Below are 57,671 nucleotides of genomic sequence, written 5' to 3'. Positions count from 1 at the left end.
ACCTTCGAAATTCCGGTTGCTTGTCGAAGCGCAACGATCACCTTCTTCCAAACGGTCGTCATTCATCGCTAAACACATGGAACAACCTGGAAGACGCCACTCAAAACCGGCCTCGATAAAGATCTGATCTAAACCTTCCGCTTCCGCTTGCAACTTAACTTGCCCAGAACCTGGGACAACCAGTGCCGTTACCCCATCAGCCACTTTACGACCTTTGGCTTGTTCCGCCGCAGAGCGTAGATCTTCAATACGGGAATTTGTACATGAGCCAATAAAGACTTTGTTAATACTCACTTCCGTCATGGGTGTGTCTGCTTCAAGACCAATATAAGCCAAGGCTTTCGTCATGCTATCTCGCAGAGTGTCATTGGACTCATTGGCAGGGTTAGGTACACATTGATCAATACCAACCACTTGGCCTGGATTTGTTCCCCACGTTAACTGTGGTGCAATATCTGCTGCATCGAGCACTATTTCGGCATCGTAAACGGCGCCTTCGTCGGAACGAAGCTGTTTCCACGCAGCAACAGCTTGCTCCCAATCATCCCCTTGTGGGGCAAACTCGCGACCTTTTAAGTACGCAAATGTGGTTTCATCAGGCGCAACCATCCCAGCTTTAGCACCCATTTCAATTGCCATGTTACAAACCGTCATACGCCCTTCCATGGAAAGGTCGCGAATCGCTTGGCCACAAAATTCCACGACATGCCCAGTCCCACCATCCATGCCGGTCTTGCCAATAATGGCAAGAATAATGTCTTTCGCAGTAATCCCCGCTGCGACTTGACCACGCACTTCAATTTTCATGGTTTTGGCTTTGAGTTGACGCAAAGTTTGCGTCGCCATCACATGTTCAACTTCTGAGGTACCAATACCAAAGGCCAATGCACCAAATGCACCATGAGTTGCGGTATGTGAATCACCACAAACAATGACAGTACCAGGAAGCGTTATCCCAAGTTCTGGCCCCATGACATGAACAATGCCTTGATTTGGATGATGAATGTCATAAAGGCGGACGCCAAATTCATCACAATTGCTGGCGAGTGTTTCAACTTGAATTCGTGCCATCGGACTCAATGCATCTAAACTTGCACTTTGCGTTGACGTGTTGTGATCCATCGTTGCAAATGTTTTTTCCGGCGCTCTCAATTTACGACCAGCGGCTTTAAGACCACTGAATGCTTGCGGTGAAGTCACTTCATGGACTAAGTGACGATCAACATAAATAAGCGGCGCTTCGCCTTGAGGCTCTGTCACAACATGGCTACGCCAAACTTTTTCATAAAGTGTTTGTGCCATTACACACCCTCCGCAATCGCTTGCGCAATAAAGTCACCCATTTCACTGGTACGTTTAGCATCTGCTCTTTGTTCGGCCGCTAATAACTCACCCGTTAAGTACCCTTCGCTTAGCGCTTTAGAAACCGCTCTTTCAATAGCCGCTGCTGCCTCTTCTTCTTTAAAACTATGGCGAAGCATTAGCGCTGCTGAGAGAATTTGCGCGACAGGGTTTGCGATGCCGAGTCCCGCAATATCCGGTGCACTGCCACCGGCTGGCTCATATAGGCCAAAGCCTTTGCTATTTTGGCTTGCAGAAGACAATAACCCCATGGAACCTGTTAGCATGGCAATTTCATCAGAAATAATATCGCCAAAAAGATTCGAACAAAGCATCACGTCAAACTCATCAGGACGACGTAACAGCTGCATCGTGGCGTTATCAATATAAATATGCTCCAAAGTCACGTCTGGGTAATCTTTTGCAACGTCTTCGACGACTTCTCGCCATAAAACAGAGCAAGCAAGCACATTGGCCTTATCCACTGAGGTCACTTTTTTACGACGTCCCTGTGCAGCTTCAAAGGCGATTTTAGCAATTCGGCGAACCTCAGCGCGGCTATAGCGCATGGTATCAAAAGCTTCTTCAGCTTCTCCTTCACCTTGGCGACCTTTAGGCTTGCCAAAATAAATACCACCGGTAAGTTCTCGGACGCATAAAACATCAAAGCCTCGGGATGAGATATCTGCGCGCAGTGGAGACATATGCTCTAATCCGGCATGTAATTTGGCGGGACGCAAATTGCAGAATAATTCGAAATGACCACGCAGAGGCAGTAGTGCACCACGCTCAGGTTGATCATTTGGTGGTAGGTTTTCCCACTTTGGGCCACCAACTGAACCAAATAAAATAGCGTCAGCAGCTTCACAGCCCTTGAGCGTGGCCTCCGGCAGTGGGCAACCATGGTTATCGATCGCAACCCCACCCACATCATAGTCTTGGTAACCAATTTGTAGCTCAAAGCGCTTTTCTACTTGCGCGAGTACTTTCCGCGCTTCTGCCATCACTTCTGGCCCAATTCCGTCCCCGGCTAACACCGCCACTTGGTAACTCATGTTTTCCTACCTTCCGTCTTTGCTAAATTGATTTCGTTTTTTTTAATATGATTTGTATGGGCTGAACGAGCAATTAAACGCCACCGAGATCAGTCGATTGTGTTTTTAATTGCTGTTTTTTATCTGCGACTTGATCCGCTCGCCAAGTGAGATTCATGACATGAACCAACGCATTTGCCGATGCTTCAACAACGTCCGTGGCTAAACCATAACCATGGAAGCTTTGATTTTGATAGCTTGCCGTAATATCCACTTGCCCCAGCGCATTCTGACCCTGACCTTTGGCTCCGAGCTTGTAACTGGTAATATTGATATCGCGACCACTTGCCCGTTCTATTGCATTATATGCTGCGTCAACCGGTCCATTTCCGGTAGCGGCTTCTGTCACCTCGCTCCCGTTCACCAATAACTTCACCGTCGCCGTTGCTACGCCTTCCGTAGAGTCTGACTGCACAACAATTTGCTGTAACTGATAGAAGTCATCTTGCTCCGACTGTGCTTCCATGTATGCTAGGGCTTCTAGGTCATAGTCAAATACTTGGCCTTTTTTATCCGCTAAAGCTAAGAATTGGTCATAAAGAACATCTAGATCAAAATCTTTTTCGTCATAGCCCATTTCCATCATTCTGTGCTTAATGACATGTCGCCCTGACCGGGACGTCATATTTAAATTACTACGGCTTAAACCGATGCTTTCAGGCGTCATGATCTCATAGGTGTTTTGCGACTTCAGCATTCCGTCTTGATGAATCCCCGAGGAATGGGTGAACGCATTGGCCCCAACAATCGCTTTATTGGATTGAATTGGCATATTGCACAACTGGCTGACAAGAGATGAAGTTCGATGGATCTCTTTGGCATTAATGTTCGTACTCAAACCTAACATTGATTTGCGAGTCGACAAGATCATTGCAATCTCTTCAAGAGAACAGTTACCCGCACGCTCACCAATCCCGTTCACGGTACACTCAATTTGACGAGCACCATGCTGTACCGCTGCAATAGAGTTGGCGACCGAAAGCCCTAAATCGTCGTGACAATGTACAGAAATAATCGCTTGATCAATGTTGGGGACCCGATTGAATAACGTTTGAATAATACCGCTAAATTCACTGGGCACCGTGTATCCCACGGTATCAGGAATGTTAATCGTTTTCGCTCCGGCGGCGATTGCAGACTCAACCATACGGCATAAATCATCAATCGGTGTTCGCCCCGCATCTTCACATGAAAACTCGACATCATCCGTAAAGCGTCTTGCATACTTCACCGCAGAGACCGCCATTTCTAACACTTGATCAAATGAGCGCTTGAGCTTGCTTTCTACGTGAATGGTCGAGGTGGAAATAAATGTATGAATTCGAAACTGCTCCGCGACCGACATGGCTTGGGCACACGCATCAATATCTTTTTCTAGAGCTCTGGATAACGCACAAACACGGCTATTTTTTATATTTCTTGCAATGGTTTGTACCGATTCAAAGTCGCCTGGTGAAGAAACTGGAAAACCCACCTCCATCACATCAACTCCCAAACGTTCAAGAGCCAATGCGATTTGCAATTTTTCTTTTACGGTCAAACTGGCCGCTAATGCCTGCTCTCCATCTCGTAACGTCGTATCGAAAATTATCACTTGGTCAGACATTGGCGTTCTCCCGGAACCTTGGCCACATATAAACTTGTAAACGTAAAAATAAAAAACCCCGCGACTCTAGCGCGGGGTTGATATAAATGCTGGTGACTTACCTACCATACAGCACTACATCCTCCGCGCAGAATATGCGAGAAAGAGCAGAATCAGTCGAAGTAGTGCAGTTGAGTTATTCATCAAATCTATATAACTATTCTATATTATCGTGGTAAGTACGGATTAATTTTTAACCCGCATTGCTATGGGCTGTCAACCCTATAATTTTCATATTTGAATAATTTTTCGTTTCGTCGTTGCGAGTCCACTAGACATTACATTTATTTAGAAGTGTTATTCTTGTCTATCAAAACCCAACGGATCTCTAAATCTCAAGAATCCAACCGTCATATTTTATGCAATATCAGTAAATGTTGTTAAACTAATCGTCATCTTGAGATGGGACTAAAATTGGTTGAGTACGGACAAATTAAATGGAATTTAGACAGATTGTTTTGTGCTTACTTTTATGGGTACCCACAGCTTTCTCCCAAAGCATTTCTAACGAAGACGCCCATGCCCAAATGGATGACCTTAATCAGCTGATTTATCAGTATGCTGACAAAGCGATGGTTCAAATATCCGAGTTAGAGCAAGCACTAGAACAACATTCCCGTAGTGACATTACTCGCCTGAGACTCAACCTGCTCAAGTGTGAAGCTCTCATGGAGCTTGGGGAAACAAAAGCCGCTATCAATGTGGCACAAATGGGTGATGCCCAAGCAAAGCTGCTGCGCCTTGAAGAAGCACGACCATACTTTCTCAACTGCCTCGCTGACGCCCACACAAGCACGGGAAATCTCAAGGTGGCACTTCCATTGTTCGATGCCGCCATCCGCCTTGCAAAACAGTACCAACAACCCCAAGCACTCGTGAACGCACTCAGGCAAAGAGGACAAATTGACACAGATACAGAGAACTTCGGAGCTGCAATCGAAGACCTTAGATTGGCACTAGACATATACCCAGATCTTTCAACTCAAGCAAGAAACTGGAGCTGGCCACCCATCGCCTATATTTATGGTGCGATGGGTAATTTATTCTACGTATCTGGCGATCTCAAGCAGGCCATTCACTACTCCAATTTAGCAATACAATCCACAGATGTAGAAGGGAAAGTACGTCATGTTCTGGTAAGAAATGCAGCAAAAATGCACTTTGATAATGACGACACTGCACGTGGCGAGCAGCTCCTCGCACAAGCAAGAGCGATGATGTCGCAACTAACTGGGCCAATCGATATAGCTTCTAGTTATGCCATTATAGCTTCAATTGACTTAAGCCGCGGCCGCCTTGAAAGTGCTGAACAACTAACACAATTAGCTTCTTCAACATTTAAAAGTACAAATAAAAAAACCTTAGTCATGCGCTCCAAACGATTACTGGCTCAAATCAAATTTGCCAAAGGGGAGCCTGAACAAGCCTTACAATTGATGCAAGAAGCCATTCATCAAGGGGTAGAACTCAAACAGTTTTATGATCTCGTTTATTTCTACCAGATCATGATTAACCATTACGCAGATACAAATAATTATGAGAAAGCTTTTGAATACCAACAATTACAGTATCAGGCACAAAATGCCGCTACAGACAGACTGAATGATGCACGGTTTATTCAATACAAAGCCCGCCTCAATCAACATGACTTAGCGCAGACCCAAGCACAACAATCGATCAGTCAGCACTCACAAGATAAGACCACACAACTGAGCTGGGCCTACAGCATCATCTTTGTTCTTGGCATGCTACTGATCGCAATTTTAATTTGGTACCTGATCAATCGTTCTAATCAACGCTACCTTAATGACCCATTGCCTATTGATGACGCGCTGCCTACCAATCAAAAACTGGATGCCATGCTCAATAGCGCCAAAAAATCAAACTCTCCAATGTCATTGCTACTCATTGATACGGGTAATATCCGCCAAGTAGATTTGCCAGTAATGCTTGATGAACTGAAAGAAAAACTTCGCGAGCAGGATTTGCTCGTTCGTTTTGCCACAGACCAAGCTGTAGTGGTACTGCCTTATACCTCCACTAATGGTGCCGAATTTGTCGGTGAACAACTTACATCTCAGATTAAAGCATGGCAGCCTGATACGCCGGTAAACATTGGCATTGCTAGCTTACAGCAATTTGATACTCTGCCGTCAATGGTCAGAAGGGCAAGTGTAAACAGGCTCACCAAACGAAAAAATGTGGATTCAAACAATGTTCTTTAGAGTTCTATTGTTTTTCATATTATTTTGGACATCGAAGGCACTAGCCATCAGCCAAGCAGACAAAGATGCGTCTAATATTATGGATTTACTGGACGCACTAATATTTCAAGATCCGCAAGCTGCATCGAATAAAATGGCGACATTAGAGCATTTAATCAATAAGCAAAGTGTTCAAAACAAAACCCGCTTGCGTGTAAGCCTTATGAAATGCAATGTCCTGGTAGAGTCGGGAGATTTCCAAGCAGCTATAAAAATAGCCCAAACAGGGGACGCACAAGCAAAATTAATGAAGTTCGAGCATGCTCGTCCTTATTTTTTAAACTGCTTAGCTATTGCTCACGCTAGTCTCGATAACTATAAAGTTGCTTTACCGCTGTTTGACTCTGCTGCATCTCTTGCTAAGCAATATCAACAACCAGACGCACTCATCACTGCACTATATCAGCGAGCACAGATTGATACTTACTCAGACAACTTCACATCAGCAATTGAAGATTTAAGGGTCACGCTTGATATATATTCAGAAGTAAAAACTCGTAACACGCATTGGTCACGCCCCCCTTTAGCGCTAATTTACGCCGCAATGGCCAACCTCCTCCATGCCACAGGTGATTTTGAGCAAGCGATACACTATGCGAAATTGAGCTTAGCCCAAAAAGAAACCGTGGGCATGCTTAGCCACACATTACAACGCAATATATCAAGAATGTATTTTGATGCAGGTAACGAAGAAGCTGGTGAATTGGCACTTCAAATTGCAAAGTCACAACTGACAGAAGGCAACTTTACAAAGCTAGTTCTCGGGTTCAGCTACGCTACACTCTCCTCTATTGAGCTAAGTCGAAAGAACTACCAAGAAGCAGAGCGACTTGTATTAAAAAGTCAGCGTATCTTCAAAACTCTCAATAGAAGTTTAGAAATTATGCGAACGAGTAGGCTATTAGCGCAAATAAAATTTGCGCTAGGTGAGCATGTACGAGCAATTGAGTTAATGAGTTTCGCGATTCAAGAGGCTGAAATGCGCCAATTGCATGCTGATTTGAGCTATTTTTACCATTTGATGGCTACGCATTATGCTCAGCAACAGGAATATAGATTAGCGTATAGTTTTCTGAATAAGCAAAACCAAGCAAGCACACAGGCTAATAAGCAGCTGAACGATGCGCGATTTATTCAATATAAAGCCCGCTTAAACCAGCATGATCTTTCTCAAGCTCAAGCACAGCAATCCATGAATCAGCGCACTCAAGGCCATACGAGTCAACTCAATTGGGCATACGGTGTCATCTTTATTCTGACTCTAATGCTCGTTACGATTTTTATTTGGTATTTAGTCCATCGCAGCAATCGAAATTATCTTAGCGACCCGTTACCTCTTTCAGAGACTTTACCCGTCAATCAGAAGCTAGAAGCGATCATGAGCAGTGCTAAAAAAGCAGACTCCCCTTTAAGCTTGCTTCTCATCGATACCAGCAACATCCGCCAAGTCGATTTGCCGCAAATGCTCGATGAACTCAAATTAAAACTACGGGAACAAGATATCGTTTTGCGCTTTACCAGTAATCAAGTTGTGGTGTTGCTGCAATATACAGCTAACAATGGGGCAATATTTGTAGGTGAACAACTCACAACACTCATCAAAAGGTGGCAACCTCAAGCCGCAGTCAATATTGGTATCGCTAGTCTTCAACAGTTCGATACACTTGCCTCAATGGTTAGGCGTGCCAGTATAAGCCGTCTCAACAAGGTGAAAATGGAGACCCATAATGGCCATTAGGCTTGCCACTTTAAGCTTATGGTTGTGGTGCGCTCTTGCGTTTGCTGTAAATAACGCAGATGAAGAAGCCAAGGCAGTTATGGATACTCTCGATGCATTGATATTTCAAGATATTCAAAGCGCTTCCGATAAATTGGCCAACCTAAAGCGCTTGATCAAAAACGAAAATGTTGAAGACATCACCACCTTACGTGCGACTCTAATGGAATGCTTAGTTCTTGTAGAGTCTGGTAAATTCAAATCAGCCATCGAAGTCGCACAAACTGGTGACGTTCAATCAAGACAACTCAAGCTGGAGCGCGCTCGACCTTACTTTTTAAATTGTTTAGCCATTGCACATGCCAACCTTGATAATTACAAAATAGCATTACCAATCTTTGATTCCGCGGCAAAACTTGCCAAGGAGTACCAACAATCAGACGCACTAATCACCGCGCTATATCAACGAGCTCAATTAGATACTTTCTCAGACAATTATGCTTCAGCAATTCAAGACTTAAAAAACGCACTCGATATATACTCAGAAGTGAAATCAGATGATATTCAATGGTCACGCCCGCCTTTGGCTTTATTACATGCAGCAATGTCTAACTTATTGCACACGACTGGAGACTTTAAACAAGCGATTGTTTTCGCAGAATTAAGCATAGCGCAAGAAGAAACAACAGGGATGCTTAGCCATATTTTGCACCGCAATATTTCAAGGCTATATTTTGATGCAAGGGAGAACAAAAAAGGAGAGCAAGCACTGTTGATTGCGACATCTCAACTCTCACAAGAACAATTCCCCCCACTTGTACTTGGATTTAGCTATGCAATCATTTCGTCAATCGAATTTAGCCGAGGAAATTACTTAACCGCTCAACAGTTAGTTTTAAAAAGCCAAGAGATTTTTAAAAAACTAGAAAACAATATTGAACTCATGCGAACGAGTCGACTTCTAGCCCAAATCAAGTTTGCTCTTGGCGAGGATGAGCACGCAATAAGGTTAATGTTATTTGCGATTGAACAGGGAGAAAAGCGTCATCTGCATTTTGACTTGAGCATTTTCTATGAAATATTGGCTGCTCATTACGAAAAGCAAAATCAATACAAATTAGCCTTTCACTATTTGGTAAAACAGCAGTTAGCTAATAAAAAGGTGAATAAGAAACTCAATGATACACGCTTGTTACAATTCAAAGCCCGGTTGAACCAACACCATCTTGCGCAAGCAGAAAACCAGCAATCCGTACTTCAGCAAACCACGCAAAAATCCATCCAGCTCACCTGGGCTTACCGGCTCACGTTTACGCTTAGCCTTGTTATTATCATTTTATTTATTTTTAGTTTAGTACAGCGAAACCGAGGGCTAGCACTCGCGCGCGCCACAGCATCGGCCAGCCCAATTACTCGTGAGCAAAAGTTAGAGTCCATATTTGACAATGCCCTCAAGTCACGTAGGCCACTTTCGTTGGTTTTACTTGATATCACAAACATTCGGCAAGTGGATTTACCCCAACGATTAGACGAGCTTAAACAATCGCTACGCTCACAAGATCTATTGCTTCGCTATAGCTCTAGCCAAGTCATCATCGCGCTACCTTATACAACAGAAAAAGGCGCAGAGTTCGTGAGTCAGCAACTCAGTAATACCATTTCAAATTGGCAATCTGATACTCAAATTTCTATTGGCATTGGGAGCTTGCAGCCTTTTGACACCTTGCCATCTTTAATCAAGCGCGCAAATATTAACCGGCTGAACAAAGCAAAGCATCAGGATGTCAAGCATGGTCGCTAGAACTTTACTGCTTACCCTTCTTGTTTGGCTACCCACAGCCTTGATGGCCAATCAAGCTGATACCGCAGCCATGACCTCAATGGACTCAATCGATACATTAGTTTTTCAAAACTCAGATGCCGCACTCAAGGCAACACTGAAGCTTGAACAACAATTAAAAACTCAACCCGCAAGCAACGCGACTCGACTTCGGTTTTCCCTCACCAAATGCAATGCGCTATCAGCGACAGGTCAGACCCAAGCCGCAATAGAGCTTGGGCAAATGGGAGATGCACAATCCAAGTTGTTAAACCTAGAGCAAATACGTCCATACTTCTTAAACTGCATAGCGGGCGCTCATCGACGCCAAGGGAACTATAAGGTTGCCCTAACTCTATTAGATTCCGCGACATTGTTAGCGAAAAGCCACCAGCAACCGCACGCATTAGTCAACTCGTTGTATCAAAGAGGAACGCTCGATGCTTCATTGGAGAATCTTGCATCAGCAATTGAAGATATCCGGCTTGCACTAGACATTTATTCAGATCTACAGCCGAAACCCAGTGGGTGGTCGACTCCCCCGCTAGAACTCATTTACGCCGCGATGGCTCGCTTACTGTATTCGACAGACGACTTCACTCAAGCACTGCGCTATACCCAGCTAAGCCTTGCCCACAGTGACCCCAAAGGCATGCTCTACCATGAATTTCAAATTGATTTGGCCAGGATATATTTCGCTCTAAACAAAAAAATCGAAGGAGACGTTGTACTTCAAGAAGCACAACACACCATTGTGCAATCCGACTTTCCACCTGAATACGTCGCTATGAGCTTTAGCAAAATCGCAGCAATTGAATTCGCCCAAGGCAACTACCCAGAAGCTGCCGCACTTGCCCAGCAAGCAATGGAAATACGTAAGAAACTCAACAACCCCACTCAAGCCATGCGACTCAGCCAGCTGCTTGCTCAGATAAAATTTGCCCAAGGGGACAGCCATCAAGCCGTGCAATTGATGGCTGACGCTATCAAACAAGGAGAATTGCTTCAGCAGCATTCTGATTTAGCGTTTTTCTTTCAAATATTGGCCGACCATTATGCGCAAGAAGAAAAATATCAGTTAGCCCATGATTATCTAACAAAACATAATCAAGCTATCTTCGAAAAAAACCAACAGCTCAACCACTTACGTCTGGCACAACATCAAGCTCGATTGAGGCAAAAGAGCTCCCCTCAAAGCCATACAGAGAAATTGTCTCAAGCAAATATACAAAAAGTAGAGTCTAGATTAAGCCGAATCTATTTCCTAATATTTGTCCTTGGAGTGCTCCTCCTCGCCATACTCGTATGGCAGTTTACCAATCGAAGCAACCTTCGCTTTCTCAACCACTCTTTACCTTTTGATGGTTCAATGAGTATCAACCAAAAGCTAGAGTTGATGCTCAGCCGAACCAAACACGCCAACGAGCCTCTAGCAATCATCTTACTTGAAACAAGCAGATTGAATACTGCCGAGCTTCCTCAGGTTATCGAACGATTAAAAGAAAAGATAAGAGCTCAGGATATCTGCGTTCAATATGGCGCAGAGCAAGTTTTATTGGTGCTCCCCTTAACTTCCATGTCAGGCGCGCACAACATTGCAACGCAGATTTGTGCCACGATTCAAGCTTGGCAAGAATCAAAATACGGATATCAAAGCATACCTAAAGTCGTGCGGTGTGGGGTCAGTACATTGCAAGCAACAGATACATTAGCAACCCTCATAGAACGCGCGCGCGCGGCTCAACGCAAGCAGCTTCGCGCAGCCCAGAGCCACACAGACTAAAAAGAAGATAGACGTGCAGGATTAACCAGCTTCGTATTGGCGCGCTTTATTTCAACCCGAGTCGTCACAAAGCGACAACAAGTCGTATAGCCAATGACCCCGTAATCTTTACTCCGTCAAATATTCCGCAATCTCATCTAAAAAGTCATGTCCAAATCGTTCAAGCTTACGTTCTCCGACGCCATTAACAGCCAACAGTTCGGCGGCGGTAGTGGGGACCATTGCAGCCATTTCAGTTAAAGACGCATCATTGAATACCAAGTAAGGAGGGACATCGATATCTTCTGCAATACTTCTGCGAAGCACTTTGAGACGAGCTAAAAGCTTACGGTCAAAGTTTAATGGTGCGCGAGGGCTAGTTCGGCGCTGAATGGCATTCATCACAATACGCGGCTCCGCCAGCATTAAAGCAACTTCTCCTTTGAGCACAGGTCTTGCCGTTGGGTTCAACTGTATTGAAGAGCCCCTTCTCACATCCTGACTTGCTAAGCCTAAATGGATCAGTTGTCGAATAATGCTGAGCCAAAACTCGTGACTTTTACTTTGACCAATTCCCCAAGTCGAAAGCTTGTCATGGCCTCGATCCGTAACAGTAGCTGACTTAGAGCCACGCAAAACATCTATGACATGGTTTATCCCGAATTTTTGCCCCAGTCGATAAATGCACGAGAGCACCTTCTGTGCATCCTGTGTTCCGTCGTAACGTTTAGGTGGGTCAAGGCAAATATCACAGTTACCACAAGGCTTAGATGCGCTTTCATCGAAGTAATGCAGCAATACCTGTCTGCGACAAGTTTGCGCCTCAGCAAACGCCGCGACGGTGTTAAGCTTATGGAACTCAACTTGCTGCTGTGGCCCAGGCTCTGATTGTTCAATAAGGTGCTTTACTCGCCCAATATCTGCAGGATCAAATAACAAAAGCGCTTCTGCATCCAAACCATCACGGCCTGCGCGACCTGTTTCTTGATAGTATGCTTCTATGCTTTTTGGAATATCGTAGTGCACCACAAATCGCACATTGGACTTATTAATCCCCATACCAAAAGCAACCGTTGCCACCACAATATCGACCTTATCTTTAAGGAAGCTATCTTGGGTCTGGATCCGCTCTTCTTGTGGTAACCCCGCATGATACGGCGCAGCCTTGATTCCTTGTTGTTGCAGCCGCAATGCCACTTCATCAACTCGCCGTCGACTCGCACAATAGACAATGCCACTGGCACCTTTTTGCGCCACAATGAATTGTCTCAATTGATTCGCAGGACTGAGTTTTTCCGCAACCGTGTAGCGGATATTGGGGCGATCAAAACTCGATAAATGCACCTGTGGAGCAATCTGTAATCGCTCACAAATACTTTGCCGCGTCGCACTATCTGCAGTTGCAGTTAATGCCATCATGGGGATATGTGGAAAATACTGCTTAAGTTGTCCTAATGCTGCATATTCTGGGCGGAAATCATGCCCCCACTGACTAATACAGTGGGCCTCATCAATGGCAAACATTGAAACTTGAATTTCATGTAACCGCTGAATGAAATCTGGGCGCAACAAACGCTCTGGAGAGATATATAACAACTTCAATTCATTAAAGCGAAACTGTTTTAGAACATCTAAATGCTGCTCTCTAGCCATAGACGAGTTGAGACACGCTGCGGCGACACCGCTTTGAATCAAACTGTCTACCTGATCTTTCATTAAGGAAATCAAGGGCGATACGACAATTGTGACCCCCGGCATCATCAAAGCGGGGAGTTGATAACATAAACTCTTGCCACCACCTGTCGGCATAATGACAAGACCATCTTCTGCTGCCATCGCGCGCTCAATAACTTCTCGCTGACCATCGCGAAAGCTGCGATAACCAAAGACTTGCTGTAATTTTAAAGCGAGCGGATCAGATTGGTGACTTTCAGCGGGATGTTCCATGCAAACTCATAGATAAAAAGCGTGACGCTATTCTAATCTACCATTGCGGTATTGTCTTGCTCTCGTTGGCAATTGCAGCTAGTTTAAAAAAGAGGCAGTTATCGAAGGAGATGATCATGACAACACCAGTTCAAGAAGAAACACTGCGAAGAGTAGCCAAAATTTTTGACAAGAAAATGCCCTTTCATAACCTTCTCGGCTTAAGCATTCGGCGCTACGATCTTGATGCAGTTGAAGTCAGTATAGAAATGAAACCTGAACTCATTGGTAATGTTCACCAGCAAATCCTTCATGGTGGCGTAACGGCAACCATGCTCGATGTTGTCGGTGGATTGACTGCTTTTTCAGGGCTTATCGCGAGTAAACCGGATTGGGCCATCGAAGAGCTCCAAGAGAGGCTGCAAAGTTTAGGCACCATCGATCTGCGTGTAGATTATCTTCGACCCGGCCGTGGCATGCATTTTAGCGCCACTGGCAAGGTCATTCGCGCCGGCAATCGCGTGAGTGTCTGCCGCATGGAGCTTCATAACGAACTCGGCACTCACATCGCATTTGGCACCGGAACTTATATGGTCGGTTAATTGCGATGTCAATCACCAAATTCAGGGGCTACAGCTTGGCCCCTTGAATAATGGTATGAGGTCTATACGCCCCGAAAATAATTCACAGATTTGATGCAAACTTTTGGTGACAATTTTGCTGCTTTTCCGACAGCACAATCAGCATACTTTGCTTGAGTAATTATTCATTGCCCCCTACAATCCGCTCTTCCATTCCTACTCGTCAGAATTCATGCCAGCAGCCGAACATAAAAAAGGGGTTATTCTCGCCCTCTGCGCCTACTTTTTTTGGGGATTTGCCCCCTTATATTTCAAGCTTCTTGGCGACACTTCGGCGACTGAAATTTTAATCCATCGCGTGATTTGGTCTTTCATCTTCATGGTCATTTTGATGAGTGGCTTTGGTGGGTTTGGTCGCCTACGTTTGCTCTTTAAAGAACCGAAAAGGCTTGGGGTTTTGGCCATTACGTCCATGCTCATTGCTGGTAATTGGCTGCTTTTTATTTGGGCAGTAAACAATGACCACATGCTCGATGCATCATTAGGCTACTTTATTAATCCGCTATTCAATGTCCTCCTTGGAATGTTATTTCTTGGTGAAAGACTAAGGAAGCTGCAATGGTTTGCAGTGGCTCTTGCTGCTGGAGGCGTACTCATTCAGCTTATATCGTTTGGCTCTATTCCTGTTTTGTCATTAGCACTTGCCAGTTCATTTGGGGTGTATGGCCTTTTGCGCAAAAAAGCCAATGTCGATGCTAAAACTGGATTGCTTGTCGAAACCGCCATCTTATTTCCAGTGGCTATTCTCTATCTTGTCTTCGCACAAGACAGCCAAACAGCAAACATGCTTACCAATGATCTCAACACAAATTTACTGCTGATGGCTGCGGGTATCGTAACCACAGTCCCCTTGCTGTGTTTTGCTGGCGCGGCTGTGCGGATTCCACTGTCTATGCTTGGTTTTTTCCAATACATTGGCCCCAGCATCATGTTTATTTTGGCGGTCTCTTTATTTGGTGAACCCTTTGATGGCGAGAAAGGCGTGACATTTGGGTTCATTTGGTGCGCACTCTTCGTCTTTACTTTTGACATGCTGCACCGACGTCGCAAAAACAAACCACAAAAATTAACCTAAATCAGCATTACAATTTGTCTTTGCATCAATAACAAAAATGCGACCCTTCTGGGGTCGCATATTCTTTACTAGCAAGCGCGACTTACTTCAGATCTAACGCCAGCACTTTCGAACGACGATGATAGTTATACAACTGCTGCTTCATCTGCGGCAACTGATCAACGTCTACGATATTGAAGCCATGCTCCAAGAACCAGTGAATACTGCGAGTGGTCAGCGCAAATAGGCGTTGATAACCCCTCACCCTTGCTTGGCCAATAATATTATTGAGTAATAAACTTCCCCTATCTGCGTCACGGTAATCCGGATGCACAACTAAACAGGCAAATTCACCAGCATTGGCCTCCTCAAACGGATACAAAGCAGCACAACCAATCACTAAGTTATCGCGCTCAATAAGCATAAACTGCTCTATTTCCATCTCTAGCTGCTCGCGAGAACGCCTAACCAGAATTCCCTTCTCTTCGAGCGGGCGGATGAGATCAAGTACACCTGCGATATCAGCAATGGTTGCACGACGCAGCCGCTCAGCACTCTCCGTAACCACCTGGGTACCAATACCTTCACGCGAGAACAACTCTTGCAGTAGTGCACCGTCGTCCATATAGCTCACCAAGTGACAACGGGGCACGCCGTTGCGGCAAGCATCAATACTGGCCTGCATAAAGGCTCTGATCCCCATAGAAGCATTGTCACTCGGATCAAATTCATGAAGAATTTTCTGTGCTTCCATTGGCATCAATTCAGCAATGACATCGCCCTCATCATTGACAATTCCTTTGTTGGCGCAAAAACCAATGATCTTATCAGCCTTGAGCTTAATCGCGACTTGGGTAGCAACTTCTTCCGCCGTTAGGTTAAAGCTCTCCCCCGTGACCGACACAGCAATAGGTCCCATCAAAACGATATCATTGTTATCAAGCTGTCTTTGCAAACCTTGTGTGTCAATGCGGCGAACTTTTCCTGTATGCAAAAAATCTACGCCATTATCGATTCCCAATGGTTGTGCCGTAATGAAGTTACCACTGACCACGTTAATTTGCGCCCCCTGCATCGGGGTGTTTCCTAAGCTCATGGATAATCGAGCCGTGATATCAAACAATAACGCACCAGCAACTTGTTTAATCACCTTTAAAGAAGGTTCATGAGTCACGCGGATACTTTTGTGGAACTCCGTTTCAATGTTCTGCCCTAAAAGCGCTTCATCAATTTGCGGACGCGCACCATATACCAAGACAATTTTAATGCCTAAGCTATGAAGCAATGCGATGTCATTAATAATGGCTCTGAATTGCTGCTGTGCAATAGCCTCCCCACTCAGCATGACAACAAATGTCTTGCCACGGTGAGCATTTACATAGGGGGCTGAATGGCGAAACCCATCAACTAATTCAGTTGTACGCACGATTAACTTCCTCGCTCTTGAGCCGACAGAAGTGCCGTCTCATGGAAAATGGATCTATATTCAAGAGATAGTATTGAATTTTTATTCAAAAATAAAGAATTTTATCGCACAGAAACGGTTAAATGAAAATAATGAAGGAATCATTTGCAGGCAAAAAAAAGACCCCAATAAGGGGCCTTTGTTCAGAAGTGAAATCAGAATTACTTGATTTTAGCTTCTTTGTACATAACGTGCTGACGGATAACAGGATCAAACTTCTTGATTTCCATCTTTTCAGGCATGTTACGCTTGTTCTTTTCAGTCGTGTAGAAATGACCAGTTTTAGCGCTAGATACTAGCTTGATCTTCTCACGGTTACCTTTAGATTTAGCCATGACTTATTATACCTTCTCACCACGGGCACGAAGTTCAGCAACGACGACTTCAATACCTTTTTTATCGATGATGCGCATACCTTTTGTAGATACACGTAGCTGTACGAAACGCTTTTCTTCTTCTAACCAAAAACGGTGGTTTTGTAGGTTAGGTAAAAAACGACGACGAGTCGCGTTTTTTGCGTGCGAACGGTTGTTACCAACCATTGGTCGCTTGCCAGTAACTTGGCATACTCTTGACATGTCAATCTTCTCCAAAAACAATTTTTAACGCTCGAGCATTAATGTGCCTCGTATGGCCGTCGCCCGAGGCACAAAGAGGGCGCATTTTATACAGGATAAAAGAGTAAAGATCAAGTGATTGATCAAATTATCCATCCGCGTTCTGCGAATGAAATAACCTCTTTATCCCCTACAACCATATGATCCAGCAGGGATACGTCTATGGTTGCCAGTGCATGTTTTAATCGCTCAGTTATTCGCCTATCCGACTGGCTTGGCTCTGCAACACCAGACGGATGATTATGGCATACGATGACCGCGGCAGCATTTTTCTCAAGAACAAGGCTCACCACTTCACGTGGATAAACCGACGCTGAATCGATAGTGCCGCGAAACATTTCTACAAATTGAATTACTCGATGTTGACTGTCCAACAACAGTATCGCAAACACTTCATAGGAACGATCCCGCAATTGTCGCATTAAATAGTCTCGAGTTAAATCAGGATTTGTCAAAATATGCCCTCGACGCATATTTTCTGCCGCAATTCGTCGAGAAATCTCTGCCGCAGCCTGTAATTGTGCAAACTTAACAGGCCCAACACCGGGTAGCTGACATACTTGTCCCTCAGACGCACTAAACAACCCTCTAAGGCCACCAAACTGTCGAATCATCGTCATCGCCAACTCTACGGCGCTTTGTCCTGCAAGACCGCTTCGTAGCAGCACTGCTAACAATTCTGAATCCGATAACGCTGACGCCCCTTTCTCCAATAACTTTTCTCTCGGCCCCTCACCCATAGGCCAATCATTTATAGGCATTTGACACTCCTTGTCATTTCTCAGTATCGCCGTTTTAACAAAAATAAAGTATGGTCCAGATTTTTAGAAATGCTATATCCCCCAAAACGCCAGCTTTATGATATCTTTAGCGCCATTCAAGCAAAGAGCGGACAAATTGGAGCAACACCTGTCTCATGGGCTTATCAAACAAAAAAATTCTACTGGGCATCAGTGGTGGTATCGCGGCTTATAAAAGCGCTGATATTGTACGCCGCTTAAAAGAGCGCGGTGCAGATGTGCGCGTAGTGATGAGCCAGAGCGCGATGGAGTTTATTACGCCACTCACCTTACAAGCATTATCTGGTCACCCGGTAGCGTCAGATTTGTTAGACCCAAGCGCGGAGGCCTCCATGGGTCACATTGAACTCGCTCGCTGGGCTGACCTCGTGATTGTTGCGCCCGCAACGGCCAACCTGATCGCTCGCGTGAACGCAGGCATGGCAGATGAGTTGATTACCACCACTTGTTTGGCAACCGATGCCCCACTTGTACTTTGCCCTGCGATGAATCAAGTGATGTACCTAAATGAGGCCACTCAAGACAACTTAGCCAACCTTGCACGACGCGGCATTAGCCTTTGGGGCCCCGCTAGTGGCAGTCAAGCCTGTGGCGAAGTTGGGCCCGGGCGAATGCTAGAAGCATTAGAGATCGCTGAACGCGCCGAAAGTTTTTTTGGTGAAAAGCTACTTGATGGCACGTCGTTGTTACTCACAGCAGGTCCCACACAAGAAGCAATCGATCCGGTGCGTTATATCTCCAATCACAGCTCAGGAAAAATGGGCTTTGCACTCGCGGCGGCAGCAGTAGAGCTTGGCGCGACGGTTACGCTTGTTAGTGGACCTGTTCACCTGAAAACCCCTCAAGGGGTCACTCGCATAAACGTTGAGTCAGCAGAACAAATGCAGCAGGCCGTGATGGCCGAGGTGGAAACTCATCAAATCTTTATTGGTTGCGCAGCAGTAGCTGATTACCGGTTGGCAAAAATCGCAGATAGCAAAATCAAAAAGTCACAAGAGCAGATGACCATCGAACTTGTCCGCAACCCAGATATCCTCGCCGGGGTGGCAAGCCATTCTGCACGACCGTTCACAGTCGGTTTTGCTGCAGAAACAAATAATGTGGCGCAATACGCCATGGATAAGCTTCAACGCAAAAATTTAGATATGATTGCAGCCAATGATGTATCGGTTGCATCCCAAGGTTTTAACGCTGATCACAATGCGCTGAGCGTATTTTGGCAGGGTGGGCACCAAGAACTGGCCACGGCTCCAAAAACTGAAATCGCCAAACAACTCCTTACTTTGATTGCAGAAAAATATAACCAACAATGAAAACACCAATTGAACTGAAAATACTCGACTCTCGAATCGGCACAGAATTCCCCCTACCTGCATATGCTACTCCAGGTAGCGCGGGCATGGACTTACGCGCCATGATTGATACCACGATGACGATTGCGCCCGGCGAAACCAAGCTGATCCCAACCGGTATTTCCATCCATGTGGCCGACCCTGGTCTTGCTGCGGTGATCTTGCCTCGTTCAGGCATGGGCCATAAACATGGAATCGTACTGGGTAACCTCGTCGGTTTAATTGACTCCGATTACCAAGGACCGCTCATGGTCTCTTGCTGGAACCGAGGCAGCGAGCCGTTTAGCCTAGAGATTGGTGACCGTCTAGCCCAGCTCGTATTTGTTCCGGTAGTCCAAGCACAGTTCAAATTAGTGGACGAGTTTGAAACCAGTGACCGTGGTGAAGGCGGTTTTGGTCACTCTGGCACCAAATAAGCGGCGAACAAAAACAAGGTCATTGACACGATTGTGGCTAAATCGTTGAACCGCAATCGTGCCAACGACTTAACGCACCTCTAACACGAATACTGATCCAAATCAGCGCAGGAAACACTTCATGGCTGCTAGCCCTAAAATTAATCGTCGTGAACACATACTTCAATCTCTCGCACAAATGCTCGAAACCAGTCCAGGTCAACGCATTACTACAGCCAAACTTGCAGCTGAGGTCGGCGTCTCGGAAGCGGCACTATATCGCCACTTCCCGAGCAAAGCGCGTATGTTCGAAGGCTTAATTGAATTTATTGAAGAATCACTACTCTCTCGCATCAATATGATTCAAGAAGATGAAAAAGACACCATGCGACGTTGCCAGCTCGTCCTACATTTGCTGCTAGTCTTTGCAGAGCGAAACCCTGGGATATCTCGCGTATTGAATGGCGATGCTCTGCTCGGTGAAAATGAGCGCTTGCGTAGCCGAATTCATTCGTTATTTTCAAAGATTGAAACTCACCTCAAACAAATTCTACGAGAGAAGAGTCTACGCGATGGGCAAGGGTTTAATCTTGATGAAGCCATGCTGGCCAACCTGCTTTTGGCCTTTGCCGAAGGCCGTATCGCTCAGTTCGTACGCAGTGAATTCAAGCAAAAGCCAACCCAACATTTTGAGCAGCAGTGGGGCTTTATTCAGCAGCAACTTCTACAAAGCTAAAACGCTTAAAACAACTCTCAAGATTAGGGCAGCTTTTTAAGTCGCCCTTTTTTATTTCACATTAAAAATGTGAACCCCAAAAAATATACCCATCATCTATTAAAACAGTCGCTTATACGGCGTGCGCTAGATTCTATTTTTGCGATTATCAAATTGCATTTGTTTAAGTGGTCGGATAACCTGCCAACAAAGCTGTAACAACATCAAAACAGCACACACAAACAGCTCACAAACCATTTAACAATTTAAAAAGTCTGCTACCCAAAAAATCTAGGAGTTAACCTATGCTTCTGGGAGCTTTTGACAAGGAAAACCCATGAATCAACTAGCCAAAATTATCCTCATTCTGTTCGCGCTCTGCAGCTCTTGGTCGACATTTGCCGGCAAACAAGACCTCATCCAAGCTTTTAGTAAAAGCTCTGAGTTTCAGAATGTCCAGATTTCCCCAAATGGAGATTATCTGAGCGTCATCATGGAAGAAAATAATGACGCCAAACTGCTCATTCTCGACATGAAAACACTGAAGCCGACATACATTGTCGACTTTCAGGGCAAAGGCGAAGTGGGTGACTATTACTGGGTAAATAGTGAGCGAGTTGTGATGGAAAAAGTTTACCGTAGAAAATGGGAGGAAATCCCCCATTATTATGGAGAACTATTTGCGGTCGATGCCGATGGCCGTAAAGCTAAATATTTATTTGGCTATAAAGGTGGTGGAGGTACTGGAACCAATGTCAATAAAACCAAGGCCATACGAGCAAGTGCATTTGTTTTAGATAGCATGCCAGAAAACAAAAAATATATACTTGTGCATTCTCGGCCTTGGAATAACCTTAACTACGCGGTAAGCGATGTATATAAAGTTAATGTTTATAATGGCAAACGTAAGAAACTAACCTCATCACCGACTGTAAATGCAGATTTTTTAGTCGATCACGATGGGAAAGTACGGTTTAGTTTCGCTCAAAATGATAAAAATGATGACCTAAATTATTACTTCGATGAGCAGGAAGATAAATGGTTGACAGCAGAACGCTACCAAGGCGACTTAAAAGAGTTTTGGCCAATCTCATTTACCGAAGATAATAATGCTATTTATGCATATGGTCGTGAACAGGAAAATACACGAGCGCTGTATAAAATAAACTTAACGACCAATCAGCGAGAAAAAATCATTCAACATGATGTTGTTGACCCCGATGATTACTATATTGACTACCAATCAAAGCTTCTTTATGCCGTTCAATTCCATGATGGTTACCCTGAATACCGCTTTCTCGATAGCAAAAGTGAAAAAGCAAAAACGGTAAAACAACTACAAGCTACGTTTCCAGACCACTACGTTTCAATCGTCAGCCAAACACAAGATGGTGAGCGCTTAATCATCAGAATATCCAATGATAAAAATCCAGGCGATTACTATCTATATGATCATAAAAACGTCAAATTAAATTATCTATTTTCTTCAAGAAGCTGGCTAGAGCCAGAAGATATGTCAGAGGTAAAACCTTACTCTTTTAAAAATCGTGACGGATTAACGATTCATGGGTATATCACCATCCCTAAAGGTAAGGCGTTGAAAAACCTTCCGCTTGTCGTCAACCCTCATGGTGGTCCCCATGGCCCTCGAGATTATTGGAGTTTTAATTCTGAGAATCAACTATTGGCACAACGTGGCATTGCGGTATTGCAGGTTAACTTCCGTGGCTCTGGTGGATATGGATTAGCGTTCGAGGAAGCAGGCTATAATGCATGGGGCTCGAAGATCCAATACGATATTATAGATGCGACAAAGTACGCCATAGAACAAGGTTGGGCGAATCAAGATAAAATTTGTATCTCTGGCGGTAGTTTTGGTGGATATTCTGCATTAATGGCCCCAACACTGGCACCCGATTTATATCAATGTGCAGTGGGCACGGCCGGTGTTTATGATTTGCAGGAAATGTTTGACTCTGGCGATATCCCAGACTACTACGGCGGCGAAGCCTACCTCACTGAAGTGCTAGGAAATGACCCTGAAGTTTTGAAAGAAATGTCACCGACAAACCACGTCGACAAATTAAAAGCTAAAGTGCTGCTACTTCACGGTGAAGAGGATGAAAGAGCACCAATGGAGCAATTTGAGGCCATGGAAAAAGCACTACAAAAAGCAAATTACCCGTACGAGAAAAAAATATGGACTAAAGCCGGTCACGGTTTTTACACCCCCGAGAGCCGGGCTGAATATTACGATGCCCTACTTAGCTTTATTGAGACCAATCTAGCATTGTAATCTGCTTATGCAGAGGTAAAGCCACCTTCCCGGTGGCTTTTTTATCCTCTCCAACTAAAACACTTTGTTCCCACAACAATTCAAACTGTTGCTTCAATTCAAACTTAATATTGGCACCGCTTGATTAACGTCCTGCACTCAGATAGCCTCGCTTGTTTCATTTAGAATAATTAGTAAATAGTCGTTTCATACATGGAGGTTTAATTAATGGCTTACCCTCGTATTATTTTCGCAATTTTAGCGATGTTTTTTAGTGCCTTTGCTTTTGCAAAAATGCCCAAAGATATTCAAAAACAAGTTGAATTGTTTACCAAGCCTTATGAGTTTTCTGAAGTCAAGATATCTAGCAAAGGCAGCTACATCAGTTTAATCAAGAACACCAATAATATACGGAGTTTAGTTATTCTTGATGCAAAAACATTTCAACCTACCTATGTGGCAAAGTTTAGTGGCGACGAAGAAGTCGGTGATTACGTTTGGGTGAACGACGAACGAGTCGTACTCTCAAAAGTCTATAACCGCGGCTGGAAAGAGGAGCCCGAGTATTATGGTGAGCTCTTTGCAGTGAATGCCGATGGTTCTAAACCAAAGTACATATTTGGTCAGCTTGCTGGCGGATTGCAAACCGGAACAAACATCAAAAAGAATACATCAATTCGCGCAATAGGCTATATTCGAAGCCCTTTGGCCCATGATGCCAAATCAATGCTTATTAAAGCATACCCGATCGGCAATGGAAGCAAGGGGTTTATGACTCGTACACACCCGCAACTATATAAAGTCAATGTTTACTCTGGAAAGCGTCGAAAAGTGACTACGGCACCGGTCACGAATGCAAACTTTCTTTTAGATCAAGATCATCAACCGATTTTTGCCACAGGCACCGATAAAAATAACGACATAAAGACCTATCGAAAAGTGGATGGTCAATGGCAACCTGAAAATACGATTCAAGGTAATCTGACCGACTTTAGCCTGCTGAGCATTGCCGATGACAATCAGCATGTCTACGCTAAAGGCGCACTCCCGAATGAAACGCAAGCCGTCTACCGCATTAATATTGCAACTGGGTCACAAGAGAAAATCGTTCACAACAAAAATGTCGATCCGCTCAAGTATTGGAAAAACGACCAAACCGATGAGCTGTACGCTGTAGAATATGTCGATGGTTATCCGTCTTATGATTTTGTACGCAAAGATAGTCGCGAAGCATTACGTTTGAAGTCTTTACTCAAATCAATCCCTGGACATCAACTCCATTTGGTGAGTGACACCCTTGATGGCGAGACTTCAATTCTTTTTGCGACCAATGATCGAACCCCTGGTGACTATTACCTCTATAAAGCGAAAGAAAACAAGATTCAAAAAATTGTGTCCATTGCGTCTTGGATTAACCCTGATGATCTTGCCGACGTTAAACCTATATCTTTCCAAAGCAGAGACGGAAAAACCATCCATGGTTATATCACCATGCCCTATGGCATTGACCATAAGAACTTACCATTAGTCGTCGAACCCCACGGCGGCCCCGCTGCTCGTGACTACTGGTTCTACAACGCCAACTCCCAACTACTTGCACAGCAAGGCATTGCGACGTTGCAAGTTAACTTTAGGGGCTCTATTGGCTATGGTGAGGCCTTTGAGAAATCCGGCAACCTGAAATGGGGGACAGCAGTCCAGCACGATATCATTGATGGCGTAAAGTATGTGATTGAACAAGGCTGGATTGACCGTAACCGAATTTGTATAGCTGGCGGCAGTTTTGGCGCTTATAGTGCATTGCAAAGCTCAATTCTCGAACCAGACCTATTTAAGTGTGCTATTGGAATGGCTGGTGTTTATGATCTGCCGCTCATGAAAAATGAAGGAGATATTCCATCATTTAGCTTTGGTGGAAGCTTCTTATCCGAAGTGATTGGCAATGATCCGCAAACGCTAAAAGCAATGTCGCCAAGTCACAACGTGAACAAGCTCAAAGCGAAATTACTATTGGTTCACGGTGAGAAAGATAAGCGAACCCCAATCGAGCAATATGAAGCACTCGCCGATGCGCTAGATAAGGCCAACTATCCTTACGAAAAAATGATATTTGATAAAGAAGGGCACGGCCTTTATAACCCGGAAAACCAAGCGAAATACTACAATAGGATGCTAGGATTCATAAAAGAAAACTTGGCGCTGTAGCTGCTCTCCATCATAAAAAGCCACCTTCCCGGTGGCTTTTTCAATGGATATCTGAAAAAGCTCAAAAAACTTAGGGTTTATATTTAAGCCAATTAACGCTATTCTCGCAGCCCACGAAGCCGTCGCTATCTAGCTCTCTCTTTTCAATCGACGCTAGAACGCTCGTGATATTATTTTCGGAGGCCCCATGGCATTATCAGATGCTGCAAAACTTGTGCAAAACGCATTGCTTGACCGCGGTTTAGAAACGCCAATGAAGCCTTGTGGACTTTCAGCAGCAGAGCGCAAAGATCAAATAGAACAGCACATGAAGGCGATTCTCACCTTAATGTCACTTGATTTAACTGACGACAGTCTAGAAGAAACCCCGCGCCGTATTGCCAAAATGTACGTTGACGAAATATTCTCAGGCCTTAATTACGAGAACTTTCCAAAGATCACCGTAATTGATAACAAGATGGGCTTCGACGAAATGGTACGCGTGCAAGATATCAGCCTCACCAGCACTTGCGAACATCATTTAGTCACCATTGATGGGTTGGCAACTGTCGCCTATTTACCGCGAAAGAAAATTATTGGCTTGTCGAAAATTAATCGCATTGTCCGCTTTTTTGCCCAGCGACCGCAAGTACAAGAGCGCTTAACGCAACAGGTGCTCGTCGCGCTTCAAACGCTCTTAGAAACCAAGGATGTTGCCGTTAAAATGGACGCGGTTCATTACTGCGTAAAATCACGTGGAGTCATGGACTCAACCAGCTCAACGACCACCACAGCGCTTGGCGGCATCTTCAAGTCAAATCCCGCGACAAGAGCAGAGTTCTTGCATCAGTCGAAGTAAAAACAGTCCACATATATTTACTGACAATTATCCAAATTTCATATACAAAAAAGCCGCTGTAAATCTGATTTACAGCGGCTTTTTTAGATCTACACAATCAAATCTTTCTCATCTCCTGCAATACAGACAGGCGAGATAACGCGTGTAGTTTACTCAATACCATATTGATCGCGGTAAGCACTTACTGCGGCTAACTGTGCTTCCATGCCTGGCTTCTCTGCCAAATAAGCAATTAAATCACCAAGCTTCACAATCGAAACAATCTGACAACCAAAGTCACGCTCTACCTCTTGAATTGCCGATAGCTCACCCTTACCTTTCTCTTGGCGGTCAAGTGCAATCAACACGCCTGCGAGCTGGGCTTGATGTGCTTCAATAATTTCCATGGACTCACGAATAGCTGTACCCGCAGTGATCACATCATCCACCAACATGACTCGCCCGGTAAGCTCACTGCCCACTAAACTTCCACCTTCGCCGTGATCTTTCTTCTCTTTACGATTAAAGCAATATGGCATATCAATATCGTGATGCTCGGCTAAGGCAACTGCCGTCGTGGTTGCAATAGGGATCCCTTTATAAGCAGGGCCAAAGAGTAAATCGTGGTCAATTGCTGCGTCCACCAACGCTGAAGCGTAAAAGCGTCCTAGGCGAGCTAAGTCACGACCGGTATTAAATAAACCCGCATTAAAAAAGTAAGGGCTTACTCGCCCTGACTTGAGGGTAAACTCACCAAATCTTAGTACCTGACGCTCTAGGGCAAATTCAATAAACTCACGCTGATAGGCTTTCACGGGCTTTCCTCTTTCGAATCTTTAATTTTTATTTATACAGTAGGGTTTTATTCATAAAAAAGGACCCTCTGGGCCCTTTCCTGATTAGCTTAAAGAAGCTTTTTGTACGTCAACGATTTCTCGTATACCGTGCTTGGCTAACTCTAAAAGCTCTTGCAATTCTTCGTGGCTGAATGGTTCACCTTCTGCAGTCCCTTGAATTTCAATCAATTTTCCTGTTTCAGTCATGACCACATTCATATCAGTTTCTGCTGCGCTATCTTCAACATATTCAAGGTCGCAAATCGGCTCCCCTTTATAAATGCCAACGCTGACCGCCGCAATTAAGAACTTCAAAGGGTTGGTCTTCAAAATGCCTTTACCACGAGCCCAATTCAAAGCATCAACTAAGGCAACACATGCGCCTGTAATCGCCGCCGTTCGAGTACCGCCATCAGCTTGAATTACATCACAATCAATCACAATGGTATTTTCGCCGAGCGATTTCATATCAACCGCGGCACGCAGTGAACGACCGATTAAACGCTGGATCTCTTGTGTACGACCAGACTGCTTACCTCGGGCTGCTTCACGATCCATACGGCTATGGGTCGAACGCGGCAACATGCCATATTCAGCAGTCACCCAACCTTGGCCCTGCCCTTTCAAAAAACGTGGAACGCCTTCAGTAAAACTAGCCGTACACAATACTTTGGTATCGCCAAATTCGACAAGCACTGAGCCTTCTGCATGGGCAGTAAACTGGCGTGTAATGGTAACTGGGCGAGCTTGTGCTGGCGTTCTATCGCTTGGACGCATGATGAGTTCCCGTTTTATAGCCGTGCTTTCACAGCTTGAGTAAATTGTTTGGATGCACATTATAAAGACTCACCGCAACCGGCGCCACACAAGAGGCAACAAATATCCTCAACGCACCAAGAAGCATTAGGTGATAAAAAGCGCTTCAGTATATAATCTCTGCCTATTCTACTCGCACTCGGAAGCACGCATGATCCAAAGCATGACCGCCTACGCTCGTATTGAGCACAAAGCAGATTGGGGCACCGCCTCATGGGAAATTCGTTCAGTTAACCAACGATACCTTGAAACCTACCTTCGTCTGCCTGAGCACTTCCGAAGCCTTGAACCGGCACTTCGAGATCGCCTACGCAAGCGACTGAATCGCGGCAAAGTAGAAGTAAACTTACGTTACGATCTTCGTGAAGATAACAGCAACGAAATGCAGCTGAACCAAGATCTAGCGAGACAACTACTCAACGCAGCCAACTGGTTAAAACAAGAGGCCGGACAGGGCGAGTTGAACCTCGTTGAAGTCCTCCGCTGGCCTGGCGTTATGAATAGTTCAGAGCAAGATATGGATGCACTTGGCAAAGAATTACTGACAGCATTCGATAGTGCCATCGATCAATTTATCGAAGCCCGAGGCCGTGAAGGTGAAGCGATCAATACCATGCTACAAACGCGCCTTGATGCCATTGTTGCACAAGTTGAAATCGTACGTCATCGCATGCCAGAAGTGATGCAATGGCAACGAGAAAAACTGGCAAATCGTCTAGCTGAAATCAAAGAAGATCTTGATCCAGCACGCCTAGAACAAGAAATGGTCATCCTCGCACAAAAGATGGACGTAGCAGAAGAGATGGACCGATTAGATGCGCACGTCGCTGAAACTCGCCGAATCCTCAAAAAAGGAGGCGCGCAGGGCCGACGTCTCGACTTTATGATGCAAGAGTTTAACCGCGAGTCCAACACCTTAGCGTCGAAATCAATCAGCGCCGATGTCACTGCCGCCGCTGTAGAACTCAAAGTCTTGATTGAGCAAATGCGCGAGCAGATCCAGAACGTTGAGTAATTGATATGCGGCAATGCTAGAACACTAAAAGCCATATAACGCCATCTAAAGCCTCAACTTTGAGGCTTTTAATCCCCGTCACTTTGAATTGCCCTATTTCACTAGACGGCTTTTCGCCTCATTAAAATACTGACGTTCATACTCTAACGGTGATAGTCCATGAATGGAGCTAAGTTGCCGCTTGGGTCAGCTATAAAACTTCTCAATATAATTAAACACACCGATATGGGCAGCTTCTCTTGCCTTATCTATTTTCCGATTCATTCGTTCTCGATTCTGGTACTGGAAAAAATCCAGAACGTAAAAACTCTGCAAACACTCACAATCCTTACCACACACCAAGATTCAAATTTATTGAAGCGCTCACCTATGGAGGTGATCTGCCACCCTGCTAGAATTGCGCTTTTTTTAGCCAAATCACTTTGTTACCTGCATCACAATAAGCACTAAGCGGCAGAAGATCCTCTCTATTTTTTTAACAATTTGCCAAACAGATCACAGCCCGACGTAAGTCACATAAAATGAACAAAAGCGAACCTTTTTAGCAATGACTAATTCAGTGTTTAGCCTATGCATTATTCGCAAATTATTTTCTCAATTTAATCATCAAAAACCCCAAACCCCAGCCGCTATGCACCCCGCAAAAAACTAAGTAAATACTAATCAAGCAATATCGATGACTCTAAAATTAAATTTACCCATGCAAAATCGCATAACCCAGATCCGATCTATATCACATTTAGGGAAAACTTAACCGCGACAAGCTGAAGAAATCTAATGCAATTATGACCGAGATCCATTTGACCAATGTCTAATACCTCCCTATATTCGAAGGGGTAACTAACATAAAAATTAGCCAACATTACAGTTACATTTACTTGAAATCCTTGTAAGCCGGTTACTAAAAAAGCAATTACAGGAACAGGAGTTTTAAGAATGACCAACCACAAGTTTAGTTGCCAGCTTATCAAGCCGGTAAGCGCAATGCTGCTGCTCTCACTTTCGTCAATCGCAAGTGCGGGTCAGTTTACCGAAGGTAGCAGTCCCTATTGCAAAGCAAGCTACAGCCCCAATGCTGAATGTACTGAATATGTTCGGGGTTACTTAGATGCATTACTTCAACTTAGCCCGAATGCTTATGGCGGTGAATTTTCTTCATTTGAAAAACGCGCCCTAAGAACCAGGGCGGGTACCAACATCATGAGCAATTCGATTCGACGCTCCTACAACCTCTGCTTGCCAGATGAGGTAGATGTCGATGACGTGCTATCCAGCCGCGACGAAAATCTTCCGTTACAACGAGGATTACTTCAGGCGCTGAAAACGATGTACCCGTGCAAGACTTAAACGTCTAAGTAAACTTTATATTCAATAGATTTAAAAATCAGGGCTTCTTTACATGCGTATTAGTAAATGGGCGATTCTTCTCATTGTGTATTGGTTGCTGCTTTCGGGCTTCATTCAACCACTACTTTTGAGTTTCGGCGCCTTATCTGTCGCAATTGTACTCATCGTCATTAAACGAATGGATGCAGTCGACACTCAACAAAATCTCGTCAGAAAAGATCATCAGCTGATGCATTATTGCATCTGGCTGGTTGGTGAAATATTCAAATCGAGCATGCAAGTCACCAAGCTTATCTGGACCTCTCCAGAAAAAGTCTCACCCACTGTGGCAAAAATTGACGTTAAGGATATGCCAGAGTCAGCGCGAGTGCTGTATGCCAACTCCATCACGCTGACCCCCGGTACCATTAGTGTCGATCTAGAAGATGACCAAATTACCGTCCACGCCTTGCAACACCCTTCAATTGAAGAGCTGGAGCAGGAAGATATGAAAAACCGGGTTGCACAAATATGGGAGAAAAGCACATGACGACCATTTTTGCTGCTGCCGCCATCGCCATTTTAGTTGTCATGGCAATGGCACTGACTCGAGCGTTTACCGCCCCCACGGTTTATGACCGTATTTTAGGCGTCAATATGTTTGGTACCAAAACCGTGCTATTTATTGCCGTGATTGGCTACCTCATGGGCAGACCTGACTTTCTCGATATCGCGATTGTCTATGCCTTGATTAACTTTGTCGGCATGGTCGCTGTACTTCGATACTTTGAGTACACAGCCCCGATTGAATAACGCCAACGGATAAACGGATATACCATGAATTTTTTAGATATTATCAGTAGCCTGTTGCTGTTTGCCGGAACCTTTTTTGCGTTTTCCGGCGCCGTGGGTCTATTCAGGTTTCCTGACTTTTTTACCCGCGTTCACGCTGCCAGTTTAACTGACTCCATCGCTGCAATATTGATGATCGCTGGATTGCTACTGCAAACTTCATTTGATTTAAATACAGCTAAGCTAATATTTATCTTAGTGTTTTTGTTAATCACCAGCCCAACTGCATCCCATGCACTGGCAAAATCAGCCCGACACGGTGGCCTGCTTTTGTTCACCGAAAAGCCAACCAAGCAAGGGGGTACCAACCAAGATGATTGAATGGATTGATTTAATATTACTCGGGATGTTAGCCCTCACCGCGCTGCGAGTGATATTCCTGAAGGATTTGTTTGCTGTGGTGATGCTGTTTGGTATCTATAGTTTCTTATCAGCCCTCGTATTTATTGTTCTTGATGCCGTCGACGTTGCCTTTACCGAGGCTGCTGTTGGCGCCGGTATTTCTACGGTATTAATGCTTGGCACATTGGCACTGACAGGGCGTACCGAGAAAGAAAATACCCACTCTAAGCTTTTGCCTATTTTGGTCGTTAGCGTGACAGGTGCAGCGCTGATATACGGCACGTTAGATATGCCGCCATTTGGCAACCCAGACAACCCAATCCACCAGCATGTTGCACCAAGATATATTGAGGACTCCCCAAAAGAAGTGGGCTTACCCAATATGGTGACTTCTGTGCTTGCGAGTTATCGGGGCTTCGATACCTTAGGTGAGACAGTCGTAGTATTTTCTGCTGCCATTGGGGTATTAGCACTGCTTGGTATTCGACGCGAAGAAGACAACAACACACCAGAGTCGGGCTTTAAAGAGCACCGCGTGTTGCAAATTGTCGCCAAAATCACCATTCCACTGGTGATTCTGTTTGCCCTGTATGTGCAATTCCATGGTGACTTTGGCCCCGGAGGTGGCTTTCAGGCCGGGGTAATTGCAGCAGCAGCGTTCATTTTGTACGGGCTTGTATTTGGCCTGGCCAAATCCATGGCTGTGATCAGCCCAATGTTCCTGCGCTATATGGCCGCAAGCGGCGTCTTGCTGTACGCAGGTGTTGGCCTGTTTAGCATGATGCAAGGGGGCAACTTCCTAGATTACAACCTGCTCGCATCAGATCCAGTCGCTGGCCAACATTACGGCATTCTCATCATTGAGCTCGGCGTTGGCATTACGGTTTTTGCTGTGATGCTTACCATTTTTTACGCCTTTGCCAGCCAAACGGAGAGGTCAAATATCCAATGAATTTAATTCTCGATTATTACAACTATTGGATCGTTGTCTTCCTTATGATGACAGGATTCTACATCGTCATTTCCGCGAACAACTTGGTCAAAAAAGTTGTTGGACTTAATATTTTTCAAACCTCAGTTTTTATGATGTACATCTCTATGGGTAAGGTCGCCGGCGGCACCGCCCCTATTGTAGTCGATGACAACACGCTCTATTCGAATCCGCTCCCCCACGTGTTGATCCTCACCGCGATTGTTGTTGGTGTTGCCACAACTGCGGTTGGACTCTCACTAATTATTCGAATTAAGCGTGCTTACGGAACCGTCGAAGAAAATGAATTTGAACATGAGGATGATGCAATCTAATGCTTGAGCAAAACTTAGCGGCACTCCCTATTATTCTGCCATTAATTGCAGCGCCCTTAGCCATAATATTGGGCCGAACTATGCCAATCTGGATACTGGCAACCCTTGTCAGTGGTTGTGCCAGTATTATTTCCCTGCAGTTGCTAGACACAGTATTAACCACTGGTGTCATTAGCTACGCAGTCGGAGGATGGCAAGCGCCCTGGGGAATCGAATTACGTATCGACACCGCCAACGCTTTTGTGTTGGTTGCTGTGACAGCCATTTCAACCTTAGTGCTGCTCTTTTCTAAAGACAGCATTGTCAAGGAGATAGACTGCTCTAAACATGCGTTGTTTTACACAGCGCATTTACTCTGTTTGGCTGGCTTATCCGGGATTTTAATTACCGGCGATGCCTTTAACCTGTTCGTATTTTTAGAAATTTCATCTCTAGCCACTTATACCTTGGTGAGTTTAGCCAGGGATAAACGCTGCTTAACTGCGGCATTTCGCTACCTAGTGATGGGGACAATTGGTGCCACCTTTATCTTGATTGGTGTGGGTTTGCTGTATATGAAAACCGGCACCCTCAATATGCTGGATTTGGCAACACGTATTGACCTGTACGATAGCAGCCGCACCATTAATACTGGCCTTGCCTTTATTATTGTTGGTGTGAGCATCAAGCTGGCACTGTTCCCGCTCCATATGTGGCTCCCTCCAGCATATACCCATGCACCTTCTGCGGTCACAGCATTCTTAGCCAGTACCGCTACAAAGGTTGCGGTTTATGTCATGGTGCGCTTTATCTTCACCATCTTCGGTGCCAGTTATGTGTTCCACAGTATGGGGATGGAAACCATTCTGATGCTGTTTGCCATCATTGCTATTTTCAAATGTTCATATACTGCTGCAATGCAGAAAAATGTGAAGTCAACATTGGCTTATAGTAGCGTGGCGCAAATCGGTTATATGGTACTGGGGATCAGCCTAGTTAATGTCACCGGCCTAATGTCTGGCTTATTGCATATCTTTAACCATGCATTGATGAAAGGCGCCCTGTTTATGGCGGTTGGCGCAGTATTCTATCGCCTCGGCTCTGCAGATATCAGCGCATTTAAGGGCCTAGGTAAACGGATGCCACTGACAATGGCGGCATTTACCCTTGCCGGATTAAGCATCATCGGTGTACCACTTACGGTTGGTTTTATCAGCAAGTGGTATCTGGTCACGGCTGCACTTGAGCAAAGCCATTGGTTTATTGCAGCCGCGGTATTAGGGGGATCATTGCTTGCGGTGGTTTATATCGGCCGAATTCTCGAGGCCGCCTACTTCCAAGAGCCCGATGAAGCCAATGTTGCCAAAATCAGTGAAGCACCTCTGTCCATGCTAATCCCCATGTGGATATTGGTCATTGCCAATATCTATTTTGGCATTGATACCAGCTTTACCACTGAAGCCGCACAACATGCTGCCGAGCTCCTGTTTCAAAATGGTCAAGTCATGGAGGTGAAGCCATGAATATTTGGCAAGGTTTTGAACCAGCAACTTTAATTGCACTATCTATTTGTATTCCGTTTATCGGTGCGATATTGGTCATTGCGACAGGCAAATCACCCAATTTGCGTGAAGCCAGCACTTTAGCAATCGCAGCGTTGCTGTTTACTATTGTGTTAGCAATTACCGACCTCACCTTTAGTGGCGTAGGGCAGCGTCTTGATCTGATTGAAGTCTTCCCACAGCTCACCATTAGCTTTTCGGTCGAACCTTTGGGCGTGTTATTTGCCTTAGTGGCGAGTTTCTTGTGGATTATCACCACCATATATGCCATCGGCTATATGCGAGGCCACAATGAAAAGAATCAAACCCGCTTCTTCTGCTGCTTTGCTTTAGCAATCAGCTCGGTGATGGCGATTTGTTTCTCAGACAACTTACTCACCCTCTTTATCTTCTACGAAGTGCTGACATTGTCGACCTATCCTTTGGTCACGCATGCTGGCAACGATGCGGCCAAAAAAGGTGGGCGCATCTACCTTGGTATCTTGTTGGGCACCTCTGTCGCTTTCTTACTCTTTGCCATTTTAGGAACATACAGCCTGACGGGTACTTTGGACTTCAAAGCGGGCGGCATCTTTGATGCGAGCCATAGCAAGTTGGTATTGAGCTGTCTATTAGTGCTGTTTTGTTATGGTATTGGTAAAGCGGCAATCATGCCATTCCACCGCTGGCTACCTGCAGCGATGGTCGCACCCACCCCCGTGAGTGCATTGCTGCACGCCGTTGCCGTCGTAAAAGCTGGCGTATTTAGTATTTTGAAGGTCATGATTTACATCTTTGGCCTCGATATGCTGAAAGAGCTCAGTACCACGGATGTCATGCTCTATATCGGCGCCACGACAGTGCTTCTCTCTTCGTGTATCGCCATGACAAAAGACAATTTAAAAGCAAGGCTGGCTTATTCCACGGTCAGTCAGCTTAGCTATATTGTCGTCGGAGCCCTATTAGCCACGTCAATTGCAAGTGCAGGGGCGGCCATGCATATCGCAACCCATGCTGTTGGCAAAATCACCCTGTTCTTTTGTGCTGGCGCCATTATGGTTGCTAGCCACAAAAAGAACATCAGCGACATGGTCGGGCTCGGTCGACAAATGCCGATTACTATGACGGCGTTCGCCATTGGTGCTATTAGCATCATTGGCTTACCGCCAATGGCGGGCACTTGGAGCAAATGGTATCTCGTATTAGGTGCGTTAGAAGCAGATAAACTCTTTATCGTAGCCGTACTAATGATTAGTTCGCTTCTGAATATCGCCTATCTCTTACCAATACCAGTTAAAGCCTTCTTCTACCCACAGGAAGGACAAAACACACCTTGGGACAAGCATGATATTAAGGAAGCCCCTCTGCCGATGCTGCTTGCCTTAACCATCACATCAATGGGCTGTTTAGCGTTATTTTTCTATCCGCAGCCCTTGTTAGATCTCATCAATTTAATCCCAGGTATTTCAACCCAATTAGATGGAGGAAGATAATGGCCGAACAAGAGAATTCATCAGCCTTCTTCGATAAGCCTGAGAATATTCAAAAACTATTGCGTGTCTTTTATGTCATTTGCGCGCTATTAGTTATCGTTGACTTTGTCGTACATCGACACATCTACCATGACTGGGAGAATATCCCTGCTTTTTACGCCATATATGGTTTTATTGGCTGCGTCGTATTAGTACTCATAGCTAAAGAGATGCGTAAATTCCTAATGCGAGGGGAAGACTATTACGATGAATAGCCTGCTCATGCTACCACCATTTCTGCCATTATTAATTGGCGCAATATTCGCGCTGTTATTACGCGGGCAACTTCGAAATACCATCATGGTACTCACACCATTAGTGGGCGCTCTGAATCTTTACGGATTAGATTCCGGCATATTCTGGTCGCTTGAATTTATGGGATACGAGTTGCAACCGGTACGTATAGACAAACTCAGTTTAATGTTTGGCTATCTGTTCCACATCGCCTCATTTATCGCCATCATTTATGCACTTCATGTCAAAGATAGCGTACAACACGTCGCAAGCTTAGCCTATGCCGCCAGTGCGGTCGGTGCTGTGTTTGCCGGTGATCTACTGACACTATTTATATTTTGGGAGCTATTGGCGCTCACTTCAGTCTTCCTAATTTGGGCGCGAAGAACGAAGAAGGCATACTCCTCCGGCATTCGCTATTTGATTATTCAAGTCCTCTCGGGAGTTATATTACTCGCCGGATTATTAATTTATGCCAAGCTCAATAATAGCTTGCTTTTTAATGAGATCGGTCTAGAAAACCAAGGACTCGCTCAACTCAGCGCTTGGTTAATTTTCATCGCATTCGGGATCAAATGTGCTTTCCCCTTTGCCCACAACTGGCTCACAGACTCCTATCCTGAAGCCACCCCAACCGGTACAATTTTTCTTGCCTCCTTTACCACTAAAGTGGCTGTTTATGCACTGGCTCGTGGCTTTCCGGGGACTGAATTATTGGTTTGGATTGGTGTCACCATGGCCTGCTTCCCGATCTTCTTCGCGGTTATCGAGAACGATCTTAGGCGAGTACTGGCTTACAGTATGATTAACCAGATTGGCTTTATGGTCGTCGGCATCGGCATCGGCACATCGGTCGCGCTCAATGGTGCTGTGGCTCACGCCTTTAATGACGTCATCTTTAAAGGCTTGTTAATGATGACCATGGGTGCCGTGCTGCATATGACTGGCAAGATCAATGGTTCTGAACTTGGCGGGCTATATAAGAGCATGCCCAAAACCACAATTTTGTGTATCGTCGGCGCAGCATCCATTTCCGCGTTCCCACTATTTAGTGGCTTTGTATCCAAGTCCATGATTATGAGTGCAGCGGTTGCGGAAGGTTACGACATTGTCTGGCTACTCTTATTATTTGCAGCGGCGGGTGTTTTCCACCATGCGGGGATTAAGATTCCATACTTTGCCTTTTTCGCCCATGACTCTGGGATACGCACCACTGAACCGCCAAAGAATATGCTCATCGCCATGACTTTAGCGGCCTTAGCCTGTGTCACCATCGGGACCTTCCCCCAATACACGGTATATGCCTTACTACCTTGGGATGCAAGTTATCAACCCTATGATCTCACTCATGTGCTCACGCAGCTACAGCTACTATTTTTCTCGGCACTTGCTTTTGTTTGGCTCAATTTACGACATATGTATCCGCCGGAGCTTCCGTCTACAAACCTCGATGCGGATTGGATTTATCGTCGATTTATGCCAAACATCATCAAAAGGGTTGCGGCAACAATGTTCAACGCGTACAGCACAGTTGAGCAATCTGCCATTGCCTCAATCAAGCTGATGATCAATCAATCGTACGATAGTGAGGAAGCACGTCCCAAAGGCAATTCGGCTAGACTTTGGCCAACAGAAACCATGGTTATCTGGGTCGCAGTCTTATTGGCAACTTACCTCGTGCTTTATTATGTACTCTGATCCCACGATGGGAACGTGGCGGCTAGGCTTACGCTTGAGCTAGTCGCCATCTATTCAGTATGAAGAGCTTGGCAGAAACCGCCGCTTAGTGCAGCTCGCCACCGTGAGCTGCAAAGCGAGGCCTTGCATCGTAAGGTAAAAGCCTGCCCTAGAATTTGTAAATCCTTTCACACACGAAGGTATTGTGTATGCAATCACATACATCTTTACCTTCATACTTACCCACCAACGGAATTAGTACCACAAAACCGTCGCCTTGAACTCATCAGGCTGCACGGCTCCCTCCCTAGCAAATAATCGCTTTCAATTGGATTAAAAGATATTTAGTTAGACTACCCAAAAGTACTAGTACAAAGGGCGGGTTAAATGTTTTTAAGCTGTTAACCCTATGTATGATCAATTTTACCGAAATGTTTTTTGTTAAGTTTTATCAAGGATTCATCAATATAAAAACAAGTTGGCAGCCACAGGCTCGCAAGTTGGGAGCCTGGCCGCTAGTACGTTTCGATTTTTCGGCTCCGTTTAGGACAATTGATCGTCAGGGAAGCATATGCGTTATCGAGCATTTTTACTCGCACTCTTCTTCAGCTCAAGCCTTACTATGGCCAATACCGAGCTTGAAATTAGTGGCTTGGTCATTGACAGAACTCTCACCCGTTTTGGTAAAGATTTTAACTATTACTATTCCAGTTATTGGCGCGATTTACCTTTCACCCAAGGCTATAACGTCACCTTAACCGAAACTGTATACCCGCAGGCGGGCACAAGGCTCACTTTATCGATTAATGGCCAGCAAATATATGCCACACACTTTGGCCGCCGGAACAACCCAATTAAGGAAAGCGCAGAACAAGCCATTTTAGTCACCATTGACTACATGGCCCAAGTGCAGGCCAATGCGATCGCGGCTGGGCTTGCAGAGCAAGAAAATGGACTATAAAAATAAGGCGAACCCAATGAAAAATAAACTCTACATGCTATTTGCCAGCATTTTGATTGTGGCAAGTAGCAACGCGACCGAACTCATCTATACGCCGGTAAACCCTAGCTTTGGCGGCTCGCCACTCAATGGCACGTTTCTGTTAAATAAAGCCAATGCACAGAACGACCATACTTCGGCAACTTCAGAAAAAAGCTTTGTGACACGTTTTAAAGAATCGTTAGAGCGCAATATTATGAATACGATTACGCGTGGTGTCGCAACCGGAGACATTTCCGACGGCGTATACGATACAGGCGACTTTAGAATTGAAGTGGCGACTGTCGGCGATGGCGTAGTAATTACTATCACCAACTTACTCACCGGCGAAATTACGGTGATTGAAATGCCTGTGTATGGAGGGTAACACGATGAAGCGCTTTATCGTATTCCTTAGTATCACCCTGCTTGCAGGCTGTAGCATGGTGCCTAAGCCTGAATTTAATATTACACCGGCACAAATCAATCCAGTCAGCAAAACGATGAAAGCCATTCAGGCAAGGCCTGCACCCGCGATGCCTATCCCTGTTGCTGTATATTCATTTAGAGATCAAACTGGACAATATAAACCGCAGCAAAACGTGAGCTCTTTTTCAACCGCAGTCACCCAAGGTGCGACTTCAATGCTGATGCAAACCCTATTAGATACTCACTGGTTTGTACCGGTCGAACGAGAAGGGCTGCAAAACTTGCTCACAGAGCGAAAACTGGTCATTAATCGTCTGAAAACCAATACCAAGGGCAGTGATATTCCAGCGCTCACCGATGCTAGATTACTGCTAGAAGGCGGCATTGTCAGTTATGAAACCAATATCGGCACTGGTGGCGCTGGGCTGGAGTACTATGGCATAGGCGCCTCAGAGCGTTACCGCGAGGATCAAGTGACTGTGTATCTGCGCGCCATTGATGTCCATAGTGGCAAGGTTATGATGTCGATTTCTTCAAGTAAGCGCATTTTTTCCCAAGAGTTAAGAGCTGGGCTAATGCGCTTCACCAGCTTAAATCGTCTGGCAGAAGCTGAAATTGGCTACACCACCAATGAACCGGTGCAGCTCTGTGTCCTTCAAGCAATTGAGCTGGCGGTGGCAGAATTAGTCGACAAGGGGATTGAACAGGGCTATTGGTTACCTGCAAAAAACGCAGCACATGGGCCGCAAAATCAACCAAAGACCTAGTGATAAAGACCTAGATACAAATACCTAGGTATTAATACCTAGAAGAAAAGTCTAGCGCACTTGCGACTGCGAGCTAAAGCCCAGTCGCAAGTAGCCGCTGACAGTCATAGGGTCATTTTTCATGCTAGCCCTAGTATTAAATTAACATCTGTTTATATACGGATTAATTTGCTTTCATTAATGCTAAATTATTGGGTTAGATAGTGAGTAAATTGTCACCTTTTTGTGTCAGCCTAGCAGCATTACCACAAACAAGGTTAAGTTTGTTACTTGGCATCTTTGGCAAGGAAGTTAACAAACAAAGGATTGGATGAAAGCTTATGAAAACAGCAACAGAACTCATCTTTCTGCACGAAATTGCAGCGCCTTGCCACTTAGCGATCCTCGCCGAGTCCATCGGCCTCAAAACCCAGGTTTATAACCGGCTCAGTGATGCGTTGCAAACGCAACATACTGAACAATGTATATTTCTAGTCCCTCAACAAGGCGGTTCCTTAGACAATAAAGGCATGCCAACAGTCGTTGCAAAACTGATTGCGATTGCGCCTGTTGCCCTATATCAAGTCAAGCGAGGATCAATCGAAGCTGAATCGGCACTTTTGCTTGGACTAAGAGGGCTGCTCTATACCGACCAAGGCATGGACTTACTGATGACAGGCCTGAAACGAATGGCCGAAGGTGAGCTTTGGTTTGAACGACCATTGATAAGCCGAGCCTTTGAACGTTTAGTACAAAACAATGATGCTGACAACGGCCATTCGCAACAAGAAACATTGAGTATGTGGCAAGCATTAACCCAAAGAGAGCGCAGTATCATTCAGCTGGTTTCTAGCGGCGCGAGAAATAAAGAAATCGCCCACCGCCTTTGCATCAGCGAGCACACGGTTAAAGCGCATATCTCTTCAATTTTTCGTAAAACCCAGTCACGTAACCGGGTCGAACTTCTCAGGTGGTCGCAAAACTACCACTGTCACTTCTCCACTGCCTAAATCCCTGTTTATTTTTAACTTGAAGTGATTAAAAGCACACAAACTAGCTCTCAACGAGCAAACACCAAACAATAAAAAGGGAGCCGCAGCTCCCTTTTTCGTTACTCAAACCTAGTCGTTAATTTTGCGTAATTGTGGCTACATTGCCCTCACCAACTTGAGTGACAACAGCTGCATTTAATGAGCCCGCTTGCGAGCCATTGAGCATGTTACCGTTACCCACTTGGCTGAGCTCTAAGTAGTTATCACGGCCATCAACTTCAAACATATCAACGCCATTACCTGTACCCATTTGTGCTAAGTTTACCTGGTTGTTAGCACCGTCGACCAATAGCTGAACCATATTAAGCTCACCAACCTGTCCAATTGCCACCTGGTTTTCTGAGCCAAAAGCCCACGTTATCGCATAGTTGTTTTCACCCAAAACCGCCACACTGGTTTGGTTTCTACCTTCTCGATACTGGCCAACACCAACATAGTTATCAGACCCTGTTACCGCAATATTGGCCTGGTTAGCTACGCCACCTTGATAATTCTCAACCCTGTTGGCATCACCGATTACAGCTAAATTATTACCATTCGCCTCGCCAACCTGCCAAACATCTACATCATTGGCATAACCTCTTAGTAGTGCCACATTTGGCGCACCTACTACGTTATCCACACCATCTTGCATCACATTAAATGAATTCGCATCACCGGCGGCCATATCTAGCCTTGACATATTGCCTTCGCCATTTTGCGTCATCTCAACATAATTGCCGCTGCCTTCAAGATTGGTCAATTCCGTTTGGTTGAAACTTCCACTTTGAGTAACCACAAAACTATTGCTATCACCGACAATATTCTTCGCCAGCGAATAGTTACCTAGGCCATCCTGCGCCACATCCAATACGTTACCATTACCCTGGTTTCTATATGGTGAGCCTTCTTCATACATCACAGCATAGTTACCTTCACCACTTTGTTTGATGTAGCCACGGTTCCCCTCACCCTCCACATAGAATGCCGCTGCGTTATATAGGCCATCCTGACTGGTCTCAGAAAGGTTATTGACACCACTGACATCAATTTCAATGAAATTAGATTCGCCAACTTGGCTAATAGCCACTCGGTTTGCAATGCCAGCAGAATTCACTTGTGAACTTGAAAAAAGGCCTTGCTGTGAAACATCAACACGCTGCGCTTCACCCACTTGAGTGACTTGGGCGCTGTTAGCGACACCAGCTTGAGCAACAATTGCAACTTGCTCCGTCGCGGTGCCCATTGCGCTCACCTGCTCCACATGCGCAGAGTTGCCATCGGCAAAAGCTGTAGAAGATAAGCCAACGGCAATGGCGATTGCGAGTAACGATTTATTGGTTAGATTTTTCATATTCAACTCCAAAATAGGTACCGATATTTAGATGTAAAGGTTGAGGTTTTTAGTACTGCATTATGAAAATGGTTGCGTGATCAGATAGCTGCTCCACCGAAAAGCGAGCGCCACCAAATTGCTGCAACCGAACTTGGTTGCCATCGCCAAATTGGCTGATGTTGGTTTGGTTTTCTTGATTGGCTTGAAGTAGCCGTACTTGATTACCTGTGCCATATTGCTGCACTTTGGCACTGTTTTTTGCTGACCACTGGGTAAGGCTAACTTGGTTTTTCATCCCCACCTGAGCCACACTCAACTGGTTCTCTTGACCAAGTTGTTGGGATACCAACTGGTTTTTCAAACCAGATTGCAACAATACTGCGCTATTTCGTGCACCATATTGCAAAAGATAAGCTTGATTATTGTGTCGCCCTTGCTCCAACAACAGTTGCAGGGGCAAAGAAAGCTCTGTTTCAAACTCTATTGGAATATCACTGGCGCAAGTTAAAAACGGTAAGCCCAGAATTGACGTAATAAGATAGGGAAACAGCCGTAACCAATTTTTGATTTTGACTTGCATATATCTGTCCTTATGCACTTTTCCTTGTACATACAATGGGGTTAAGCCGCCATGACAAACTGCAATTTGTTGGTAAGGCGTATAGAAAACCCGCATCTTTTGGTCACTCAAATTTACAACTTATTCACCTATAGACCATCAGAATAAGGTCTATTTATTTGTTACATATTCATCTGAAAGCAATCAATGCTTTCGAATGTTAAGAGTATGTTTTTAAATAAATTTTAACGCAAAAAAGACCGTCCCCCTCTTTTGTACTAGTGCAATTGAATTAGCACATAAGCGTACAAATCAAAAGCTACGCAAATACCCGTCAAAGCTGAGCACCATATCGCTTTTCTTTTGTTCAAATTTTGTTAGGCAAGGTTATAAGGAACGTCAGTATGTCAACTCGCACTGATTTACACCCTCTTTGTGTGTTTTTTTACAGGATCGGAGCTGAGTCGCTTGAGAGGGGCTAGATAAGCCGTTATGGTGTGGCAATAATTAAAATAACTTTTTAAATCAGTTGATAGGAAGGATATCTCCTTGGAAATAAAAGCGCTTACTCTACTCGGCTGTCTATCTCTATTTTCGACAAACCAAACGTTGGCCGCGGATCAAACTCAAGAGCCTGCAACCCCGCTACAAAGCAAAAAAGCACTATTGGTACAGTGGATGCAAGGTCACTTCAATAGCGAGCAGCAATCCATTGATGACAAAGACTTCTTTAATATTCATCTGAATATGAAACAGATTTGGCCTCAATACCGCGACTCATGGCTATATGTAGAGCAAGCCGCGGCGTCGCACCTTTATAAGCCATATCGTCAACGGGTATATCGAGTCACTGCATTATCAGAGACCAAATTCGCCAGTAAAGTCTATACTTTTGACAACCCACTCAGCTTTGCTGGTGCTTACAAAAAAGAAGCGCCATTTGCATCGTTAACACCAAAAGATTTAACTGAAAAGCAGGGTTGCACCGTATTTTTAACTTGGGACGAAGCCAGTCAAAGCTTTTCAGGTTCTACGGATAAAAAGTCTTGTTTGAGTCAATTACGCGGGGCAACTTACGCAACTTCAGAGGTGACAGTCACGGCAGACAAAATTGTCAGTTGGGATCGTGGTTGGAACGGTGATGATCAACAAGTCTGGGGCGCGGTTAAATCTGGCTACGAGTTTTTGAAGCGTTAAATTGCATCTTTAAATCAACCATTATGTGTGGACGACTAAATATAATTGATGACCGGTTTGTACAGGCTTTAATGCGCGAAATGAAAGTATGCAATCCAGCTGAGCTGCAAACTGGTCGATTTAAAATGCCCACCCATGATATCAGTATCGTGCGTGAAGTTGACGGCGTTCGTCAGTTGCAAACCGCCAATTGGTGGTTGTTACAAGACGCCACCGCCGAAGGGTTTAAGCCTAGCCGTTACACTTCATTTAATAGCCGATTTGACAAGCTTAACCAAAAAGGCAGCGCGAGTTATCTTCCCTATCGCCACAGCCGTTGCGTGGTTGTAGCCCGTGGTTTTGGCGAAACTCAAAAGCAGCAAGGGAAGTCACGTTATTTCGACTTTATCGCACAAGATTGTGCCATCGCTTTTGCGGGGCTTTTTCGGCAATGGCAACATCCCCATACTGGCACGCTCATGACTTCCTGCTCCATCATTACTTTACCGCCCGAGCCAAACCTGCAGCCTTATCACAGCAAAGCGAGCCCAATGATTTTACCAAACGATAACCAAAGCCTTGCTGCATGGCTGTCGCCTACAAATCAATCCGTATCTAACTTTGATTCATGGTTGCAACCCAATTTACGCCACTCTTTTGTTGGTCAAGAAATAACAAAGCCAAGTGAGCCTATGCCGCTTGGCTCCCCGTTTCAACTTGGAGACACTCAAATACCATCACAAAGTCACCAACAAGGTCGACTTTTTTAAAAAGTGAACAATAGAACAATGGAGGGGCTATACCTTTGGCAGCAATGCTTGCAACGTCTGCTGCTGATTGAGGGCACTTTTGAATAGGGTAAATTGATTCCGTGCACGATCTAAATTGTGCGTCGCATATTCAGTTTGAAAATACAAATCACCATTGAGGTAATCTGTTAAAAATCGCACCGCAAGTTCAAGAATAACCAGCTTTACGCCGAGCCAAAGACTTTGTACTTCTCGCGGGACAATCACACCTTGGAGTGCTGCAACATATGCTTGTGCTAAAGCGGCAAAAGCACCGGGCTTGATAAATATATCATCAAACTTTTGCATATCTTCTTTGTTACTGGCACACATAGCGCGCACCATGTCACCAAAATCGTACATGAGATATCCGGGCATACAAGTATCCAGATCGATTACGGCTAAGGGTTCATTCCGAGATTGTTTAAAGAGCATATTATTGAGCTTGGTATCGTAGTGACAAATCCGCATCGGTAAGTCAACTAAACATGCTTTTAGTTCAGCCAGCAAAATTTGTTGTGACTGCGCAAAATCACACCAGTCTCGGGCTCGGTTCAAGCGTTCATTGTCAGCACTTTCTATAGCTGCTTGTAGTTGCTGCAAGCGATGAGGTAAATGATGAAAGTGAGGGATCACTTCGTTGATGCAACTTGAATCCAATGTCGATAAAGCCGCACAGAATTGACCAAAAGCCGTTGCCGCAGCAGCAATTTGCGCATTGGACTGCGGGACAGTATATGCGTCACTTTCAGCAACGTACGTCATTGCGCGCCAAAAACCCAGTTGTGGGTGAGTCACAAAGTATTCCCCCGCTCGCGTAGCAATGGGTTGCACAACGACCATTGGATAACGGCCTTGTTGTTGCAAAGCGAGCAACTGCTGTGAAATTTTCACCGCATTATTCACAACGGCCTTGGGGTTTGGAAAAACATGAGAATTGATGCGTTGCAAAACCATTTGAGTATGCGCAAGAGAGACTAAATAGGTTTGGTTAATCAAACCATCTCCAAGTGGCTGTATGCTTGCTTGTTCATTGGTATTCACGTTACCGCTTGCTGAAATCCCCGGATGGGGCTCTCTTTTATCTAAGACATAGTGCGGCAAAATAAGTTGACGAATTGCTTTTAAATCCGGTCTATCCATATATCCTCTAGCCTGCTCGCTGTGACTCCGATTGACTGCACTACTGAATTAGCGCAGCAAAGTCATCCACTTTGGCCAAAGCCGCTTGGCTGCCTTTTAGGCTGAAGCGATAACCGCATATTCTTAGATTGCCTCGAAGTGCAACATCTTTAACCACGGCTTGGGTATCTAGCGGGCTAAAGCGAGCTTCAGTCGTGCCTTGCTCAGTCAGGGCAACGTCAAGCGGGCGATATCGACTACCATTATTAAACTCCGCATAGGCGCAACTCTTGTCGCCTTCGGCTGAAGCTAAATCCCATAATTGACTAGCAGCCCCTTCTTCTCCTAACCAGTGCAATACTAGAACTCGCCCTTGAAGTTGCAGACCCAGTCCATCCGGTAACTTTGCTTGAGCAGTCACCGCACGCTGTTGTTTCGTTTCTAAATGTAAAGATTGCTGCTCAGTGCTTGCTTCAAGCTGCGCCGAATCAAGTGGCTGGGCATGTTGTGGCCACAAACCTATCGTCGTGGCGATCAACAATAATCCAACGCAGCCCGCTGCCAATTTATTTTGGTGTAACAAAACCTGCTGCAGCCAAACAGGGGTGGCGTTCGCTTGACGAGAGTCATACTGTCTTTGTGAAGCCGCATTACATTCAGCTTCAGATGGCATCTGCACGGACTCGTTTAAAATCGATGGTTCAGTATATTTAGAAGAGGCATTTTCATCGACGGGGTGACCCACATGCGAAGACTCTCCTTGCGCAATAATCGGCTCAACTCGCTCCCGAGGAGCCCGATTGTTCGCCTTTTTCGGAACATTTTCGTTCGCCGGGCCATCATAGCCCAATACGTACTGCCTCGGCGTTGAAGCAGGCAAAATGGCCAGCAATCCACTGAGCGACAAGCCAACCACTAAAAAAAGTAATTGTAACCAAATGGCCGCATCAAGCGCCCCAAGCAACGCTAACAAAACCGGTGAACCAACGGCTGCCACCAAAGGCACTGCGGTTTTGGTTTGGCTCACATTGGCATCTTGCGCACGACGCCATGCAGAGAGTGCAACGGCAACAATGAGGAAAGCCGCAACAAAGAAAAGTACACCCACATGAACAAAAAGAGACAGCAAAAAGATCAAGACATGGGCGACAAGCGCGACTACAGCAAAGCGCACCTTTGAGTCATGCCCTTGAATACATATAAAAGGCTTCAACAAAATAACTTACCTACCAAAATTCAAAATGAAGCGCAGGCTCAATCGCCCGGCACGGAATAAATGCACCTGAAGACTAACCAATTTCCCATGTTTTGTCAGTGACTATTCGGTGATATCAATCTTAGATAAACCGAGTTTCATCGAAGTTGTGATTATCCCTAGCGAGAGTTGGTCAAGTTTCGATATAATGGCTCGCTAAAGCTAAATAACAGCTCTTGAAGGGCTGGCTGACACTACAACTCTCGGATATATACTCATGACCGCACGCGGCAACCTATTTATTGTATCGGCACCCAGTGGTGCAGGTAAGTCTTCTCTTATCTCTGCGTTATTGCAGGATAAACCCGCTGATATGCAGGTTTCTGTTTCACACACCACCCGTGCGATGCGTCCCGGTGAAGTGAATGCTGAACATTATCATTTTGTGTCGGTCGACGAGTTTAAAGCGCTCATTGAACAAGGGGCGTTTTTCGAATGGGCCGAAGTTTTTGGCAACTACTATGGCACGTCAAGAACCGTCATTGAGCAAACACTCGCCAACGGTATTGATGTGTTTTTGGATATCGATTGGCAAGGGGCTCAACAAGTCAAAGCCGTCATGCCTGAAGCCATTGGCATTTTCATTTTGCCACCGTCTCGCGAAGAGTTGGCGAGCCGTTTATCTGGCCGCGGTCAAGACAGCCAAGCGGTGATTGATTCACGTATGGCACAGTGTGTCTCTGAAATGTCACACTATAATGAATATGAGTTTGTTATTGTAAATGACGACTTTGACAGTGCGCTGACTGATTTCAAAGCAATTATTCGTAGCCAAAGGCTCACTCAAGCTAGTCAGATCCACACCCACAATGATATGCTTAACGATCTGTTGGCAGATTAGTTGCCTTCATGTATAATTTTGCGTCATTTTTTCCTATCCATAACTTTGGAGTTTTACCACATGGCTCGCGTAACTGTAGAAGACGCCGTTGAACAAATCGGCAACCGTTTTGACATGATCCTGGTTGCAGCGCGTCGTGCTCGCCAAATTGCTGTTCAGGGTAAAGACCCAATGGTAGAAGAGCAAAACGATAAGCCAACTGTATTGGCTCTTCGTGAAATCGAGCTAGGCTTAGTCACAGCTGACACCCTAGACGCTGATGAGCGTCAAACTGTACGTGAACGCGAAGCTGCTGAAATTGCAGCGGTTGCAGCAATAGCTGAAGGCCGTTCACTGTAAGGAGTAGCGCCACTTGTACCTGTTTGAAAGTCTTAACGAATCCGCCAGCAAGTATCTAGACGCTGAGCAAATTGATCTTCTCAAGCAGGCTTATCGAGTCGCAAGAGATGCCCATGAAGGGCAAATGCGAACAAGTGGCGAACCCTACATTACCCACCCCGTTGCGGTTGCGTGCATTTTGTCGGATATGCGTCTTGATCACGAGACCTTGATGGCTGCTTTGCTGCACGACACCATTGAAGATACCCACGTCACGAAGCAAGACTTAGCCGAATTATTCGGTGAGTCTGTTGCAGAGTTAGTCGAGGGCGTCTCGAAACTAGACAAGCTAAAGTTCCGCGATAAGAAAGAAGCGCAAGCTGAAAACTTCCGCAAAATGATGATGGCCATGACTCAAGATATTCGAGTCATCCTCATTAAGCTTGCCGACCGTACACATAATATGCGAACGCTTGGCGCATTGCGTCCAGATAAACGTCGTCGTATCGCCCGTGAAACCCTCGAGATTTATGCCCCCATTGCCAATCGCCTTGGTATTCATAATATTAAGACTGAGCTAGAAGACTTAGGTTTTCAGGCCTACTACCCGATGCGTCATCGTGTCTTAAAAGAGGTCGTTAAGGCTGCTCGCGGTAATCGTAATGAACTCATCGAAGGGATTGAAGGCGCCATCAAAACCCGTCTAGAAGACGTGGGGTTTGAAGGTCGTGTGAAAGGACGGGAAAAAAACTTATTCTCCATCTATAACAAGATGCAGAGTAAAGAGCTCCAGTTTCAAGAAGTCATGGATATCTACGCCTTTCGTGTCATCGTTGAAGACATCGACATGTGCTATCGCGTAATGGGTGCCATGCACGGGCTGTATAAGCCAAGACCCAACCGCTTTAAAGATTATATTGCTATCCCGAAAGCCAACGGCTATCAATCTTTGCATACCTCATTATTTGGCCCGCACGGGGTACCTGTTGAAATTCAGATCCGTACCAAAGATATGGATTTGATGGCAGATAAAGGGGTTGCTGCGCACTGGATTTATAAAGGCGGAAGCCAGCCAAGTGGAACCACTGCGCAAGTTCGTGCCCGTAAGTGGATGCAAAGTTTGCTTGAATTACAGCAAAGCGCCAGCACTTCATTTGAATTTGTAGAAAACGTAAAAACCGAACTGTTCCCCGAAGAAATCTATGTGTTTACCCCAGATGGTCGCATTTTAGAACTCCCAGTGGGTGCAACTGCAGTCGACTTCGCTTACGAAGTACATACAGACGTCGGTAACACCTGTGTTGGTGCTCGAATTAACCGTCAATCTTACCCGCTGAGCCAACCGCTTATCTCAGGCCAAACCGTCGAGATCATTAATACTAAAGGGGCTAAACCCAATGCCGCTTGGTTGAACTTTGTCGTGACTGGTAAAGCCCGTGCGAAGATCCGTCAGACCTTAAAAAGCCTGACCGCCCATGACGCGATAAGTTTAGGCAAACGTCTTCTAAACCACGCATTGAACCCCAAGAAGATTTCAGATATTACTGAAGAACAGATTAACAGGGTCATTGAAGCCACGAAACACAAGAGCTTTGATGAACTTCTTGCTGACGTGGGGTTAGGCAATGCCATGAGCATTGTGGTGGCAAAACGTCTACTTGGCGATGAAATCGAGTCAAGAGAGCATAAAGAATCCAATCTGATGCCGATTCGCGGTGCAGAAGGCATGCTTGTCACTTTCGCCAATTGTTGCCGCCCGATCCCAGGGGATGCGGTTATCGCGCATGTCAGCCCAGGTAAAGGTTTGGTGGTACATATGGAGAATTGTGCCAACATCCGCGGTTATCAAAGCGAGCCTGATAAATATATCCCAGTACATTGGGACAATGTTGAAGGTGTCGAATATCAAGCGAATTTGCGTGTCGAGTTGGTGAACCATCAGGGCGCGCTCGCAAAAATCACTTCTATTGTTGCATCTGCGGGCTCAAACATTCATAACTTGAGCACCGAAGAACGCGATGGTCGCGTGTATATGATTAACCTGCGCATCTCGGTAACGGATCGAATTCATTTAGCAAACGTAATGCGTCGTATCCGCGTATTACCCGAGGTATTAAGAACCTCCCGTAACCGCTAAAGAAATAATTCCAAGCATACAATATAAAAATCGACAAAAATGAGTGAGGGACAATCTATGGCTGACAAAATCATTATCGCAACAGACAAAGCCCCGCAGGCTATTGGCACCTATTCACAAGCTGTCAAAGTTGGCAATACGGTTTATCTTTCAGGGCAGATCCCATTAGTTCCCGAGACGATGGAAATGGTCAGCGATGATTTTGCTGCACAGGTTGTACAGGTTTTTGAAAACCTAACAGCAGTGACTCAAGCTGCAGGTGGTTCATTGCAAAACATCGTCAAACTCAATATCTATATGACCGATCTAAGCAACTTTGCCACAGTCAACGAAGTCATGAGTCGCTACTTCAGTCAGCCTTACCCAGCTCGTGCTGCTGTGGGTGTCAAACAGCTACCAAAAGATTCGTTGGTTGAAATGGATGGTGTCATGGAGCTATAGCCCAACACCATCAAGAAAAGGGCGCTGAGCGCCCTTTTTTAATGCTACAAAATATTCTAATTTCCACATTGAATTCGATAGATATAAACCATTGAGTTAGTCGCATGAGTCCAGAACGCCTTCAACGCATAAATCAAATGTTAGATAACCGCCAGCCAGATCTCACGGTATGTCTTGATAAGGTCCATAAGACCAATAATATTGCCGCTGTCATCCGAACTGCTGATGCCATTGGCATTCATCAAGTGCATGCGGTGTGGCCAGATATCGAAATGCGCGTTTCTGGCAATACAGCTTCAGGAAGCCAACAATGGGTGAAAACCATTAAGCACTACCATTTTAGTGAAGCCGCTGAACAATTTAAACGCCAGGAAATGCAAGTGGTCGTGACCAACTTTTCAGAGTCAGCTGTCGACTTTAGAGAAATCGATTACACCAAACCCACCGCAATCGTGCTTGGCAACGAACGGGATGGTGTGAGTGCTGAAGCCATCGCACATGCCGATCATCAAGTAAAAATCCCGATGATTGGGATGGTGCAATCACTCAATGTATCTGTCGCGGCAGCGTTAATGATGTATGAAGCTCAACGACAGCGACAACTGGCCAACTTATACGGACAACGCAAACTTGATGAGGCCTATTGTCAAACCAAACTATTTGAGCAAGGTCATCCGATTTACGCGAAAGCGTGTCGCCGAAAAGGGATCCCTTACCCTGCCATTGACCCCCTAGGTCAAATCGTTGCCGACGCTTGTTGGTGGGAAAGAATGCGCGCGCCTGATCCAGATGCAGAACCAGAATAGCCTGCAACAAACATTAATTTTGTACTTTTTCTTAATTATTTTTAAAACGTTCTTTTAAACATAGCTAGTGCGGGCAATCCGCTCTAGCTCTAGAGCATCGCCGCAATTTAAACACCTGTTCGATTCATAATGTCGAAACATCAGCGAAACCGACACCCGCCACACCTCTCAATTGCCCAAAAAACTTGCGATAGATCACAAATATTCCCATACTGGTCTGAGTTCTAATAAGAAAAATAAATGGAATGATAAATGGAAGCACTCATGACACAGCCAGTGGAAACGCCAATGACAGAGCACATTACCACACCCGTTGAAATGTTAGGACGTTGGGTAGAAACCCAAGGTGACCAAGTTTATTTAAGACAACCCATTGATGGCCAGTATAAGGATTTCACTTGGCAGCAGGTACAAAGCCAGGTGCAGCAGATTGCCGGCGCACTTCGTCACCTTGGCTTCCAACCTGGAGACAAAATAGGCCTTCTATCTAAGAACTGCGCAGAGTGGTTTATCATCGATTTAGCCTTGATGCATGGCGGCTATATTAGCGTACCGATTTATCCAACAGCCAATGCAGATACCATTAACTATGTATTGGAGCATAGTGGTGCAAAAGCAATTTTTGTTGGCAAACTCGATTACTGGGCTGAACAAGAAGCCGGCGTTGGCGGTGAGCTGTTACGAATCGCACTGCCCTATGAAACAATGCCCGCTCAGTATCATTGGGAACAACTATTGGAACTTGGAGAGCCGCTCGTCGAAGCGCCGTTACCAACAGCGGAACAAATTATGACGCTGATATATACCTCGGGTTCCACCGGCAAACCTAAAGGCGCTATCCAAACCTTCCACGCCTATTCTGAAACCTGTAAAGCGGTGGTTAGAGATTTAAAAACCACCCCCAAAGATCGGCTTTTATCATATCTACCTTTAGCACACATTACAGAACGTGTTGCAATTCAAGGGTCATCTTTTTATTCCGGCAGCCAAGTCGCCTTTGTCGAAAGCCTAGACAGCTTCGTGGACGATATTCAACGCGCTCGACCCACGGTATTTTTCTCCGTGCCACGCTTATGGAGCTTGTTCCAAAAGAACATTGTCGACCGCATCGGTTACAAACGGCTCAATATGCTGCTAAAAATTCCAATTCTTAGCAGTATTGTGAAACGCAAAATCCGTGAAGGTCTTGGACTACAGCATTGCCATTTATTAGGCTCTGGCTCAGCACCTATCCCACCATCTCTCGTCACTTGGTATCACAAGATTGGACTGAATATCAGTGAAGCATGGGGCATGACTGAAAACTGTGCATACTCGATTATCAACTACCCATTTGATGCCAGCAAAATTGGCAGCGTAGGACGCGCAGTTGAAGGCTGTGAGATCAAACAAGCTGACAACGGCGAGTTATTAGTGAAATCTGCCGGCCTCATGAGTGCTTACTATCTAGAACCAGAAGTCACACAATCGGCTTTTGATGACGAAGGCTTCTTCCATACCGGTGATTTATGTGAAATTGATGCTGATGGTTGCGTCACGATTACAGGCCGAACCAAAGACAATTTTAAAACCAGCAAAGGCAAATACGTTGCACCGGTTCCCATTGAGCGTAAGTTAGCCCAAGATCCTCATGTTGAACTCATTTGTGTCATTGGTGCAGGCCTACCGCACCCGATTGCATTGGTACAGCTTTCAGAAGGCGCGGCATTGCAACCCAGAGAAGAAGTACGGGTTTCTCTGCAGCAAACCCTAGATAGCGTCAATCCACATTTAGAGTCTCATGAAACCGTTGATGCAATTGTCATTGCGACAGACGAGTGGACGATTGAAAATGAAGTGCTCACCCCAACTTTGAAAATAAAACGGCACGTGTTGGAAAAACAATTCAATAACTTGGTCGATGGTACACGCGGTCGAGTGGTTCGTTGGCAAGATGAAATTTAAAGATTAAACCTTGTCGTTATCAAAGCACGCTCACCGCGTGCTTTTTTGTGCTTGAACCATGCTCCCATGAATAATGAACGACTTTTGTCACCTTCAAGTCATGACCTTTTATCTGAAGCCATTTCAAAACTTGTCGCGAGCAATCGTGTGGATGCAGCACGGATCGCAAAACAAAAATGCTGGTTGTAAATCCTTGACCGAATTCATACGCAACACTCAAACCCAATAACATAAATTATGCCGACACGACTGATTGAAGGACGGACAATATTAGCAGAGATTGCCTAAAACTGAGACTCTGTTAATATATGTATATATTTACAGTGATTGAGTGGTAATGCATTGCAACAGCTGGATCTTATGCCCATCACCGACCTCAAAGGGGTCGCGAAGAAAGTAGCGGAGAAACTCTCGAAGCTAGGCATTCGAACGGTTCAAGATTTACTATTCCACCTGCCCTTACGCTACGAAGACAGAACCCAAATTTACCCCATCGCTGCTCTTTATCCTGGGAGCTATGGCACCGTTGCAGGGACAATTCAAGCCACCCAAATCATTCCGGGCCGCAAACGTATGCTCACCTGCACGATTCGCGATGAAACCGGCCCCATGACGTTGCGATTTTTCAATTTTTCGATGGCACAAAAAAACAGCATGCAAGCCGGCATGCACATCCGCGCTTATGGTGAAATAAAAGCAGGCAAACACCAATTAGAAATCATTCATCCCGACTACAAAATCAGTTCAAATGAAAGCCAAGTCGAACTGAGTGACACGCTCACCCCAGTTTATCCAACAACCGAAGGGCTAAAGCAAGCCAGTTGGATTAAGCTGACAGAGCAAGCACTCACATTGCTCAATCAAGGGGCGCTTGCGGAACTCCTCCCTGAAACCTTACAACCCAATCACCTTTCATTGGGCCAAGCGATTCACACATTACATCGTCCCCCCAACGATGTGGTGCTGTGGGAGCTAGAGCAAGGTCAACATCCAGCTCAACAACGGCTGATACAAGAGGAGTTGCTTGCCCATAATCTAGGCATGCTCAAATTAAGACAAAAAAGCAACCAAGACCTAGCAAAGCCAATGACGGCAAGCGGACAATTGCTCAACCCGTTCATCAATACGCTGCCTTTTAAACCCACAAATGCACAGCAACGAGTCGTTTCAGAAATTGCCCATGATCTTGAACAGCCGATTCCCATGATGCGCCTTGTCCAGGGGGACGTCGGCTCCGGCAAAACACTTGTGGCCGCCATGGCTGCACTTCAGGCCATTGAAAATGGCTATCAAGTGGCAATGATGGCTCCAACTGAACTCCTCGCAGAGCAACACGCGCATAACTTTAATGAGTGGTTTGAACCACTAGGCTTGAAAGTGGGCTGGCTCGCTGGAAAATTAAAAGGGAAAATCAGGGCTCAATCTTTAACTGAGATCGAAAACGGCGAAGCACACATGGTGATCGGCACGCACGCTATATTTCAAGAACAAGTGCGTTTTAAGAAATTGGCCCTGATTATTATTGATGAACAACACCGTTTTGGCGTCCATCAGCGGCTTGAGTTACGAGAAAAAGGCATTCATCAAGGTTACCATCCACATCAGCTCATTATGACCGCCACGCCCATCCCTAGAACGCTAGCAATGACAGCCTACGCAGATTTGGATACCTCTATTATTGATGAGTTACCTCCAGGCAGAACGCCAGTGACAACCGTCGCTGTCGCTGACAGTCGTCGTGAAGAAGTGATTGATCGCGTGCGTCATGCTGCACTGAATGCTCAAAGACAAACTTACTGGGTTTGCACCCTAATCGAAGAGTCAGAAGCTTTAGAGTGCCAAGCAGCGGAGGATACAGCTCAAGCTTTGCAGCAAGCTTTACCTGAGCTCAAAGTCGCCTTAGTTCACGGCCGAATGAAGCCCACAAAAAAACAAAGCATTATGGCTGACTTTAAAGCTGGCACCATCGATTTACTGGTTGCAACCACCGTAATTGAAGTTGGTGTTGATGTACCCAATGCCAGCTTAATGATTATTGAGAATCCTGAGCGCCTTGGTTTGGCTCAATTGCACCAACTACGAGGACGTGTTGGCCGAGGTGCGGTCGCCAGTCATTGTGTCTTGATGTATAAAGCTCCGCTCTCAGCAACAGCAACGAAAAGGCTCGGTGTACTGCGACAGAGTAATGATGGCTTTGTTATCGCGCAGCAAGATTTAGAAATTCGCGGACCGGGTGAAGTTTTAGGAACACGGCAAACCGGTTTGGTTGATATGAAGGTCGCCGATTTAGTTCGAGATCAAGCACTGATCCCTCATATTCAAAAACTCGCACAACATATTATGCAAGCTACGCCACAGAATGTAGACGCGATTATAGATCGCTGGCTAGGAAATAGAGAACAATACGTTCAAGCTTAATCACGAAATGCTAAATCACAGCCAATGCTGAAACAATTCGAAAACAAATATCCCCTAATATAGGGCGCAAGATGCTAGACCCTGCTCTTGTAAGTCTGCAGAATAAAACCGCGCACAATAATAGTGTGCCATGAAAAAGGAAAACCAATGCAAGCCAATCAGCAAGATCGAAGTACACCCTCTAATACTTCAGATGGCCCCAACAATATGTCAATTACCGTGATTGCGGGTGTATTTATGATCTGTATTGGCGCTTACTACGCAATCACCTCTGAAAACCCAAAAACAGAATCACGCCAAGAAGCAGTTGTCGTCGAAGTGCCTGATCCAGCTCCAGCAGAGCCGTTACCTACAGAAGTTGACTTGCCTGAGCCAGAAACAGCGGTCACACCGCCAGTTGAAGCAACAAGCAGCCCGGCCCCTGAAGAGCCCCAAACCGAAGCCGCAAGCGAAGAGCCAACAACTCCACCTCTACCTAAACTAGCTCAAAGTGACGCCTTTGTTGAGAAAGAGCTTGAATCGATTACCAATGGCATGTCAGTTTCATCGCTTCTGGTGCCAGAAAATATCGCCCGCCAATTTGTTGTTTTTGTCGATAACCTTGCTCAAGGTGAGCTGGCCAGAAAAGTAAGCCCAATGGCGGGGCCGAAACAGAAATTTACCGTTGCAGATATCACCAACAAAACTTATCTCAATCCCGATAGCTTCCATCGCTATGATATTTATGCCGATCTATTAGCTGGAATTGATCTAAATGCACTTGCAAATAGCTACGTCACTATCGCCCCATTACTTGATGAAGCATACGCCGAGCTTGGATATGGCGATGTGCTATTTGCCCAGCGCCTCGAGCAAGCGATAGAAGTAATGCTTGATGCTCCAATCATCGAAGATCCGATCGAATTAGATGGTGTGAGTGTCAACTATCAATTTGTCGACCCTGCGTTAGAGGCACTGCCCAGTGCTCAAAAGCTAATGCTACGAATGGGGCCAGATAATGCACGCAAGGTGAAAGCATCGCTGAGACAAATCCGTAACGTAATCACCAACCCTTAACTGCGGACGCAAGACCAAGCAAGCGTTATTCGCCATCATAAATATTTCTGGTTAGCGCACAGTCGCACTGGCCAATAATCTTTGGATCTGTTGCTGAGCAGAATCTAGGTTCTCGTTTGCCGCTTCACTCCCCATATTCAGCGCTTCCGCATATACAAATTCAACCTCAGTCATTCCCAAAAAGCCCAGCACCGTTTGCAAATAAGGCGTAATCTGATCTGTTGCTGTCCCCTGATGTTTACCACCACGGGTGGTGACCACAATGACACGCTTACCAGTCAACGCTCCAACAGGACCTTGCTCGGTATAGCGAAATGTCACACCCGCTCTAGAAATAAAATCAATCCAACTTTTCAGTTGAGCAGGGATCATAAAGTTATACATGGGAGCCGCCATGACCAGGGTGTCACTTTGCTGAATCTCGGCAATTAACTCATCCGACAGAGCTAAAGCTTGCTGCTGCCTTTGAGTCGGGGCATCGACACCACCAAACCCTTGGACTAACTCGCCATCTAACATAGGAATGGGTGAAACTGCTAAATCTCGCTCGATGAGTTCAGCATTTAGCTCGCTAAACGCATGCTTAAATAGGTCTACAAGTTTATTTGATTGTGAATACTCACCTAAAATGCTCGACTTTAATAACAATACTGATGACATGTTTGACTCCGTAAGTTCAATCTCAATTGATAGTCATCAGTTTAAGAAGCAATTAAAACGAAAAAAAGCAGATAAAATACGACAAAAGGTTCGTAAAAATCGAATGGTTTTGAGTGATAAGCGTGAATCAAAGAAATGAAATTACCCAAGCCAACTTATTGAAATCGTCTTAAGCGGGCATAAATAGTCCTAATGAAATCGAACAAAAAGTAGCAAATTATATCCGTCGCTTACTGAAATATAGACCTTCAAACTCTGCACATAGCTCGC

The 57,671-nt window shown here is 45.2% G+C and carries 53 protein-coding genes and 2 pseudogenes (2 of these 55 running past the window's edge); 38 read left to right on the top strand and 17 right to left on the bottom strand.

The window, feature by feature from the left end; genetic code table 11:
* The 3 genes from leuC to leuA all read right to left on the bottom strand — a co-directional run.
* On the bottom strand, positions 1-1,302 hold the 5' portion of the coding sequence (leuC, locus tag IEY18_RS10445; RefSeq protein ID WP_188920512.1) for a 3-isopropylmalate dehydratase large subunit. 99 nt of this gene lie to the left of the window's left edge; 1,302 of the gene's 1,401 nt are visible here — the first part of the coding sequence; it begins with the start codon at positions 1,300-1,302; its stop codon lies off the left edge, out of view.
* Positions 1,302-2,396, bottom strand: coding sequence for a 3-isopropylmalate dehydrogenase (gene leuB / locus IEY18_RS10440; RefSeq protein ID WP_188920511.1), 1,095 nt, complete (start codon positions 2,394-2,396; stop codon positions 1,302-1,304). The genes leuC and leuB overlap by 1 nt, the downstream gene beginning before the upstream one ends.
* A gap of 73 nt (positions 2,397-2,469) precedes the next feature.
* Positions 2,470-4,041, bottom strand: a complete 1,572-nt coding sequence (leuA, locus tag IEY18_RS10435) for a 2-isopropylmalate synthase (protein WP_188920509.1) — start codon at positions 4,039-4,041, stop codon at positions 2,470-2,472.
* Between the two features lie 476 nt (positions 4,042-4,517).
* Here leuA and IEY18_RS10430 point away from each other — a divergent pair, with 476 nt between their 5' ends.
* Genes IEY18_RS10430 through IEY18_RS10415 form a run of 4 tightly spaced genes read left to right on the top strand, consistent with a single transcriptional unit; the run spans position 4,518 to position 11,663 of the window.
* The gene (locus IEY18_RS10430; protein WP_188920507.1) at positions 4,518-6,305 is read left to right on the top strand and encodes a tetratricopeptide repeat-containing diguanylate cyclase; all 1,788 of its coding nucleotides are present in this window, start codon (positions 4,518-4,520) and stop codon (positions 6,303-6,305) included.
* The gene (locus IEY18_RS10425) at positions 6,295-8,082 is read left to right on the top strand and encodes a PleD family two-component system response regulator (RefSeq protein WP_188920505.1); all 1,788 of its coding nucleotides are present in this window, start codon (positions 6,295-6,297) and stop codon (positions 8,080-8,082) included. Before IEY18_RS10430 ends, IEY18_RS10425 begins: the two co-directional genes overlap by 11 nt.
* A complete protein-coding gene (locus IEY18_RS10420) occupies positions 8,072-9,862 on the top strand; it encodes a diguanylate cyclase domain-containing protein (RefSeq protein WP_188920503.1) in 1,791 nt (596 codons plus the stop codon). Before IEY18_RS10425 ends, IEY18_RS10420 begins: the two co-directional genes overlap by 11 nt.
* Complete coding sequence (locus IEY18_RS10415) at positions 9,852-11,663, top strand: tetratricopeptide repeat protein (RefSeq protein ID WP_188920501.1); 1,812 nt, start codon at positions 9,852-9,854, stop codon at positions 11,661-11,663. The genes IEY18_RS10420 and IEY18_RS10415 overlap by 11 nt, the downstream gene beginning before the upstream one ends.
* Positions 11,664-11,771: 108 nt before the next feature.
* Here the strand turns inward: IEY18_RS10415 and recQ are convergent, their stop codons facing one another.
* Positions 11,772-13,589: a DNA helicase RecQ gene (gene recQ / locus IEY18_RS10410; RefSeq protein WP_188920499.1), complete on the bottom strand. Its 1,818-nt coding sequence runs from the start codon at positions 13,587-13,589 to the stop codon at positions 11,772-11,774.
* A 116-nt stretch (positions 13,590-13,705) separates the two neighbouring features.
* On the opposite strand from recQ, the gene IEY18_RS10405 reads away from it, so the two are divergent.
* Together IEY18_RS10405 and rarD are read left to right on the top strand one after the other, a co-directional pair.
* Positions 13,706-14,170, top strand: coding sequence for a thioesterase family protein (locus tag IEY18_RS10405; RefSeq protein WP_188920497.1), 465 nt, complete (start codon positions 13,706-13,708; stop codon positions 14,168-14,170).
* A 211-nt stretch (positions 14,171-14,381) separates the two neighbouring features.
* Positions 14,382-15,284, top strand: coding sequence for an EamA family transporter RarD (gene rarD, locus IEY18_RS10400; protein ID WP_188920495.1), 903 nt, complete (start codon positions 14,382-14,384; stop codon positions 15,282-15,284).
* 82 nt (positions 15,285-15,366) lie between these two features.
* Here the strand turns inward: rarD and argA are convergent, their stop codons facing one another.
* From argA to radC, 4 genes are all read right to left on the bottom strand, one after another.
* Positions 15,367-16,689, bottom strand: a complete 1,323-nt coding sequence (gene argA, locus IEY18_RS10395) for an amino-acid N-acetyltransferase (RefSeq protein WP_188920493.1) — start codon at positions 16,687-16,689, stop codon at positions 15,367-15,369.
* A 200-nt stretch (positions 16,690-16,889) separates the two neighbouring features.
* Positions 16,890-17,063 (bottom strand): 50S ribosomal protein L33, encoded by a 174-nt coding sequence (gene rpmG / locus IEY18_RS10390; RefSeq protein ID WP_011494790.1) that lies wholly within the window; start codon positions 17,061-17,063, stop codon positions 16,890-16,892.
* Positions 17,064-17,069: 6 nt separating this feature from the next.
* Complete coding sequence (gene rpmB, locus IEY18_RS10385; RefSeq protein ID WP_188920491.1) at positions 17,070-17,306, bottom strand: 50S ribosomal protein L28; 237 nt, start codon at positions 17,304-17,306, stop codon at positions 17,070-17,072.
* A gap of 122 nt (positions 17,307-17,428) precedes the next feature.
* Positions 17,429-18,106 carry a RadC family protein gene (radC, locus tag IEY18_RS10380; protein WP_188920490.1) on the bottom strand — a complete coding sequence of 226 codons (678 nt, stop codon included), beginning with the start codon at positions 18,104-18,106 and terminating at the stop codon, positions 17,429-17,431.
* A gap of 155 nt (positions 18,107-18,261) precedes the next feature.
* On the opposite strand from radC, the gene coaBC reads away from it, so the two are divergent.
* The 6 genes from coaBC to folE all read left to right on the top strand — a co-directional run bounded on the left by coaBC (position 18,262) and on the right by folE (position 25,925).
* A complete protein-coding gene (gene coaBC, locus IEY18_RS10375; RefSeq protein ID WP_188920488.1) occupies positions 18,262-19,458 on the top strand; it encodes a bifunctional phosphopantothenoylcysteine decarboxylase/phosphopantothenate--cysteine ligase CoaBC in 1,197 nt (398 codons plus the stop codon).
* Positions 19,455-19,913, top strand: coding sequence for a dUTP diphosphatase (dut, locus tag IEY18_RS10370; protein ID WP_188920486.1), 459 nt, complete (start codon positions 19,455-19,457; stop codon positions 19,911-19,913). Before coaBC ends, dut begins: the two co-directional genes overlap by 4 nt.
* Positions 19,914-20,034: 121 nt before the next feature.
* Positions 20,035-20,628 (top strand): nucleoid occlusion factor SlmA, encoded by a 594-nt coding sequence (gene slmA / locus IEY18_RS10365; RefSeq protein WP_188920484.1) that lies wholly within the window; start codon positions 20,035-20,037, stop codon positions 20,626-20,628.
* A gap of 316 nt (positions 20,629-20,944) precedes the next feature.
* Positions 20,945-22,903 (top strand): alpha/beta hydrolase family protein, encoded by a 1,959-nt coding sequence (locus tag IEY18_RS10360; RefSeq protein ID WP_188920482.1) that lies wholly within the window; start codon positions 20,945-20,947, stop codon positions 22,901-22,903.
* 207 nt (positions 22,904-23,110) lie between these two features.
* Positions 23,111-25,087, top strand: a complete 1,977-nt coding sequence (locus tag IEY18_RS10355) for an alpha/beta hydrolase family protein (protein WP_188920480.1) — start codon at positions 23,111-23,113, stop codon at positions 25,085-25,087.
* A 187-nt stretch (positions 25,088-25,274) separates the two neighbouring features.
* The gene (folE, locus tag IEY18_RS10350; protein WP_188920478.1) at positions 25,275-25,925 is read left to right on the top strand and encodes a GTP cyclohydrolase I FolE; all 651 of its coding nucleotides are present in this window, start codon (positions 25,275-25,277) and stop codon (positions 25,923-25,925) included.
* Between the two features lie 149 nt (positions 25,926-26,074).
* On the opposite strand, the gene pyrE is transcribed toward folE, so the two are convergent.
* Both pyrE and rph read right to left on the bottom strand, forming a co-directional pair.
* Positions 26,075-26,719 carry an orotate phosphoribosyltransferase gene (gene pyrE, locus IEY18_RS10345; protein ID WP_188920476.1) on the bottom strand — a complete coding sequence of 215 codons (645 nt, stop codon included), beginning with the start codon at positions 26,717-26,719 and terminating at the stop codon, positions 26,075-26,077.
* A gap of 84 nt (positions 26,720-26,803) precedes the next feature.
* Entirely contained in the window at positions 26,804-27,517 is a 714-nt protein-coding gene (rph, locus tag IEY18_RS10340; protein WP_188920474.1) for a ribonuclease PH, read from the bottom strand.
* Between the two features lie 190 nt (positions 27,518-27,707).
* Here rph and IEY18_RS10335 point away from each other — a divergent pair, with 190 nt between their 5' ends.
* Entirely contained in the window at positions 27,708-28,571 is an 864-nt protein-coding gene (locus IEY18_RS10335) for a YicC/YloC family endoribonuclease (RefSeq protein ID WP_188920472.1), read from the top strand.
* A 93-nt stretch (positions 28,572-28,664) separates the two neighbouring features.
* Here IEY18_RS10335 and IEY18_RS17425 read toward each other — a convergent pair.
* Positions 28,665-28,865, bottom strand: a pseudogene (locus IEY18_RS17425) (IS3 family transposase); the annotation flags it as partial.
* 642 nt (positions 28,866-29,507) lie between these two features.
* Between IEY18_RS17425 and IEY18_RS10330 the strand changes: the two are divergent.
* The 14 genes from IEY18_RS10330 (at position 29,508) to IEY18_RS10265 (ending at position 40,523) form a co-directional block, all read left to right on the top strand.
* Positions 29,508-29,918, top strand: coding sequence for a hypothetical protein (locus IEY18_RS10330; RefSeq protein ID WP_188920470.1), 411 nt, complete (start codon positions 29,508-29,510; stop codon positions 29,916-29,918).
* Positions 29,919-29,970: 52 nt separating this feature from the next.
* The gene (locus IEY18_RS10325) at positions 29,971-30,447 is read left to right on the top strand and encodes a Na+/H+ antiporter subunit E (RefSeq protein ID WP_188920468.1); all 477 of its coding nucleotides are present in this window, start codon (positions 29,971-29,973) and stop codon (positions 30,445-30,447) included.
* On the top strand, positions 30,444-30,710 hold the full coding sequence (locus IEY18_RS10320; RefSeq protein ID WP_229779817.1) for an MrpF/PhaF family protein: 267 nt from the start codon (positions 30,444-30,446) through the stop codon (positions 30,708-30,710). The genes IEY18_RS10325 and IEY18_RS10320 overlap by 4 nt, the downstream gene beginning before the upstream one ends.
* Positions 30,711-30,734: 24 nt before the next feature.
* The gene (mnhG, locus tag IEY18_RS10315) at positions 30,735-31,070 is read left to right on the top strand and encodes a monovalent cation/H(+) antiporter subunit G (protein ID WP_188920466.1); all 336 of its coding nucleotides are present in this window, start codon (positions 30,735-30,737) and stop codon (positions 31,068-31,070) included.
* Complete coding sequence (locus tag IEY18_RS10310; protein ID WP_188920465.1) at positions 31,063-32,043, top strand: DUF4040 domain-containing protein; 981 nt, start codon at positions 31,063-31,065, stop codon at positions 32,041-32,043. Before mnhG ends, IEY18_RS10310 begins: the two co-directional genes overlap by 8 nt.
* Positions 32,040-32,396, top strand: a complete 357-nt coding sequence (locus IEY18_RS10305) for a cation:proton antiporter subunit C (RefSeq protein WP_188920462.1) — start codon at positions 32,040-32,042, stop codon at positions 32,394-32,396. Before IEY18_RS10310 ends, IEY18_RS10305 begins: the two co-directional genes overlap by 4 nt.
* Positions 32,396-33,898: a monovalent cation/H+ antiporter subunit D family protein gene (locus IEY18_RS10300; RefSeq protein WP_188920460.1), complete on the top strand. Its 1,503-nt coding sequence runs from the start codon at positions 32,396-32,398 to the stop codon at positions 33,896-33,898. Before IEY18_RS10305 ends, IEY18_RS10300 begins: the two co-directional genes overlap by 1 nt.
* On the top strand, positions 33,895-35,409 hold the full coding sequence (locus IEY18_RS10295) for a monovalent cation/H+ antiporter subunit D family protein (protein ID WP_188920458.1): 1,515 nt from the start codon (positions 33,895-33,897) through the stop codon (positions 35,407-35,409). The genes IEY18_RS10300 and IEY18_RS10295 overlap by 4 nt, the downstream gene beginning before the upstream one ends.
* Entirely contained in the window at positions 35,409-35,663 is a 255-nt protein-coding gene (locus IEY18_RS10290) for a hypothetical protein (RefSeq protein ID WP_188920455.1), read from the top strand. The genes IEY18_RS10295 and IEY18_RS10290 overlap by 1 nt, the downstream gene beginning before the upstream one ends.
* The gene (locus IEY18_RS10285) at positions 35,656-37,380 is read left to right on the top strand and encodes a Na(+)/H(+) antiporter subunit D (protein WP_188920453.1); all 1,725 of its coding nucleotides are present in this window, start codon (positions 35,656-35,658) and stop codon (positions 37,378-37,380) included. Before IEY18_RS10290 ends, IEY18_RS10285 begins: the two co-directional genes overlap by 8 nt.
* Before the next feature lie 550 nt (positions 37,381-37,930).
* Positions 37,931-38,320, top strand: a complete 390-nt coding sequence (locus tag IEY18_RS10280; protein ID WP_188920451.1) for a curli production assembly/transport protein CsgE — start codon at positions 37,931-37,933, stop codon at positions 38,318-38,320.
* A gap of 16 nt (positions 38,321-38,336) precedes the next feature.
* On the top strand, positions 38,337-38,726 hold the full coding sequence (locus IEY18_RS10275) for a curli assembly protein CsgF (protein WP_188920449.1): 390 nt from the start codon (positions 38,337-38,339) through the stop codon (positions 38,724-38,726).
* Positions 38,727-38,730: 4 nt separating this feature from the next.
* On the top strand, positions 38,731-39,534 hold the full coding sequence (locus tag IEY18_RS10270; protein ID WP_188920447.1) for a CsgG/HfaB family protein: 804 nt from the start codon (positions 38,731-38,733) through the stop codon (positions 39,532-39,534).
* A 320-nt stretch (positions 39,535-39,854) separates the two neighbouring features.
* The gene (locus IEY18_RS10265; RefSeq protein WP_188920445.1) at positions 39,855-40,523 is read left to right on the top strand and encodes a response regulator transcription factor; all 669 of its coding nucleotides are present in this window, start codon (positions 39,855-39,857) and stop codon (positions 40,521-40,523) included.
* 118 nt (positions 40,524-40,641) lie between these two features.
* Here IEY18_RS10265 and IEY18_RS10260 read toward each other — a convergent pair whose 3' ends face one another.
* The gene (locus IEY18_RS10260; protein WP_188920444.1) at positions 40,642-41,898 is read right to left on the bottom strand and encodes a hypothetical protein; all 1,257 of its coding nucleotides are present in this window, start codon (positions 41,896-41,898) and stop codon (positions 40,642-40,644) included.
* A 49-nt stretch (positions 41,899-41,947) separates the two neighbouring features.
* Positions 41,948-42,460 carry a curlin gene (locus tag IEY18_RS10255; protein ID WP_188920441.1) on the bottom strand — a complete coding sequence of 171 codons (513 nt, stop codon included), beginning with the start codon at positions 42,458-42,460 and terminating at the stop codon, positions 41,948-41,950.
* A 528-nt stretch (positions 42,461-42,988) separates the two neighbouring features.
* On the opposite strand from IEY18_RS10255, the gene IEY18_RS10250 reads away from it, so the two are divergent.
* Positions 42,989-43,636: a chromophore lyase CpcT/CpeT gene (locus IEY18_RS10250; protein WP_188920439.1), complete on the top strand. Its 648-nt coding sequence runs from the start codon at positions 42,989-42,991 to the stop codon at positions 43,634-43,636.
* Between the two features lie 23 nt (positions 43,637-43,659).
* Positions 43,660-44,385 (top strand): SOS response-associated peptidase family protein, encoded by a 726-nt coding sequence (locus IEY18_RS10245; protein WP_188920437.1) that lies wholly within the window; start codon positions 43,660-43,662, stop codon positions 44,383-44,385.
* 27 nt (positions 44,386-44,412) lie between these two features.
* Here the strand turns inward: IEY18_RS10245 and IEY18_RS10240 are convergent, their stop codons facing one another.
* Positions 44,413-45,546, bottom strand: coding sequence for an aminoglycoside phosphotransferase family protein (locus tag IEY18_RS10240; protein WP_188920435.1), 1,134 nt, complete (start codon positions 45,544-45,546; stop codon positions 44,413-44,415).
* Positions 45,547-45,586: 40 nt separating this feature from the next.
* Complete coding sequence (locus IEY18_RS10235; RefSeq protein WP_188920433.1) at positions 45,587-46,741, bottom strand: hypothetical protein; 1,155 nt, start codon at positions 46,739-46,741, stop codon at positions 45,587-45,589.
* A gap of 256 nt (positions 46,742-46,997) precedes the next feature.
* Between IEY18_RS10235 and gmk the strand changes: the two genes are divergently transcribed.
* The 9 genes and pseudogenes from gmk to IEY18_RS10195 all read left to right on the top strand — a co-directional run bounded on the left by gmk (position 46,998) and on the right by IEY18_RS10195 (position 56,741).
* Positions 46,998-47,621, top strand: a complete 624-nt coding sequence (gene gmk / locus IEY18_RS10230; RefSeq protein WP_188920431.1) for a guanylate kinase — start codon at positions 46,998-47,000, stop codon at positions 47,619-47,621.
* Between the two features lie 60 nt (positions 47,622-47,681).
* Positions 47,682-47,960: a DNA-directed RNA polymerase subunit omega gene (gene rpoZ, locus IEY18_RS10225; protein WP_188920429.1), complete on the top strand. Its 279-nt coding sequence runs from the start codon at positions 47,682-47,684 to the stop codon at positions 47,958-47,960.
* A gap of 13 nt (positions 47,961-47,973) precedes the next feature.
* Entirely contained in the window at positions 47,974-50,076 is a 2,103-nt protein-coding gene (gene spoT, locus IEY18_RS10220; RefSeq protein WP_188920427.1) for a bifunctional GTP diphosphokinase/guanosine-3',5'-bis pyrophosphate 3'-pyrophosphohydrolase, read from the top strand.
* Positions 50,077-50,133: 57 nt separating this feature from the next.
* The gene (gene ridA, locus IEY18_RS10215; protein WP_188920425.1) at positions 50,134-50,517 is read left to right on the top strand and encodes a deaminase RidA; all 384 of its coding nucleotides are present in this window, start codon (positions 50,134-50,136) and stop codon (positions 50,515-50,517) included.
* A gap of 104 nt (positions 50,518-50,621) precedes the next feature.
* Positions 50,622-51,323, top strand: a complete 702-nt coding sequence (gene trmH, locus IEY18_RS10210; protein ID WP_188920423.1) for a tRNA (guanosine(18)-2'-O)-methyltransferase TrmH — start codon at positions 50,622-50,624, stop codon at positions 51,321-51,323.
* 288 nt (positions 51,324-51,611) lie between these two features.
* The gene (locus IEY18_RS10205) at positions 51,612-53,267 is read left to right on the top strand and encodes an AMP-binding protein (RefSeq protein WP_188920583.1); all 1,656 of its coding nucleotides are present in this window, start codon (positions 51,612-51,614) and stop codon (positions 53,265-53,267) included.
* A gap of 108 nt (positions 53,268-53,375) precedes the next feature.
* Positions 53,376-53,456 (top strand): annotated as a pseudogene (locus IEY18_RS17420) (DNA-binding response regulator); the annotation flags it as partial.
* A 153-nt stretch (positions 53,457-53,609) separates the two neighbouring features.
* Positions 53,610-55,685 (top strand): ATP-dependent DNA helicase RecG, encoded by a 2,076-nt coding sequence (gene recG, locus IEY18_RS10200; RefSeq protein WP_188920421.1) that lies wholly within the window; start codon positions 53,610-53,612, stop codon positions 55,683-55,685.
* A 147-nt stretch (positions 55,686-55,832) separates the two neighbouring features.
* On the top strand, positions 55,833-56,741 hold the full coding sequence (locus IEY18_RS10195) for a DUF3014 domain-containing protein (RefSeq protein WP_188920419.1): 909 nt from the start codon (positions 55,833-55,835) through the stop codon (positions 56,739-56,741).
* A gap of 51 nt (positions 56,742-56,792) precedes the next feature.
* Here the strand turns inward: IEY18_RS10195 and IEY18_RS10190 are convergent, their stop codons facing one another.
* Positions 56,793-57,401, bottom strand: a complete 609-nt coding sequence (locus tag IEY18_RS10190) for an FMN-dependent NADH-azoreductase (protein WP_188920416.1) — start codon at positions 57,399-57,401, stop codon at positions 56,793-56,795.
* Positions 57,402-57,618: 217 nt separating this feature from the next.
* On the bottom strand, positions 57,619-57,671 hold the 3' portion of the coding sequence (locus tag IEY18_RS10185) for a thioesterase domain-containing protein (protein WP_188920414.1). The gene runs 400 nt beyond the window's last position; the window shows 53 of its 453 coding nt (coding positions 401-453); the start codon falls outside the window, past its right edge; it ends in the stop codon at positions 57,619-57,621.

The sequence above is a fragment of the Shewanella gelidii genome (assembly GCF_014647855.1).
Classification (GTDB): domain Bacteria; phylum Pseudomonadota; class Gammaproteobacteria; order Enterobacterales; family Shewanellaceae; genus Shewanella; species Shewanella gelidii.
Note: the sequence above shows the minus strand (reverse complement) of the source record. Positions and strands in the feature narration are given on the sequence as shown.

What these genes read in the sequence shown, in the direction of transcription:
- leuB (WP_188920511.1), bottom strand. Translation starts at nt 2,396, where the DNA reads ATGAGTTACCAAGTGGCGGTGTTAGCCGGGGACGGAATTGGGCCAGAA.
- leuA (WP_188920509.1), bottom strand. Translation starts at nt 4,041, where the DNA reads ATGTCTGACCAAGTGATAATTTTCGATACGACGTTACGAGATGGAGAG.
- IEY18_RS10430 (WP_188920507.1), top strand. Translation starts at nt 4,518, where the DNA reads ATGGAATTTAGACAGATTGTTTTGTGCTTACTTTTATGGGTACCCACA.
- IEY18_RS10425 (WP_188920505.1), top strand. Translation starts at nt 6,295, where the DNA reads ATGTTCTTTAGAGTTCTATTGTTTTTCATATTATTTTGGACATCGAAG.
- IEY18_RS10420 (WP_188920503.1), top strand. Translation starts at nt 8,072, where the DNA reads ATGGCCATTAGGCTTGCCACTTTAAGCTTATGGTTGTGGTGCGCTCTT.
- IEY18_RS10415 (WP_188920501.1), top strand. Translation starts at nt 9,852, where the DNA reads ATGGTCGCTAGAACTTTACTGCTTACCCTTCTTGTTTGGCTACCCACA.
- recQ (WP_188920499.1), bottom strand. Translation starts at nt 13,589, where the DNA reads ATGGAACATCCCGCTGAAAGTCACCAATCTGATCCGCTCGCTTTAAAA.
- IEY18_RS10405 (WP_188920497.1), top strand. Translation starts at nt 13,706, where the DNA reads ATGACAACACCAGTTCAAGAAGAAACACTGCGAAGAGTAGCCAAAATT.
- rarD (WP_188920495.1), top strand. Translation starts at nt 14,382, where the DNA reads ATGCCAGCAGCCGAACATAAAAAAGGGGTTATTCTCGCCCTCTGCGCC.
- rpmG (WP_011494790.1), bottom strand. Translation starts at nt 17,063, where the DNA reads ATGGCTAAATCTAAAGGTAACCGTGAGAAGATCAAGCTAGTATCTAGC.
- rpmB (WP_188920491.1), bottom strand. Translation starts at nt 17,306, where the DNA reads ATGTCAAGAGTATGCCAAGTTACTGGCAAGCGACCAATGGTTGGTAAC.
- radC (WP_188920490.1), bottom strand. Translation starts at nt 18,106, where the DNA reads ATGCCTATAAATGATTGGCCTATGGGTGAGGGGCCGAGAGAAAAGTTA.
- coaBC (WP_188920488.1), top strand. Translation starts at nt 18,262, where the DNA reads ATGGGCTTATCAAACAAAAAAATTCTACTGGGCATCAGTGGTGGTATC.
- dut (WP_188920486.1), top strand. Translation starts at nt 19,455, where the DNA reads ATGAAAACACCAATTGAACTGAAAATACTCGACTCTCGAATCGGCACA.
- slmA (WP_188920484.1), top strand. Translation starts at nt 20,035, where the DNA reads ATGGCTGCTAGCCCTAAAATTAATCGTCGTGAACACATACTTCAATCT.
- IEY18_RS10360 (WP_188920482.1), top strand. Translation starts at nt 20,945, where the DNA reads ATGAATCAACTAGCCAAAATTATCCTCATTCTGTTCGCGCTCTGCAGC.
- IEY18_RS10355 (WP_188920480.1), top strand. Translation starts at nt 23,111, where the DNA reads ATGGCTTACCCTCGTATTATTTTCGCAATTTTAGCGATGTTTTTTAGT.
- folE (WP_188920478.1), top strand. Translation starts at nt 25,275, where the DNA reads ATGGCATTATCAGATGCTGCAAAACTTGTGCAAAACGCATTGCTTGAC.
- rph (WP_188920474.1), bottom strand. Translation starts at nt 27,517, where the DNA reads ATGCGTCCAAGCGATAGAACGCCAGCACAAGCTCGCCCAGTTACCATT.
- IEY18_RS10335 (WP_188920472.1), top strand. Translation starts at nt 27,708, where the DNA reads ATGATCCAAAGCATGACCGCCTACGCTCGTATTGAGCACAAAGCAGAT.
- IEY18_RS10330 (WP_188920470.1), top strand. Translation starts at nt 29,508, where the DNA reads ATGACCAACCACAAGTTTAGTTGCCAGCTTATCAAGCCGGTAAGCGCA.
- IEY18_RS10325 (WP_188920468.1), top strand. Translation starts at nt 29,971, where the DNA reads ATGCGTATTAGTAAATGGGCGATTCTTCTCATTGTGTATTGGTTGCTG.
- IEY18_RS10320 (WP_229779817.1), top strand. Translation starts at nt 30,444, where the DNA reads ATGACGACCATTTTTGCTGCTGCCGCCATCGCCATTTTAGTTGTCATG.
- mnhG (WP_188920466.1), top strand. Translation starts at nt 30,735, where the DNA reads ATGAATTTTTTAGATATTATCAGTAGCCTGTTGCTGTTTGCCGGAACC.
- IEY18_RS10310 (WP_188920465.1), top strand. Translation starts at nt 31,063, where the DNA reads ATGATTGAATGGATTGATTTAATATTACTCGGGATGTTAGCCCTCACC.
- IEY18_RS10305 (WP_188920462.1), top strand. Translation starts at nt 32,040, where the DNA reads ATGAATTTAATTCTCGATTATTACAACTATTGGATCGTTGTCTTCCTT.
- IEY18_RS10300 (WP_188920460.1), top strand. Translation starts at nt 32,396, where the DNA reads ATGCTTGAGCAAAACTTAGCGGCACTCCCTATTATTCTGCCATTAATT.
- IEY18_RS10295 (WP_188920458.1), top strand. Translation starts at nt 33,895, where the DNA reads ATGAATATTTGGCAAGGTTTTGAACCAGCAACTTTAATTGCACTATCT.
- IEY18_RS10290 (WP_188920455.1), top strand. Translation starts at nt 35,409, where the DNA reads ATGGCCGAACAAGAGAATTCATCAGCCTTCTTCGATAAGCCTGAGAAT.
- IEY18_RS10285 (WP_188920453.1), top strand. Translation starts at nt 35,656, where the DNA reads ATGAATAGCCTGCTCATGCTACCACCATTTCTGCCATTATTAATTGGC.
- IEY18_RS10280 (WP_188920451.1), top strand. Translation starts at nt 37,931, where the DNA reads ATGCGTTATCGAGCATTTTTACTCGCACTCTTCTTCAGCTCAAGCCTT.
- IEY18_RS10275 (WP_188920449.1), top strand. Translation starts at nt 38,337, where the DNA reads ATGAAAAATAAACTCTACATGCTATTTGCCAGCATTTTGATTGTGGCA.
- IEY18_RS10270 (WP_188920447.1), top strand. Translation starts at nt 38,731, where the DNA reads ATGAAGCGCTTTATCGTATTCCTTAGTATCACCCTGCTTGCAGGCTGT.
- IEY18_RS10265 (WP_188920445.1), top strand. Translation starts at nt 39,855, where the DNA reads ATGAAAACAGCAACAGAACTCATCTTTCTGCACGAAATTGCAGCGCCT.
- IEY18_RS10260 (WP_188920444.1), bottom strand. Translation starts at nt 41,898, where the DNA reads ATGAAAAATCTAACCAATAAATCGTTACTCGCAATCGCCATTGCCGTT.
- IEY18_RS10255 (WP_188920441.1), bottom strand. Translation starts at nt 42,460, where the DNA reads ATGCAAGTCAAAATCAAAAATTGGTTACGGCTGTTTCCCTATCTTATT.
- IEY18_RS10245 (WP_188920437.1), top strand. Translation starts at nt 43,660, where the DNA reads ATGTGTGGACGACTAAATATAATTGATGACCGGTTTGTACAGGCTTTA.
- IEY18_RS10240 (WP_188920435.1), bottom strand. Translation starts at nt 45,546, where the DNA reads ATGGATAGACCGGATTTAAAAGCAATTCGTCAACTTATTTTGCCGCAC.
- gmk (WP_188920431.1), top strand. Translation starts at nt 46,998, where the DNA reads ATGACCGCACGCGGCAACCTATTTATTGTATCGGCACCCAGTGGTGCA.
- rpoZ (WP_188920429.1), top strand. Translation starts at nt 47,682, where the DNA reads ATGGCTCGCGTAACTGTAGAAGACGCCGTTGAACAAATCGGCAACCGT.
- ridA (WP_188920425.1), top strand. Translation starts at nt 50,134, where the DNA reads ATGGCTGACAAAATCATTATCGCAACAGACAAAGCCCCGCAGGCTATT.
- trmH (WP_188920423.1), top strand. Translation starts at nt 50,622, where the DNA reads ATGAGTCCAGAACGCCTTCAACGCATAAATCAAATGTTAGATAACCGC.
- IEY18_RS10205 (WP_188920583.1), top strand. Translation starts at nt 51,612, where the DNA reads ATGACAGAGCACATTACCACACCCGTTGAAATGTTAGGACGTTGGGTA.
- IEY18_RS10195 (WP_188920419.1), top strand. Translation starts at nt 55,833, where the DNA reads ATGCAAGCCAATCAGCAAGATCGAAGTACACCCTCTAATACTTCAGAT.
- IEY18_RS10190 (WP_188920416.1), bottom strand. Translation starts at nt 57,401, where the DNA reads ATGTCATCAGTATTGTTATTAAAGTCGAGCATTTTAGGTGAGTATTCA.